This window comes from Pseudomonas sp. 22072, assembly GCF_052046095.1.
Classification (GTDB): Bacteria; Pseudomonadota; Gammaproteobacteria; order Pseudomonadales; family Pseudomonadaceae; genus Aquipseudomonas; species Aquipseudomonas paracarnis.
This window is the reverse complement of sequence record NZ_JBQEQE010000021.1, coordinates 55,521-99,819: the sequence shown is the minus strand read 5'-3', so window position 1 is coordinate 99,819 and position 44,299 is coordinate 55,521. Positions and strand designations below refer to the sequence as shown.

General features: G+C 58.3%; 42 protein-coding genes (1 of these 42 running past the window's edge). 20 read left to right on the top strand and 22 right to left on the bottom strand.

The annotated features are described in order from the left end of the window. Positions 1-133 precede the first annotated feature (133 nt). Positions 134-1,303, bottom strand: a complete 1,170-nt coding sequence (locus ACTJLA_RS20425) for an aspartate aminotransferase family protein (protein ID WP_054919797.1) — start codon at positions 1,301-1,303, stop codon at positions 134-136. 102 nt (positions 1,304-1,405) lie between these two features. On the opposite strand from ACTJLA_RS20425, the gene ACTJLA_RS20420 reads away from it, so the two are divergent. Continuing rightward, positions 1,406-2,311 (top strand): LysR family transcriptional regulator, encoded by a 906-nt coding sequence (locus ACTJLA_RS20420; RefSeq protein WP_054919799.1) that lies wholly within the window; start codon positions 1,406-1,408, stop codon positions 2,309-2,311. Here ACTJLA_RS20420 and ACTJLA_RS20415 read toward each other — a convergent pair. Both ACTJLA_RS20415 and fabV read right to left on the bottom strand, forming a co-directional pair. Continuing rightward, on the bottom strand, positions 2,308-2,931 hold the full coding sequence (locus tag ACTJLA_RS20415) for an HAD family hydrolase (protein ID WP_054919808.1): 624 nt from the start codon (positions 2,929-2,931) through the stop codon (positions 2,308-2,310). The two genes, ACTJLA_RS20420 and ACTJLA_RS20415, sit on opposite strands and share 4 nt — an antisense overlap. Before the next feature lie 305 nt (positions 2,932-3,236). Next, positions 3,237-4,430 (bottom strand): enoyl-ACP reductase FabV, encoded by a 1,194-nt coding sequence (gene fabV, locus ACTJLA_RS20410; RefSeq protein WP_054898637.1) that lies wholly within the window; start codon positions 4,428-4,430, stop codon positions 3,237-3,239. 276 nt (positions 4,431-4,706) lie between these two features. Here fabV and ACTJLA_RS20405 point away from each other — a divergent pair, with 276 nt between their 5' ends. The 4 genes from ACTJLA_RS20405 to ACTJLA_RS20390 all read left to right on the top strand — a co-directional run bounded on the left by ACTJLA_RS20405 (position 4,707) and on the right by ACTJLA_RS20390 (position 7,875). Then, on the top strand, positions 4,707-5,531 hold the full coding sequence (locus ACTJLA_RS20405) for an aspartyl/asparaginyl beta-hydroxylase domain-containing protein (protein WP_032900476.1): 825 nt from the start codon (positions 4,707-4,709) through the stop codon (positions 5,529-5,531). A gap of 148 nt (positions 5,532-5,679) precedes the next feature. Further along, a complete protein-coding gene (ppnN, locus tag ACTJLA_RS20400; protein ID WP_032892811.1) occupies positions 5,680-7,053 on the top strand; it encodes a nucleotide 5'-monophosphate nucleosidase PpnN in 1,374 nt (457 codons plus the stop codon). A 172-nt stretch (positions 7,054-7,225) separates the two neighbouring features. Further along, positions 7,226-7,483 (top strand): AbrB/MazE/SpoVT family DNA-binding domain-containing protein, encoded by a 258-nt coding sequence (locus ACTJLA_RS20395; RefSeq protein ID WP_032892812.1) that lies wholly within the window; start codon positions 7,226-7,228, stop codon positions 7,481-7,483. After that, a complete protein-coding gene (locus ACTJLA_RS20390) occupies positions 7,480-7,875 on the top strand; it encodes a PIN domain-containing protein (protein WP_054898630.1) in 396 nt (131 codons plus the stop codon). Before ACTJLA_RS20395 ends, ACTJLA_RS20390 begins: the two co-directional genes overlap by 4 nt. Before the next feature lie 136 nt (positions 7,876-8,011). Here ACTJLA_RS20390 and ACTJLA_RS20385 read toward each other — a convergent pair whose 3' ends face one another. Continuing rightward, the gene (locus tag ACTJLA_RS20385; protein ID WP_054920036.1) at positions 8,012-8,341 is read right to left on the bottom strand and encodes a YXWGXW repeat-containing protein; all 330 of its coding nucleotides are present in this window, start codon (positions 8,339-8,341) and stop codon (positions 8,012-8,014) included. A gap of 192 nt (positions 8,342-8,533) precedes the next feature. Next, positions 8,534-9,430, bottom strand: coding sequence for a LysR family transcriptional regulator (locus ACTJLA_RS20380; RefSeq protein WP_054919813.1), 897 nt, complete (start codon positions 9,428-9,430; stop codon positions 8,534-8,536). A gap of 66 nt (positions 9,431-9,496) precedes the next feature. Here ACTJLA_RS20380 and ACTJLA_RS20375 point away from each other — a divergent pair, with 66 nt between their 5' ends. Then, positions 9,497-10,201: an NADPH-dependent F420 reductase gene (locus ACTJLA_RS20375; protein WP_254914269.1), complete on the top strand. Its 705-nt coding sequence runs from the start codon at positions 9,497-9,499 to the stop codon at positions 10,199-10,201. 64 nt (positions 10,202-10,265) lie between these two features. Here the strand turns inward: ACTJLA_RS20375 and mqo are convergent, their stop codons facing one another. Continuing rightward, positions 10,266-11,912, bottom strand: coding sequence for a malate dehydrogenase (quinone) (gene mqo, locus ACTJLA_RS20370; RefSeq protein ID WP_034126666.1), 1,647 nt, complete (start codon positions 11,910-11,912; stop codon positions 10,266-10,268). A gap of 482 nt (positions 11,913-12,394) precedes the next feature. Between mqo and ACTJLA_RS20365 the strand changes: the two genes are divergently transcribed. Beyond that, positions 12,395-13,582 (top strand): MFS transporter, encoded by a 1,188-nt coding sequence (locus tag ACTJLA_RS20365; protein ID WP_072446757.1) that lies wholly within the window; start codon positions 12,395-12,397, stop codon positions 13,580-13,582. Between the two features lie 524 nt (positions 13,583-14,106). On the opposite strand, the gene ACTJLA_RS20360 is transcribed toward ACTJLA_RS20365, so the two are convergent. Both ACTJLA_RS20360 and ACTJLA_RS20355 read right to left on the bottom strand, forming a co-directional pair. After that, a complete protein-coding gene (locus ACTJLA_RS20360; RefSeq protein WP_078802733.1) occupies positions 14,107-14,325 on the bottom strand; it encodes a hypothetical protein in 219 nt (72 codons plus the stop codon). 146 nt (positions 14,326-14,471) lie between these two features. Beyond that, on the bottom strand, positions 14,472-14,837 hold the full coding sequence (locus tag ACTJLA_RS20355) for a DUF6124 family protein (protein ID WP_440842001.1): 366 nt from the start codon (positions 14,835-14,837) through the stop codon (positions 14,472-14,474). A gap of 476 nt (positions 14,838-15,313) precedes the next feature. On the opposite strand from ACTJLA_RS20355, the gene ACTJLA_RS20350 reads away from it, so the two are divergent. Both ACTJLA_RS20350 and ACTJLA_RS20345 read left to right on the top strand, forming a co-directional pair. Continuing rightward, a complete protein-coding gene (locus tag ACTJLA_RS20350; RefSeq protein ID WP_440841999.1) occupies positions 15,314-16,552 on the top strand; it encodes a hypothetical protein in 1,239 nt (412 codons plus the stop codon). 1,322 nt (positions 16,553-17,874) lie between these two features. Continuing rightward, complete coding sequence (locus ACTJLA_RS20345; RefSeq protein WP_440841997.1) at positions 17,875-18,774, top strand: DUF6236 family protein; 900 nt, start codon at positions 17,875-17,877, stop codon at positions 18,772-18,774. A gap of 220 nt (positions 18,775-18,994) precedes the next feature. On the opposite strand, the gene ACTJLA_RS20340 is transcribed toward ACTJLA_RS20345, so the two are convergent. The 3 genes from ACTJLA_RS20340 to ACTJLA_RS20330 all read right to left on the bottom strand — a co-directional run bounded on the left by ACTJLA_RS20340 (position 18,995) and on the right by ACTJLA_RS20330 (position 20,337). After that, on the bottom strand, positions 18,995-19,585 hold the full coding sequence (locus tag ACTJLA_RS20340; protein ID WP_198791501.1) for an HNH endonuclease: 591 nt from the start codon (positions 19,583-19,585) through the stop codon (positions 18,995-18,997). Between the two features lie 190 nt (positions 19,586-19,775). Then, positions 19,776-20,084 carry a BrnA antitoxin family protein gene (locus tag ACTJLA_RS20335; RefSeq protein ID WP_440841995.1) on the bottom strand — a complete coding sequence of 103 codons (309 nt, stop codon included), beginning with the start codon at positions 20,082-20,084 and terminating at the stop codon, positions 19,776-19,778. Beyond that, a complete protein-coding gene (locus tag ACTJLA_RS20330) occupies positions 20,062-20,337 on the bottom strand; it encodes a BrnT family toxin (RefSeq protein WP_440841993.1) in 276 nt (91 codons plus the stop codon). The genes ACTJLA_RS20335 and ACTJLA_RS20330 overlap by 23 nt, the downstream gene beginning before the upstream one ends. A gap of 173 nt (positions 20,338-20,510) precedes the next feature. On the opposite strand from ACTJLA_RS20330, the gene dusA reads away from it, so the two are divergent. Beyond that, positions 20,511-21,488, top strand: coding sequence for a tRNA dihydrouridine(20/20a) synthase DusA (gene dusA, locus ACTJLA_RS20325; protein WP_440841991.1), 978 nt, complete (start codon positions 20,511-20,513; stop codon positions 21,486-21,488). A gap of 134 nt (positions 21,489-21,622) precedes the next feature. On the opposite strand, the gene ACTJLA_RS20320 is transcribed toward dusA, so the two are convergent. Beyond that, the gene (locus ACTJLA_RS20320; RefSeq protein WP_054919936.1) at positions 21,623-22,369 is read right to left on the bottom strand and encodes a hypothetical protein; all 747 of its coding nucleotides are present in this window, start codon (positions 22,367-22,369) and stop codon (positions 21,623-21,625) included. Positions 22,370-22,781: 412 nt separating this feature from the next. On the opposite strand from ACTJLA_RS20320, the gene tal reads away from it, so the two are divergent. Further along, entirely contained in the window at positions 22,782-23,708 is a 927-nt protein-coding gene (tal, locus tag ACTJLA_RS20315) for a transaldolase (protein WP_019818234.1), read from the top strand. A 192-nt stretch (positions 23,709-23,900) separates the two neighbouring features. Here the strand turns inward: tal and rssC are convergent, their stop codons facing one another. Further along, positions 23,901-24,383, bottom strand: coding sequence for an anti-sigma factor antagonist RssC (rssC, locus tag ACTJLA_RS20310; RefSeq protein ID WP_003172602.1), 483 nt, complete (start codon positions 24,381-24,383; stop codon positions 23,901-23,903). Next, on the bottom strand, positions 24,383-25,564 hold the full coding sequence (rssB, locus tag ACTJLA_RS20305) for a two-component system response regulator RssB (RefSeq protein ID WP_014717527.1): 1,182 nt from the start codon (positions 25,562-25,564) through the stop codon (positions 24,383-24,385). The genes rssC and rssB overlap by 1 nt, the downstream gene beginning before the upstream one ends. A gap of 276 nt (positions 25,565-25,840) precedes the next feature. On the opposite strand from rssB, the gene ACTJLA_RS20300 reads away from it, so the two are divergent. Next, a complete protein-coding gene (locus ACTJLA_RS20300; RefSeq protein ID WP_060764547.1) occupies positions 25,841-26,137 on the top strand; it encodes a PilZ domain-containing protein in 297 nt (98 codons plus the stop codon). Positions 26,138-26,274: 137 nt separating this feature from the next. Here the strand turns inward: ACTJLA_RS20300 and ACTJLA_RS20295 are convergent, their stop codons facing one another. Continuing rightward, positions 26,275-26,964, bottom strand: coding sequence for an MlaA family lipoprotein (locus ACTJLA_RS20295; protein ID WP_003189688.1), 690 nt, complete (start codon positions 26,962-26,964; stop codon positions 26,275-26,277). Between the two features lie 195 nt (positions 26,965-27,159). Between ACTJLA_RS20295 and ACTJLA_RS20290 the strand changes: the two genes are divergently transcribed. Together ACTJLA_RS20290 and ACTJLA_RS20285 are read left to right on the top strand one after the other, a co-directional pair. Further along, positions 27,160-27,768, top strand: coding sequence for a hypothetical protein (locus ACTJLA_RS20290; protein WP_057975700.1), 609 nt, complete (start codon positions 27,160-27,162; stop codon positions 27,766-27,768). A 111-nt stretch (positions 27,769-27,879) separates the two neighbouring features. Beyond that, positions 27,880-28,146, top strand: a complete 267-nt coding sequence (locus ACTJLA_RS20285) for a DUF4404 family protein (protein WP_014717525.1) — start codon at positions 27,880-27,882, stop codon at positions 28,144-28,146. Positions 28,147-28,229: 83 nt separating this feature from the next. Here the strand turns inward: ACTJLA_RS20285 and queF are convergent, their stop codons facing one another. Together queF and copI are read right to left on the bottom strand one after the other, a co-directional pair. After that, on the bottom strand, positions 28,230-29,060 hold the full coding sequence (gene queF / locus ACTJLA_RS20280; protein WP_020302903.1) for an NADPH-dependent 7-cyano-7-deazaguanine reductase QueF: 831 nt from the start codon (positions 29,058-29,060) through the stop codon (positions 28,230-28,232). A 66-nt stretch (positions 29,061-29,126) separates the two neighbouring features. Beyond that, positions 29,127-29,648, bottom strand: coding sequence for a copper-resistant cuproprotein CopI (gene copI, locus ACTJLA_RS20275; RefSeq protein WP_057975697.1), 522 nt, complete (start codon positions 29,646-29,648; stop codon positions 29,127-29,129). Between the two features lie 260 nt (positions 29,649-29,908). On the opposite strand from copI, the gene ACTJLA_RS20270 reads away from it, so the two are divergent. Beyond that, the gene (locus ACTJLA_RS20270; protein WP_020302902.1) at positions 29,909-30,589 is read left to right on the top strand and encodes a heavy metal response regulator transcription factor; all 681 of its coding nucleotides are present in this window, start codon (positions 29,909-29,911) and stop codon (positions 30,587-30,589) included. After that, complete coding sequence (locus ACTJLA_RS20265) at positions 30,586-31,935, top strand: heavy metal sensor histidine kinase (RefSeq protein ID WP_440841985.1); 1,350 nt, start codon at positions 30,586-30,588, stop codon at positions 31,933-31,935. Before ACTJLA_RS20270 ends, ACTJLA_RS20265 begins: the two co-directional genes overlap by 4 nt. A 128-nt stretch (positions 31,936-32,063) precedes the next feature. Here the strand turns inward: ACTJLA_RS20265 and ACTJLA_RS20260 are convergent, their stop codons facing one another. From ACTJLA_RS20260 to ACTJLA_RS20250, 3 genes are read right to left on the bottom strand one after another with little or no spacing between them, the layout of a single operon-like run. Next, a complete protein-coding gene (locus tag ACTJLA_RS20260; RefSeq protein WP_014717521.1) occupies positions 32,064-33,308 on the bottom strand; it encodes a lipoprotein-releasing ABC transporter permease subunit in 1,245 nt (414 codons plus the stop codon). A 59-nt stretch (positions 33,309-33,367) separates the two neighbouring features. After that, a complete protein-coding gene (lolD, locus tag ACTJLA_RS20255) occupies positions 33,368-34,051 on the bottom strand; it encodes a lipoprotein-releasing ABC transporter ATP-binding protein LolD (protein WP_019818240.1) in 684 nt (227 codons plus the stop codon). Positions 34,052-34,058: 7 nt separating this feature from the next. Then, positions 34,059-35,309, bottom strand: a complete 1,251-nt coding sequence (locus ACTJLA_RS20250; RefSeq protein WP_034126653.1) for a lipoprotein-releasing ABC transporter permease subunit — start codon at positions 35,307-35,309, stop codon at positions 34,059-34,061. Positions 35,310-35,403: 94 nt separating this feature from the next. Between ACTJLA_RS20250 and ACTJLA_RS20245 the strand changes: the two genes are divergently transcribed. After that, positions 35,404-35,982, top strand: a complete 579-nt coding sequence (locus tag ACTJLA_RS20245) for a PilZ domain-containing protein (protein WP_054899069.1) — start codon at positions 35,404-35,406, stop codon at positions 35,980-35,982. A gap of 44 nt (positions 35,983-36,026) precedes the next feature. Beyond that, positions 36,027-36,749 (top strand): glycerophosphodiester phosphodiesterase, encoded by a 723-nt coding sequence (locus ACTJLA_RS20240; protein WP_003189671.1) that lies wholly within the window; start codon positions 36,027-36,029, stop codon positions 36,747-36,749. A 42-nt stretch (positions 36,750-36,791) separates the two neighbouring features. Here the strand turns inward: ACTJLA_RS20240 and sthA are convergent, their stop codons facing one another. Further along, complete coding sequence (gene sthA / locus ACTJLA_RS20235) at positions 36,792-38,186, bottom strand: Si-specific NAD(P)(+) transhydrogenase (RefSeq protein ID WP_003189670.1); 1,395 nt, start codon at positions 38,184-38,186, stop codon at positions 36,792-36,794. 214 nt (positions 38,187-38,400) lie between these two features. Between sthA and ACTJLA_RS20230 the strand changes: the two genes are divergently transcribed. Then, positions 38,401-38,934 (top strand): chalcone isomerase family protein, encoded by a 534-nt coding sequence (locus ACTJLA_RS20230; protein WP_200582824.1) that lies wholly within the window; start codon positions 38,401-38,403, stop codon positions 38,932-38,934. A gap of 195 nt (positions 38,935-39,129) precedes the next feature. On the opposite strand, the gene ACTJLA_RS20225 is transcribed toward ACTJLA_RS20230, so the two are convergent. Then, positions 39,130-40,593, bottom strand: a complete 1,464-nt coding sequence (locus ACTJLA_RS20225; RefSeq protein ID WP_032873405.1) for a glyceraldehyde-3-phosphate dehydrogenase — start codon at positions 40,591-40,593, stop codon at positions 39,130-39,132. 340 nt (positions 40,594-40,933) lie between these two features. Between ACTJLA_RS20225 and mfd the strand changes: the two genes are divergently transcribed. Continuing rightward, positions 40,934-44,299 carry the 5' portion of a transcription-repair coupling factor gene (gene mfd / locus ACTJLA_RS20220; protein WP_440841980.1) on the top strand. 84 nt of this gene lie beyond the right edge of the window, so the window shows 3,366 of its 3,450 coding nt (coding positions 1-3,366); its start codon is at positions 40,934-40,936; its stop codon lies off the right edge, out of view.

The window sequence follows — 44,299 nt, the reverse complement described above, 5'->3', positions numbered from 1 at the left end:
CTCCCACGCTGCTGATCGTTCCCACGCTCTGCGTGGGAATGCTGCCCTGGACGCTCCGCGTCCGCTCTTAACGCGTGACGCAGAGCGTCACAGGAGGCGTTCCCACGCAGAGCGTGGGAACGAGCATCGTCTTTCAGTCCAGTAGGCGGGTGATGGCTCGCACGATCATCTCCACTTCCTTGCGCTCCAGCGTCAGTGGCGGCAACAGGCGAATGACCTTGCCCCGCGTGACGTTGATCAACAGCCCATGCTCCTGCGCTGCCCGTTGGGCCAGGTCGCGGTAAGGGCTGGCCAGTTCAATGCCGATCATCAAGCCCTTGCCACGAATCGCCCGCACCTGCGGATGTTCCTCCAACTCCATCCGCAACCGCGCCAGTAAGTGTTCTCCCTGGCACGCAGCGTTCTCGAGCAAGCCTTGCTCCTGGATAATCTCCAGCACCGTACACCCGACGCGACACGCCAGCGGGTTGCCGCCAAAGGTGCTGCCATGGCTGCCTGGGGTGAACAGCTCAGCGACGGCAGCGCGGGCCAGGCAGGCGCCGATGGGCACGCCATTGCCCAGGCCTTTGGCCAGGGTCATCACGTCCGGCACGATGCCTTCGTGCTGGAAAGCAAACCAGGTGCCGGTGCGCCCGATGCCGGTCTGGATTTCGTCGAGCATCATCAGCCAGCCGTGGCGCGTGCAGTGATCGCGCATGGCTTTCAGGTAGCCTGGTGGCGCCACCAACACACCACTTTCACCTTGGATTGGTTCAAGCAGTACCGCCGCGATGCGTGTACCGAACTGCGCGGTGACCGCCTCCAGAGCCGCCATGTCGCCAAACCCAATCTTGATGAAATCGCCGGGCAATCGCTGGAACCCCAGGCGCACCGAAGGCCCGTCGCTGGCAGCCATGGTGCCTAGCGTGCGGCCGTGGAAGGCGTTCTCCATCACGACCACCAACGGCTGTTCGATGCCTTTTTTCCAGCCATGCAAACGCGCCAGCTTCAGCGCCGTCTCGTTGGCCTCGGCGCCGGAATTGTTGAAGAACGCGCGGTCCAGCCCGGACAGTTGGGCCAGGCGCCGGGCCAATTGTTGTTGCCAGTCGATGCTGTAGAGGTTGGAGGTGTGCAGCAGCAAGCCGGCCTGTTCGCTGATGGCCGCCACTAACCTGGGGTGGGAATGACCAACATTGGTCACCGCCACGCCGGCCACGGCGTCCAGGTATTCGCGGCCCTGTTGGTCCCACAGGCGCGTGCCCAGGCCGCGGGTGAAGCTCAGGGCCAGGGGTTGATAAGTGCTCATCAGGCAGGCGGCGGTCATGGTGGCGGCTCCAGTGCATCGTTGGGGTGGATCAAGTATGGTTAACCACCCTCGCTGGATAAACGCAGAATTGCTGCAATAACTTTAAACCAGGGCTTGATAATGGATCTGTTCCAGGCAATGTCGGTGTACGTGAAAGTCGTCGAGACCGGCAGCATGACCGCCGCCGCGCAGGAATGCGGGATTTCGACCACCATGGTGGGCAACCATCTGCGAGCGCTGGAACAACGGCTTGGCGTCAGCTTGCTCAAACGCACCACGCGCAAACAAAACCTCACCGAATTTGGCGGGCAGTATTATCAGCGCTGCCTGGAAGTGCTGGGGCTGGTGGCCGACTCCGAGCTGCTGGCCGAGCAGGTCCACAGCGAAACCCCCAAAGGCAGCCTGCGCATAACCGCGCCCCCGGTGTTCGGCACCGAACGCCTGGTGCCGGCCTTGAGTGAGTTTTCCCAGCGCTACCCACTTATCGACCTGTACGTGGTGATGAGCAATGAGCGCATGGACCTGGTCGACAGCGGTTTTGACGTGGCGATCCGTCTCGGCGAACTGGAAAGCTCCAGCCTGATCGCCCGGCCTCTGCAGGCCTATACCCTTACCCTTTGCGCCTCCCCTGCCTACCTGGCGCGACGCGGCACACCGCACACCCCGGATGACCTGCAGCAGCATGACTGCCTGGCATTCGCCTACCCCGCGAACGACAACTGGCGCGATACCGATAAACTCTGGCGCATGACCGGCGATGAAGGTGAAGTGGAGGTGCCGGTGTCTGGCTCATTGACCATCAACAGCTCCCAAGGCTTGCGCCAGGCCGCCATCAACGGCATGGGCATCAGCATGTTGGCCGATGCCCTGGTGCAACCGGACCTGGAGAGCGGCAAGCTGGTGGCCTTGCTGACCACCTATAAACTGCCCAGCCGCCCCATGCACCTGATGTATCGCCAAGACCGCTACCGCCTGCCCAAGCTGCGGGCGTTCGTCGACTTTGTAATGGAGAAATGGGCGCGCTAGAACGCCACGCCCAACTCACGCAAACGCGCAGCGGTGCGCTCGGCCGATACGTGATGAATGCCCTGCCAGCCCAACGCAATGGCAGCCTCGATGTTGCCGGCGACGTCGTCGATAAACACCACTTCACTGGCCTGGACATCCGGCAGGTGCGCACGCACTTGGGTGAGGCTGGCGTGGTAGATCGCCGGGTCAGGCTTGATCAACTTCACCTCGCCGGACACCAGAATGTCGCGAAAACGCGTGAGGAATGGATAGTTGGCCCGGGCGTAAGGGAAGGTTTCAGATGACCAGTTGGTGAGCCCGAACAGCGGCATCTCAACCTGATGCAACGCTTCGAGAATCGCCACGCCCTCGGGTAATTCAGCCCGCAGCATTTCGGGCCAGCGCTCGTAATAAGCCTGGATCAGGGTCGTGTGTTCGGGGTATTGGGCAACCAGGGTGCAGGTGGCTTCAGCCAGGGAGCGCCCGGCATCTTGCTCGGTGTTCCAGTCCTGGGTACAGATGGTGTCGAGGAACCACTGGCGCTCGACGTCGTCGGCAATCAGCTTGCGGTACAGGTGCTGCGGGCTCCAGTCGAACAGGACACCGCCGAAATCAAAAACTACTGCACGAATCGTCATCAGATCCTCCGTTAGCGTGGCTTGATAGCTGCTGGAGTCTGACAGATCTGAAAGAGGGAGGCGGCCGCCGAGATGTAAGAAGTGTCTGAAAAGACAGGTGGGAGGAGGCATGGCCTCATTGAGCGAACGCAATGCTCAAAACAACGAAGATCAAATGTGGGAGCTGGCTTGCCTGCGAAAGCGGTCGTACAGCCTCAGATGCTGCGACTGACACACCGCCTTCGCGGGCAAGCCCGCTCCCACAGGGGATTTGCGTTAACTGACTGGCATCAGGGCAAGCCCGCTCCCACATTTTTTACCGCGTTTTAAGCCTGGATCAGGCCGTTGATTTTGACGGTCGGGTTCACATCCGCGTCGTAATCCACGCCGTCGACCTCAAAGCCAAACAAGCGCAGGAACTCGGCCTTGTAACCGGCAAAATCGCTGATCTCGTTGACGTTGTCGTCGGTCACCTGGTTCCACAGCGCGGCCACGGCATCCTGGACCTTCGGCTCCAGCTCGGCCAGGTCGGCACGCAGGCGGCCATCGGCGTCGAGTTTCGGCTCGCTGCCGTACAGGCTGTCCTTGAACAGGCCGTAGACCTGCTCGATGCAGCCTTCATGGGTGCCCTGCTCTTTCATCACCTTGAACAGCAGCGACAGGTACAGCGGCATGATCGGGATCGCCGAGCTGGCCTGGGTGACCACGGCCTTGAGCACCGACACACGGGCGTCGCCCTTGAGCGCAGCGAGGTTCTCGCGCAGAGTCAAAACTTTCTTGTCCAGGTCTTTCTTGGCTTCGCCGATGGAGCCGTTCCAGTAGATGTCCTGGGTCAGCTTCTCACCGAGATAGGTGAACGCGGTGGTCTTGGCGCCTTCGGCCAATACATCGGCGTCACGCAGGGCGTCGATCCACAGCTGCCAGTCTTCGCCGCCCATGACCTTCACGGTACCGTCGATTTCTTCCTGGGTCGCAGGCTCAAGCGTGGTGTCGACCACCACGCCCTTGTCGGTGTTGATCCCGCGCAGGGTCACGGCCTTGCCGATTGGCTTGAGGGTGGAGGTGTGCACCACGCCTTGCGGGTCGGTACGGCGTGGCGCAGCCAGGCTGTAGACCACCAGGTCGATCTTGCCGAGGTCTTTCTTGATGGTCTCGATGGTCAGGCGCTTGATCTCGTCGGAGAACGCGTCGCCGTTGATGCTCTTGGCGTACAGACCTTTTTCCACGGCAAACTTCTCGAACGCCGCGCTGTTGTACCAGCCGGCGGAGCTCAGCTTGCCTTCTTCGCCTTCTTTCTCAAAAAACACGCCCAGGGTGTCGGCGCCGCAGCCAAACGCAGCACTGATGCGCGCGGCCAGGCCGTAGCCGGTGGAGGCACCGAGGACCAGTACCTTTTTAGGGCCGCCCTCGATGACGCCATTTTTGGTTACGTAGTCGATCTGCTCTTTGACGTTCGCTTCACAGCCAACAGGGTGAGCGGTCACACAGATAAAGCCACGAACCCGCGGTTTGATGATCATAAAAATTTCTGCCTCTTCCAAGGTGCCGAAGGCCAATAGTGGCCATTCAACTTCAATCGTACCGGTCTATGACGCCTGAAAAACCGAAGCGTCACGATAGTCGCAAATCTTCTGTTCTCAAAATTCAATCCACAAAACGTCGGAGCCTGCACGGCAACGGTTACAAATTGTGCAGCAGCTTCACAATTTCACCCTATTTAAAAACGCCTGCCGGCCCCATAAACCCCTATGATGACGAGATTGTTTCAATATGTTTCGGCTTTGGAGCCTCGTTTCATGAGCAAAAATGCTGTCGGCAAGAAGCTGGTGTCCCTGGCGTGGGTACTCGGCGTTCTGCTATTGATCTATTGTTTCCCGCGCAGTTGCCTGGTGTTTCTGCTGTTGGTGGTGTGCTGCGGCGTTTATGACTTCCTGCGTAACGGCCTGTACGACCGCGACACCATCAAGAAGTATTTTATCGGCAACGGTCGTAATACCTGGGTGCTGGCACCGTTCAACACCCTGCTCGACCTGCTCAGCAGCCGCAACCGGCATGTCTACACCATGAACGACCTGCCACCGGCCTGGCGCGAAGACCTGCAACAGGTGATCGACGACGCCATGGCCCGCAAGGATGAAATCATCAGCTACCTGGACGAGCGCATGGCCGAGAAGAAACGCGGCATGTTGTTCTTCCAGTGGTACGGTCGCCCGATCGAAACCACCCTGGATATCCCGCAGCTGCGCAAGAAACTGCCGTTCGTGAAAACCATCGGCGTCTCGGTGTTCAACGAGAACCGCTCGACCTCGTTCCACTTCGGCCCCCTGCGCATGATGTTCCGTGTGCTCTACAACATGGCGCCGGCACCGCACCATGAGGGCGTGTACATCCAGGTGGGCAAGCACAAGCACTACTGGCACGACGACCCGCTGTTTATCTTCGATGACACGCTGATGCACGCCTCCTTCAACAAAAACGACGCCAAACGCTACTGCCTGTTCATTGATATTGTGCGCCCGACCCTGCTGCCCTCGGTGCTCAACGCCGTGATCGCAGGGTTTGCCGGCCTGGTCTTTACCCTGCGTCGGGTTTTCTACAAAAACTGGAAGCTGATTCAGTAAGTTCTGCGGCATGATGGTGTTGGACGGCATTTGCGCTGGGCCTTGCGCCTGAGGTAAATAACCGTCTCGTGCGACCTTAATTGGCGCTCACCATTCTCAAGCCATCGCCCCCTAGCGGGCGCGGTGGCTATGCTTTCAAGGAATCAGAATGCCCCAACGTCAAGTCATCAACGCCTCCGTCAGCCCCAAGGGCAGCCTCGAAACCCTGTCCCAACGTGAAGTGCAGCAACTGAGCGAAGCCGGTACCGGCAGCATCTACACCCTGTTCCGCCAATGCGCCCTGGCGATTCTCAATACCGGCGCGCATATCGACAACGCCAAGACCATCCTCGACGCCTACAAAGACTTTGAAGTGCGTATTCACCAGCAGGACCGCGGCGTACGCCTGGAACTACTCAACGCCCCCGCCGATGCCTTCGTCGATGGCGAAATGATTGCCAGCACCCGCGAAATGCTGTTCAGCGCCCTGCGCGACATCGTCTACACCGAGAACGAGCTGGACAGCCAGCGTATCGACCTGAGCAACTCCCAAGGCATCACCGATTACGTGTTCCACCTGCTGCGTAACGCCCGTACGCTGCGCCCGGGTGTCGAGCCGAAGATCGTGGTGTGCTGGGGCGGCCATTCGATCAACACCGAAGAATACAAATACACCAAGAAAGTCGGGCACGAACTGGGCCTGCGCAGCCTCGACGTGTGCACCGGTTGCGGCCCCGGCGTGATGAAAGGCCCGATGAAGGGCGCAACCATTTCCCACGCCAAGCAGCGCATCACCAATGGCCGTTACCTGGGCTTGACCGAACCAGGCATCATCGCTGCCGAAGCGCCGAACCCCATCGTCAACGAGCTGGTGATTTTGCCGGACATCGAAAAGCGCCTGGAAGCCTTCGTGCGTGTGGGCCACGGCATCATCATCTTCCCCGGCGGCGCCGGCACGGCCGAGGAGTTCCTGTACCTGCTCGGCATCCTCATGCACCCGGACAACCGCGACCTGCCGTTCCCGGTGGTGCTCACCGGGCCGAAACATGCCGCGCCTTACCTGGAACAATTGCACGCGTTCGTCGGCGCCACCTTGGGCGAAGCGGCGCAGAAGCATTACCAGATCATCATCGACGACCCGGCTGAAGTGGCCCGCCAGATGACCACCGGCCTCAAGGCGGTGAAGCAATTCCGCCGCGAGCGTAACGACGCGTTCCACTTCAACTGGCTGCTGAAGATCGACGAAGGCTTCCAGCGCCCGTTCGACCCCACCCACGAAAACATGGCCAGCCTGCAACTCAACCACGCGCTGCCGGCCCATGAACTGGCGGCCAACCTGCGCCGGGCGTTCTCGGGGATCGTGGCGGGTAACGTCAAAGACAAGGGTATTCGCCTGATCGAGGAGAACGGCCCGTATGAGATCCACGGCGACCCGGCGATCATGAAACCGTTGGATGAATTATTGAAGGCGTTCGTGGCCCAGCACCGCATGAAACTTCCGGGCGGAGCGGCGTATGTGCCGTGCTATCGCGTGGTGCAATAAGCCAGCGGCGGTCGGTCATAGTTTGTATTCGTTTGGGACATAGCAACGCGTGTGAGGAACAAGAGTTCGGACTAGGGTTTTACTATTCCGACTCATTCACCTCAGCGAGCGACCTATGGACCAACGGATATTGTCCTCCGTCATTCCTTACCTTAAGGTAAGGAATATCACGATGGAGATCTTCACTATGGCCACCGCCACACTCACTTCAAAAGGGCAAATCACCATCCCAGTCCAGGTCAGGACAGCCCTGGGCCTGGAAACAGGCGACCGGGTGGAATTCGTCGAAATGGAAGACGGCAAGTTTTCCATGATTGCCGCGAGCAAAACCGTCAAGGACCTCAAGGGTTTGATCCGCAAGCCTGCCCATGCCGTGTCTATCGAAGACATGAACCGCGCCATCGCGGCCCAGGGAGCAACAGCTGGATGATCGGCCTGGATACCAACGTGCTGGTGCGTTACGTGACCCAGGACGACCCGGTTCAATCAGCCAAGGCGTCCCAGCTCATCGAATCGCTCACCGCCACCTCGCCAGGCTTTGTCAGTCTGGTGACGCTTACGGAGCTGGTGTGGGTGTTGCAGTCCTGCTACCAGTCGGCCAAAAGCGAGGTGGTGATGGTGTTGGAAACCTTGTTGCACACGCGGGAACTGACCGTCGAGCACGCCGATATCATCTGGCAGGCATTGCGCAAGTTCAGCGCAGGCAAAGCCGACTTTGCCGACTGCCTGGTTGAACGCTGTGGCCATGCGGCGGGGTGCGAGTACACCGCCACCTTTGATCTGAACGCGGCCAAGGCAGCGGGAATGAAACGGCTCGGCTAGCCCGCTTTGTTTGTGTAGGAGCGAGCTTGCTCGCGAAAAACTCACAGGCACCGCGCGCAACCTGAATGCCCGCGTAACCGTTGACGTTTTTCGCGAGCAAGCTCGCTCCTACAGAGGAAAGGGTGAGGAGGTTTGGTCAGCGAACCCAGCCACCGACCTGCCAATGGTAGCCATCATTACGCTGCACCCAATGCGGGTGTACATAACGATAGCCCTGGCGCACCGGCTCCCAATGGCCGTGCACCGCCACATAGCGCCCGCCTTCCCAACGCCAGTAACCGCGTGACCAGATATAACCCTCGCGTACCGCCGGTTCGACTTCTATCACCTGCACCGGAGGCGGCTGCGGCGCCACCACCTCAACATACTCACGTTGCACCGGCCTGCGTTCATGTACTACACGCTCTTGTACACACCCGGACGCCGCCACCACCATGGCGGCCAATGCTGCATAACGTAACAACATACAAAACCCTCGGGCGCGAACGCCCTGCACCTGCATCAGAAAGTAATCCGCCTTTATTCCAGCCGGGCTCCTGCATGGGCTTTGATTATTTTTAACAGGAAATGTCTGTCAGATTGCTGAACCCACCGGCCTCAAGTCGAACGGGCACTGCTGGCGCTGCATCTGCATGAACAGGTGAGAGAGCTCGCGCGTTTAAACCGAGCCAAAACGTTGTAATACGGCGTCGACAAACCGCCGCAACTTAGCCGTGCGCTGCCGATTCGCGGTGTAGACCAAATGCATTGATCGACTTGGCGCGTCAAAGTCCGGCAGCACCCGCACTAACTGGCCCTCGGCCAGTGCCCTGCGCAAGAAGTCTTCAGGGCCGAGCACGATACCGAAACCATCCAGCGCCGCCGACATCAGCGCCCTGCTTTCGTTGATCTGCAAACGGCTGCTTACCTGCACCCTGTGCGGGACCGCACCTTGGTAAAACACCCATTCACGATCTGCCGGGCGCGACCAGAAGGCATAGCCCAGGCATTCGTGATGCTCAAGGTCTGCCGGCGTCATCGGTGTGCCCCGCGCCTGCAAATAGGACGGTGCCGCACAGACAACCAGGCGATACGGCGCCAGCGGCCGGGCGGTCAGGCCAGTGGTCCCCAAGGGGCCGATACGAAAGGCCGCCTCATAGCCCTCCTCTACCAGGTCGACGAAACGATCCGTAAGGTGCAGATCGATTTGCACATCCGGGTTGTCACGCAAGAATCCGGTGATCAACGGCATCAGGCTGTAGGAGCCGAACGTCACCGGAGCGGTGATTTTCAGCTTGCCACGCGGGGTGTCGTTCATGATTTGCGCAAGGGAATCCGCCGCCTTAGTCTCCGTCAGGATGTGCTTGCAACGTTCGTAGTAAGCGCTCCCCAACTCCGTAAGGCTTTGCCTTCGCGTAGTACGGTTAAGCAAGCGCGCGCCCAAGCGTTGTTCCAAGGCGGTGACATGCTTGGCCACCATTTGCGGTGACATATTCAAGCGCTCAGCGGCACGCACGTAGGAACCGAGCTCAGCAGCCATCACAAAGGCATTCATGCTTGATAAACGATCCATCATTCCCTACCCCTAGTAACAACAGCCGCGCCACAACTGCGATTTATCACCAAATGGTTGCCAATCATCATAGCCACTTCGTACTTCCATCGGAGCAAGCACATGAAGATTGGCGTAATTGGAGCAGGTTTCATTGGGCGTGCTGTGGCACAACTGGCCTTGGCCGCCGGGCATGAGGTGATGCTGAGCAATTCCCGCGGCCCGCACACCATGAGCAGCGTGGTAAGCGGCATACTCGGTGTGCAAGTTGGCAGCGCAGACGATGCCGCACGGTTCGGCGATGTGGTGCTAGTGGCGATTCCCTTTCAACACTACCGCAGCGTGCCCGCGCAATGGCTGGAGGGTAAAACGGTGATGGATGCCAACAATTACTACCCCGACCGCGATGGGCATATCCCAGAGCTGGACCGCTTTGAAACGACTACCAGCCGCTTGCTGGCCGACCATTTGACACATTCACACGTGGTGAAAGTGTTTAACGCGATCTTCGCCCCCGACCTGACGCAAGACGCCCGCCCTCACGGTGCACCTGATCGGCGGGCGCTGCCCGTCGCGGCGGATGACGCCACCGCGAAGGCCGTCGTGACCCAGCTGCTCGATGAGTTGGGGTTCGATGCCGTCGACGCTGGTGAGCTGGATGAAAGCTGGCGATTCGAGCGGGCCAAACCGGCGTACTGCGTGCGCCTGGACCAGGCTGGCTTGAAGGCTGCGCTGGCGGCGGCCGAGCGTGCGGTTGAGCTGCCCCCGGTGGAGCGACACCCGCCGCTCTCCTGAACATTTCCCCACAAAAAAGCCCGCTGACCGTCACCGGTTCAGCGGGCTTTTTCGTGGGTGAGGCTTACAGCGCCAGGTCAGAAACCGGCTTGCTTGGCTCAGCCGCAGGCTTGGCAGCCTCGGTAGCCTGTGGAGCGGCCAATTGCGGGATCGCTGGCGGTGGTGTCAGTTGCAGCACACCGGCAGTGTAGGCCCATTCCTTGGCAACCGCTTCAGGGCTGTCGTTCAGCTTGGTGCCGTAGCTTGGCACGATCTGGTGCAGTTTTTCCTGCCAGGCCGGGCTTGCTACCTTGTCCTTGAACACTTTTTGCAGCACGGTCAGCATGATCGGAGCCGCGGTGGACGCGCCTGGCGATGCACCCAACAGGCCGGCGATGGTGTTGTCGGCAGAGCTGACCACTTCGGTACCGAGCTTCAGCACGCCGCCTTGCTCTTCGTCACGCTTGATGATCTGCACGCGCTGGCCGGCTTGCCACAGGCGCCAGTCGGACTGCTTGGCGTTCGGGAAGTACTCTTGCAGCGCCTTGAAACGGTCATCATCAGACAGCATCAGTTGGCCAGCGAGGTACTCGACCAGTGGGTATTCACGAATACCGACTTTGGTCATAGGCCAGATGTTGTGGGTGGTGGTGCTGGTCAGCAGGTCCAGGTACGAGCCTTCTTTCAGGAACTTGGTCGAGAAGGTGGCGAATGGGCCAAATAGAATCACACGCTTGCCATCCAGCACGCGGGTGTCCAGGTGCGGAACCGACATCGGTGGCGAACCTACCGAAGCCTTACCGTAGGCCTTGGCCAGGTGCTGCTCGGCGATGGTCGGGTTCTCGGTCACCAGGAACGAACCACCGACTGGGAAGCCTGCGTATTCCTTGCCTTCAGGAATGCCCGACTTCTGCAGCAAGTGCAGGGCACCGCCGCCGGCGCCGATGAACACGAACTTGGCGTCGGTTTCAGTCTTGGTGCCGTCTTTGAGGTTTTTGTAGCTCACGCGCCACGAACCGTCGGCGTTCTTAGTGATGTCCTGCACTTCGCTCGACAGCTTCAAGTCAAACTTCGGCGTGGTTTGCAGGTGGGCGACGAACTGGCGGGTGATCTCGCCGAAGTTTACGTCGGTGCCGATCGGGCTCCAGGTGGCCGCGATTTTCTGGCTCGGGTCACGCCCTTCCATCATCAACGGAACCCACTTGGCGATCTGCGCCGGGTCTTCGGAGTACTGCATGCCGGCGAACAGCGGGCTGGCCTTCAGGGCTTCGTAGCGTTTTTTCAGGAACTTGATGTTGTCATCGCCCCACACAAAGCTCATGTGCGGAGTGGAGTTGATGAACGAACGCGGGTTCTTCAACACGCCCTGCTGAACCTGCCAGGACCAGAACTGACGGGAGATCTGGAACGCTTCGTTGATCTCGACCGCTTTCGGGATCTCAACGTTGCCGTTCTTGTCTTCCGGGGTGTAGTTCAGCTCAGCCAGGGCCGAGTGACCGGTACCGGCGTTGTTCCAGCCGTTGGAGCTTTCTTCGGCCACGCCATCGAGGCGCTCGACCATCTCCATCGACCAATCCGGTTCCAGCTCATTGAGCCAGACACCCAGGGTTGCACTCATGATGCCGCCGCCGATCAGCAGCACATCGACTTTCTTTGCCTCTTCCGCGTGAACGGACGTGATCCCCATCGACAAAGCCAGCCCCAGCAGGGCAGTGTTTACTTTTTTAAACATCAGTAGCACCTATGATAAAACGCCATCCGCCCTACCGCCCCCGATCATGAGTAACCCTCGTTCACGCTACGTCAGGCAACGTACCGCGGGGTCTGCACAGTCACATAAAGGCTGCAGGGTGGGCACACAAGGCCGATAGATCGACCTCACTGTTATGTCCCTTCTGCGCTGACTTCTTATCATTATTGGCTTCAGCTACCTGGGCGACAGCCAACCGCTGGGACGTATACGGGTGTACGCACCAGGGAAAGACTAGCCCAAGACGGCGCGCAGAATATCACGCTAAACAGCGTTTATGCGCCGTTTGGCCAATTGACAGGCCTAAATCGCGGGTTTTAATGCGCCCCTGTCAAGCCTGGCAGCCGCGACCTGCGGTCACAGGCGTGGAACTCTGCCGAAAATGGCGGTTCTAGACACCTTCGTCGCGGCTTGCGTAGCATCGGCGACTGTCCTTCGTGCACACCTTTCACACAGAGTTACCCATGACTATCCAGCAAACACCCGGGCAGGTACTGCCCGCGCGCAGCGCCGCCAAAATGGAAGCGGCCATGGCCGTGGGCGCCTTCGCGATCGGCACCGGCGAATTCGCCATCATGGGCCTGATGCCCGACATCGCCCAGAACCTGGGCCTGAGCGAACCCCAGGTGGGCCACGCAATCAGCGCCTACGCCCTGGGCGTCATGGTCGGCGCCCCACTGCTGGCCATCCTCGGCGCCAAGCTGCTGCGCAAACACATGCTGCTGTTGCTGATGGGCCTGTACGCCCTGGGCAACTTCGCCACCGCCTTCACCCCCACCTTCGGCTCGCTGGTGGCCTTCCGCTTTATCAGCGGCCTGCCCCACGGCGCCTACTTCGGCATCGCCGCCGTGGTCGCCTCCAGCATGGTGCCCACCGACAAACGCGCCGGCGCCGTAGCCCGCGTGATGATGGGCCTGACCCTGGCCATGCTGCTCGGCAACCCCATCGCCACCTTCCTCGGCCAACACCTGGGCTGGCGCTCGGCATTCGCCCTGGTCAGCGTGATCGCCCTGCTCACCATCGCCCTGGTCTGGCAATTCGTGCCCCACCGCCACGACGAACAACGCAGCGATCCACGCAAAGAACTGCGCGCCTTCACCAAACCCCAGGTGTGGATGGCCCTGTCCATCGGCGCGATTGGCTTTGCCGGGATGTTCTGCGTATTCAGCTACCTGGCGCCGACCATGCTGGAAGTGACCAAAGTCTCGCCGCAGTGGATCCCCTTCGGCCTCGCGGCATTTGGCGTGGGCGGCATCATCGGCAACATTGCCGGTGGCAAGCTGTTTGATCGCATGCAGTTTCGGGCGGTGGGTTTGATATTGGTATGGTCGATGGCGGTGTTGTTGTTCTTCCCCTTCGCTGCGTCTTCGCTGTGGGGCGTGCTGCTGAGCATGGGGCTGGTGGGCACCATGGTCGCATTGGCGGCGCCGTTGCAGATTCGCTTGATGGACATCGCCCACGAAGCGCCGAGCTTGGCGGCAGCGTCCAACCATGCGGCGTTTAACCTGGCGAATGCGCTGGGACCGTGGTTTGGGGGGATGGCGATTACGGCGGGGTTGGGGTGGACCAGTACTGGCTACATCGGTGCTGCTACAGCGCTGGTGGGGCTGGGCCTCTACCTGATTGCCCGGCGTATGAAAGGCGGCCATTAACGGCTTGCCTAATACCGATCAGCTAAGCGAACACAATACCAATGTGTGGAGCTGGCTTGCCTGGGAAAGCAGTGGTTCAGTTATAGATTCAGTGACTGACACGCCGCCTTCGCGAGCAAGCCCGCTCCCACAGGGATCTAGGCCGGGCGCTGATTTTGTGGGCGCTACATGGCCACTGTGGGAGCTGGCTTGCCTGCGATAGCGATGTATCTGTGACAGATGAATTAACTGACCCACCGCCATCGCAGCATAAATATCTACACAACTTCGGCACGACGCTGCACCTGTGGCGAGGGAGCTTGCTCCCGTGACGCCCTGACATCCGACGCTTATATCCCTGACTCCCACGCTCCAACTGTGGGAGCGGGCTTGCTCGCGAAGACGGCCCGACAGCCGACGAAAATGCGGGATCAGACCGCGTACCTATCCGTTACTCAGGCAACGGCTACTTAGCGTTCCACCCCAACGGCTGCTCACTTTGCAAAGCAGCAAAGCAAGCGAAACACTCTCGCCCCACCACCCCATCAATCATCATGCAACAACCCCGAACCATACTCCCCATAACTACTCCCCAACCCACTGCCACCAAAATTCATCTTGGCGGCTTTGCTGGGGCTGTGGTCCCCAAACGCCTGGCATCCACCTGAAAAGCACGGGTCACTGTTCACGCTCGGTGAAGATGAACAAGCACTCACCAGCAAAGCGCCGGCGATCATCACAACTTTGACGAGGTTCGAAATCATGGTCTCAATTCCCTGTGGGCTGGAGGCGCTGGGGGCCTCTCTCAGTAGGGGATCGTAGACCTCAACGGCGCAGGGAATTATGAAACTTTGCTGGGTGACAGCATGAGTTCAGGTTGCCGCCTTGGGTAAGGCGGCAGGGTTGGTTGTCAGGCTTTGACTGGGGCGGTTACAGGCGCAACTTGCTCCTGAGCTCGGTCAACGAGCAGCGAACTCAACTCGATTAACTGCTGGATGCCCAAGGCGATGGCGCGCTGGGAGTCGTCGAGGTCAAAAGCCAAGGTGGCGGCCATTTCGTTGGCGGATGCCAGGTTTTCGGCGGCGTTGGCCAGGAGGGTTTCGGAGTCGATGGAGGGGTTGACGATGAATAGGTTTTCGCTTGGGCGCTCGGTGGGCGCAGCGTCGTCGGATGGGGGCAAGTGATGGTTGATTGCGCGCTGGGCTGCGGCTTGAAGCTTGGGGCCGACGGGCGACACGCTTTGATCAAGTGAAGAACTGCGTGTGTTGTTGTGCATGGGCGAAGCTCCAAAGATTTTCGGGAGTTAAAAACGCCTTAGCAATACGGACTTCCACCTCCGGCCGCTGGGTTTGTAACGGCTTGAGGAGGTTAACTACGGGTGATCTGAGGGGCAAGCCGAGAAAATCGTGGGAAATTTCCGTAGGGGATCGTGGGCCTGAGATGCGCAGCGTACGCCTTCCCCCCCCAACACCCGAGAGCCATCCCTGATAAACTGCGCGCCATTCGCCTCGCTGACTCAGATCCCCCATGTCCCTACAAACCGCCCCACTCTCCCGCCGCTTCTCCGTCGCCCCCATGATGGACTGGAACTACTAATCCTACAGCCCTTGTAGATCAAGACTTCTAGAGCTGCTCAGAAAACCTCGTACCATTTTCGTACCACTACTCTTCCAGAATCGAAGGCCCGGCCTTTAATAGCCGGCGGCAGCGGCACACTGCTATGCTTGACCGCTTTACCCAAGGATGACGTGCATGAGTCTCGAAAATATCGCTAATCGATTAATTAGCCTGGGCTGTTCGGCCGAAATCGATGAAAAATGCATAGTGTTAACGCTAGATGACACTGAGACGACAATAAAATTCGATGAGGAATGGGAAAACTCCATCACGTGCTTTTACAAAGCGAGACAGTTTAATTTTGACGTTGAACGGAGAATGCTAACATCCAATCGATCGGTAGAGCTTCTTGTCGCAAGGCTTGACCCTGGTTTCTACTACCAGGTTGAGCATAAATTTAATGACATCAAAGGAAATACAGTAGAGCTTAGTCTAGCTACTCAAAATTATTTTCTTGCCCACTTCGAGTCTAAGCGATACGAAGATGCATTTGACATAATAAAGCAAAGATTGACTAGTCGCGCATCAAGAAGAACAGGAACACGAAAACAGCTTTCTATTAGATTTGATGAATTACTATATAGACTTCACACTATAAAATATTCTGCAAAGCGAAAGCCAACCAATCAAAGCATTTATGAAGCTTCGATACAGCCTATCAAAGCCTGCTTATTTTCCTTAGTCTATAAAAAAGACGAAAGCTGGGAGTTAAGCCATGAAATAAAATCAAAAAGATTGAAGTATCCTCAGGCAGTCGAAAAGACTGATGACCCGTTAGAGATACCGCGAGCAAGCTATGATGATGCCGCGGTGACCTTCTATAAGGTAGCGAAAAGCAGTCAATTTCCAAGTCAGGCTTTCATTGCCTATTATCATATTCTCGAATTCCATTTCCTTAGAGTAGCTGACGAGTCATTATTTAACGCTGTTTGCACCCAACTAAACAACCCTAACTTTCGATCAACTTATGAAAATGTTACTCGTCTTTTAGCGGCAATCAAGCGAAACGACAACACGTCGAGTGAAAAGGAGATGCTTCTTGCAGTATTAAGAAAGTATGTTGCAGAGGAAGAGTTTGTCGAATTCGTGGCAAGGACTGAGAAATCGGCCGGTGAACCGATCTTCACAAAATTTAAAGCACCCATTTTTGGCGAAAAATTCTCATTCAACTTAGAGAAGGGGCATGCTTTAAATAGTGCTTCCGCAATAATAAAACACATTCGAAATGCGCTCGTACACTCGAGTGATAGATACTCGAGAGAAGATTGCTTCCTACCGCTTTCCGAATCTGAGGATTTAGTAGTTAGGTATATACCTATTGTTAAATTTTTTGCTGAACGAGTGATATTCGCTACAGCACAGCGTCAATTTTGAAATAGACAACACTACCCTTAACAAACAAAGCCAGAATCAGGAATTCGATAGTACGCGCCCGCTAGATCTCTTAGCAGAGACTCACGAATACCAGCGCTCCAGCGGTACCAGTCGCGCGAGGAATTCTCACGGCAATCCCCACAAGCATCTGCGTGCACCTCTATACGCGTGCGCATCACGCGTCGTATAGGGGCCTGATGTTTGGGGTCTGGAGGGGGGCAAAAAAAAGAGTAACATAAGTAATCTTGAGCCTTTTTTACGCTCAAGCCGTTGAAATCAAAGGATTTTAGGTTTAGAGCAAAAGGTAATTTTTAAGTAATATTGAAGTAATCTGATTACCCTTTATAAACGTAATTCTCTACTTTCATAAAACCCTTTAAAATCAATAGGTTGACGTAAAATTACCTTTTCCATTACTTCTCTGTTACTCCTTTTTGTAATCTCAACACCCACGGAATACGTCGCCTCCAGACCGTTTATGTGGGGAGATCACTGAAATTACTCTTTTTGAAACCTCCCCCCTCCCCCTCAACAGCAGAGCCTCTAGACGCCTTCAACGAAATGCCCCCTCGGTGCAGGGTTCCGCAGGCTCTTGACCGTCCTACAACCCCGAGCAGCCCCCCGGCCGGTGCCGCGTTGAGCTGTCCGCAGGGCCGCAGAAAAAACCACCCATTTAGTCCGCAGGCGAGGTGGGGGACGACGGCGCGCGCCAGTACTGGACGAACCAAACCAGATCGTTTGCGCACCAAGATGGCCCCCTTTCGTAACCAGTAGCTGTTCCGTGTAGCTAGCGGCCCTAACATGAACTATGCTGGTCGTAACGAATACAGGATAGAAAGATAGGGCTTAGTGGAAGCGATGACGTTGTGAATTAAGGAACGCTGCTACCATCTGGCTTTATCGTAATTGACAGGGAGTGTCTCTACTCGATCAACACCGGAACTGATGTCCGCTCCTATCTACAAAGACATCGTTGTCCTAGGCGACAAAAAATGAGCCGCTCGTGTCGATGAAATAATCTTCGTCAATATGGGCTTGACTATAAAAACCAACATGCGGAATTACGGAGGGGTTTACTTCAATTATGATTTACATCACAACAATCGCAAGCATTAGCAAATTAAGCAACTCAGCTTAGTGTCGCTATACTTGCAGACAAGTCGGCATACTGTATTAATAACTCAAAATTTGGTCTTACACAGTCACCGAGTGCCAGCAGTAGATACGTAGAACTCTTGAGAAACCCTGACTGAGTCAAGAGAGAGTTTGACAACAAGCATATGTGAAGCCAACACACAGGATGGCAACCTGAGGAGAGAAAAATGGGCGAATCAAAACGTAGAAAAGAAACCGACAAGAACTATGGAAGTATATCCAATAAAAAAATAGAAAGAGGAATTATAATTAGTTCCCCCATGATAATTAACGGAAGAGAAATGACGATAGGCGGGGCCCATATAGACCCTACCGAACTAAGGTTTTCACTTCTTTTTTGGGACAAACTAGCTTGGCCTCACAACCATTTTGTAAACATGAATGGAAACGCTGAAACTTCCTACCTTGTAGAATGTGGCATTCTCTCACGTCCAATCTACAAAGTAGGTGGAGACATGGCGGAATCCATAGCTAAAGGATATATCGATACTTATATTAATTTGGAAAAGAAACATCCTGGTGAGTGGACGATGGCACAAAGCGATAGAGGACTACTACTCCATCTAGATGCATTAGAAAATGATAAGGGGGCTAGCCTAGAGTTATTTAGAGCTATACCCATACCTCGCCACGATGTAGCATTGGCGGACATTTTAGAATTCAAGCTAAAAAGAAAGGATGAGCTTTTCTCTTTTAGGCACCACATCGATCAATTAACAGCCAAGATCAAAGATTCGGATACTCCAGAAGAAGATTTGAGAAAGGCGATAACTGAAATTGATACGGTCTGTTCCGATCTTTTAAAAGTTAGTAAAGAATACCAAATTCCATTCTATATATCTGATTTCAAAACATCCTTGAATATAAACCCCCTGAAGGTTTTATCTGCTGCGAAAAAGGCATGGGACCTCGCTGAGCCTTACGGATTGCCAGCAGCAACCGCCGCTGCAATCACGGGGGGGGTTTTAAGCACTTTGAGCTTCAAATCTGACTATGGTTTCCGCCCAATAAAGCTCCCAAAAAGCCCTTATAGATATGCTTATTCTATAGGCAAAGAGCTAATTTAAGTAGATTGGAGCTACTGCATTATATTTGGGCAAAAGGGGACAGATTTATTAATATTTGGAGGAACCCACTGGGATCATCGCGTACTACCGCGAAAAAGGGACCGGTAAAGAGAAGGTAGTGAGAGCAGAGAATCAGAGTATGCCGCGACGATTACGCTGTTATATGCTACGAAGAAAACGGTAAACCGTGCAGTAGATCGAGGATGGAACAGACCTGAGGTCAAAAATAACCCGGAAGGTTTGGCCTTAAAATGGCTAAAGCCATCTGTTCTGGACTACGAACCCAAATTTTATAGGCCATCACCAACCCAGTAATTTTATTTGCAGCGACTGCCTTATAGAGGTATTCGTAGCCCTGTACTCGGACGAAAAACCTAAGTATTCCATCGCTCAACGTAAAAAACTCATCGTGGTCTAAATCCAAAGCTTCTGAGGACTCAAGCAGCTTTCGATAGTAGAAGGCAATTTCGTCTTGGTCGTCCCCCCCTTGAGCACCTATCGGTAGCGTCATATCCGGCCGACCGTTAAATCCTTCGTGTGCAACCTTGTGGCATTCGTAACACAGCGTAATTCCGTTGCCGAGTTCATATCGCGCCTGCGAAAGCAATGTTCTTCTAAAAATATGATGCGCTTGGACCCGATCGTCAGAATTACAGACGACACACTGGTGTGTATCCCTAGCTCTGATAAACCGACTCCAAAGCGCAAGACACCATCTATCTGAGCGGTTGTTATCAATTGCTCTATAGAGCCTATCTCTAAGCCTGATCAACTTTTCCTTATCGATAACAGAGATTTTCGAACAACTCACAACTCGCTCCTTGATCATCGTAGATTGATTGCGCCCGCCAGCCTCGTACTGCGCAGCTCCAACTAGAGATATATTTATGTTGAAACAACACCGAAAGGTAGCAAAAAACGGACAGCTTTATTTATACGCTCGCTGACAAAAAGCTAATCACAAGACAGCAAAAAGCCGCATCATCCGCGGCTTATTTGCCTTAGGCCTTCAGTTCATCCGGTGTATGCGTCTTAAGCCAATCAGCCAAGGCGGCATTCATTCGCGTTTGCCAGCCTGGTCCGGAAGCCCTGAAACGCTCCAGCACGTCAGCATCAAAACGAACATTAACGTGCTCTTTAGTGGCTAACGACTTCGGCCGCCCGCGCTTGGGCTTGAGCATTTCCTTCGCCTGAGCTTTGCCAAACAATCCCACAAGCACCTCGCTGGCTGGCTTGGCCTTAGCAAAGTCTTCAGCCGACCACTCAGGGTTCGCTGTATCGACCTTCTCAGGATTGGGTTTCTTGGTCATAATTTTTGACCTCCCGTTTGTTGGCTTTACGAAAGCTGATGACGTGAACCGCATCACCCCGTGGGGTGAACACTACGACATGCAGCCGATCCCCTATGTATCCCATCGCTCGATAACGACACTCACCGTAGTCGAATCGATCATCTTCCACGACCAAGGCCGTAGACCATTCGAAGTCCCGTACTAACGCAAACGGGAGTCCACGTTCTTCAACGTTACGAGCGTCTTTGGCTGGGTCGTAGGTAATCTGCATTTGATTATCGTAGCCACAATAAATCATCAACACAAGGTGCGCGTCGAAAGCCTACCGAGCGTGCACTCGGGTTACCACCGATGATTGGCTGGCTAGGCTTGAGAACCCGTCGAGTACCTGACAAGCATCCCTGATAAACTGCGCCCCATTCGTCTCGCCAACTCAGATCCCCCATGCCCCTACAAACCGCCCCGCTCTCCCGCCGTTTCTCCGTCGCCCCCATGATGGACTGGACCGACCGCCATTGCCGGTTCTTCCTACGCCTGCTCTCCAAACACGCCCTGCTCTACACCGAGATGGTCACCACCGGCGCTATCCTCCATGGCGATCACGACCGCTTCCTGCGCCACAACGAAGCCGAGCACCCGCTGGCGCTGCAGTTGGGCGGCAGTGTTCCGGCTGATCTGGCCGCCTGCGCTCGAATGGCCGAGGCCGCCGGTTACGACGAAGTGAACCTGAACGTCGGTTGCCCCAGCGACCGGGTGCAGAACAACATGATCGGCGCGATCCTCATGGCGCACCCTGCCCTGGTGGCGGACTGTGTGAAGGCCATGCGCGATGCGGTGTCGATTCCGGTGACGGTGAAGCACCGTATCGGCATCAATGGGCGGGACAGTTATGCCCAGTTGTGTGATTTCGTCGGGACGGTGAAGGATGCTGGTTGCACCAGTTTTACCGTGCATGCGCGGATTGCGATTCTGGAGGGATTGTCGCCCAAGGAGAACCGGGACATTCCGCCGTTGCGTTATGACGTGGCGGCGCAGTTGAAGCGGGACTTTCCGGAGTTGGAGATTAATCTCAATGGTGGGATCAAGACGCTGGAGCAGTGCCAGGAGCATTTGCAGACGTTTGATGGGGTGATGCTGGGGCGGGAGGCTTATCACAATCCGTATCTGTTGGCGGAGGTGGACCAGCGGTTGTTTGGCAGTGAGGCGCCGGTGATTAGCCGGGCGGAGGCGTTGGCGCAGTTGCGGCCTTATATTGCTGAGCATTTGGCCAGTGGTGGGACGATGCATCACATTACTCGGCATGTGTTGGGGTTGGGCACGGGGTTTCCAGGAGCACGCAAGTTCAGGCAGTTGTTGTCGGTGGATATTCATAAGGCGGCGGATCCGTTGGCGTTGCTGGATCAGGCGGGGACGTTGTTGTAGGGGCGGTGATTGGTAGAGTGTCAGGTAGATGCTCATTGGGTTTACCGACGCTATCGCAGGCAAGCCAGCTCCCACATATTTAGCGGTGATTGCAAGGGCGCGGCAGGTGCTGCCGGCCCTTGCTGCACTGTTGCTTAGTTTTCCGGCACTGTTCCTTTGGGCACAGTTACCCATTGGTCGGTGTCGCGGTTATACCTTTTCCAATCTTTATCGGTCCTGACTTTTCGGTAAAGCGTGTTGAATGTGGTGCCGCCGAGTATTTGAAATTGAACTTCACCGCCTGGCGTTTTGCAGTTAACCAACCCCAGAATGGGTGAGTTCGGGTTTACTTGCAGTGCATACACGGCGTCTCCAAAGGTTCCGGTGGTGGCGTAGTCCAGTGCAAAACTCACGAACTGACTTTTCGGGGTGTCGCTGGACTGTAAGGCGAGCAGTCGCATTGTCGTGTAGGTGGCACCGATAAAACCCAGCGCGTGTAGGTCAGGCCCATCGATGGCCCAGTATTTTTCGGGTGTGCCACCGTCCCTGAGGTATTTGTCCAGGTCGTTCTGCGCTTTGGAGTAGATCACCCCGGCCTTGAGTTTCTGGACGTGCCAATTGTTGGTGTCCGCGCTCTCATACGCGCGGTATACCCAGGTGGCAGGCGCAGTCACTCTGGTATCGGTGATCTTGCCGCCGTAGGATGAGGTCAGTTCGTTTTCCTTTTCCAGGGTGCGGCTCCCCATGGGTTTACCTGCCTTGGCAGTGTCAATGATGCCACGCATTTCCTGGGTATCGTAACAACCGGCGCTGAGGGCCTGCTGTACCGTCACATCGGCAAATACCGTTGTTGAACAAATAAAACCCAGGGCGGCGAATAGTGTTGATATATTCCGTTTCATTACATCTCTCCCTTGCTTTCAAACTAACGAACCAGCAGATTTTAATGCACAGACGCACACACTTCGCCGCGGACAGTTATGTCATCAGAGTTTTTATCGGCCCAAGTTAGCGCTTGCCAGTCAGGTATAGCACAAGTAAAAACAGCAACAACTAAAGAGCTGGAAAATAAACTTTTCACAACTTCAAAACATTGATATTTCCTCTATCAACTGGCTTGAAACCAGTGGCGCAGGACGGGTGGAATCCAGTTGAACCTAGCTGCGATTTTGCCCTCCAATTGAGCACCACGGCCGGTGATTCAAACGGCCGTTTCCAGGTTATTGCCCTCGCAAACGACCTAACGCATTTGCGCCCTTGAGCGCCTGCCAGCGCTCGGGTAATGTCACTAGACCCACAGGACAGAGCACGCCCATGACTTCCAAGCTGGAACAACTCAAGCAATTCACCACCGTCGTAGCCGATACCGGCGATTTTTCCACCCTCGCCAAGCTCAAGCCGCAAGACGCGACCACCAACCCTTCCCTGCTGCTCAAGGCTGCGTCGATTCCTGGCTATGCCAAGCTGCTGGATGAGTGCGTGCAGGACTGCAACGGCGATGTGGGCCTGGCCAGTGACCGCTTTGCGGTGGCGGTGGGTCAAGAGATTCTCAAAGTCGTGCCGGGCCGTATTTCCACTGAGGTGGATGCGCGTCTGTCGTTCGACGAGGCCGCGATTCTCAAGCGTGCGCACCGTCTGATCGACCTGTACGACAAGGCTGGGGTTGGCCGTGACCGCGTGCTGATCAAGATCGCCTCCACCTGGGAAGGCATCCGCGCCGCGGAGAAGCTGGAAAAAGAAGGCATCCAGACCAACCTGACGCTGCTGTTCTCGTTTGCCCAGGCCGTGGCTTGTGCTGAAGCGGGTGTGTTTTTGATTTCGCCGTTCGTGGGCCGTATCTACGATTGGTACAAGAAGGCCAACGGCAACGACTACACCGGCTCCGATGACCCGGGCGTGCAGTCGGTGACGCGCATCTATAACTACTACAAGGCTAACGGCTACAAAACAGTAGTGATGGGTGCGAGCTTCCGTAACCTCAGCCAGATCGAGGAACTGGCCGGTTGTGATCGCCTGACCATCAGCCCGGACCTGTTGGAGAAGCTGGCAGCCGATGAAGGCAAGCTGGAGCGCAAATTGGCGCCAGGCCATGCCGGTGAGGCCCGTGTGCATATGACTGAAGCGCAGTTCCGTTGGGAGTCCAACGAGGACGCGATGGCGACTGAGAAGCTGGCGGAGGGGATTCGTCAGTTTGCTCGGGACCAAGAGAAGCTGGAGGCGTTGTTGTCGGCCAAGCTGTAAAGGCAGATAGCGGCAAAAAGGGCGGCACCTGTGAGGGTGTCGCCCTTTTTTGTGCGTCGGTGTCACCGCCGTCCGATGTGGGAGCTGGCTTGCCTGCGATAGCGGTGGGCCAGCCAACACGTCATCGACTGACACTGCGTAATCGCAGGCAAGCCAGCTCCCACAGGGGAATGTGTTTCAACAGGGAACCTGTCAGTGCCGCTCGAGGGCGTTGACGAGGTCGTGGAAGGCTTCGCGGTTGGACTCATTCAAGCCCATCAGGATTTTGTGCGCTTCCAGCACCTTGACCCGCACCACTTCCTCGGACTGGTCCTGGGACGGCAGGTCGGTCAGGCACTCAGGGCACGGGATGGGGCGGTCAACGATGTTGAACACCTGGTCAAAGCCCATGGATTGCAACAGACGGGTGATGTCTTCGTGGGTGGTGACCACGGTCGGCAATAGGCCGACCTTCTGCCGAGACAGAATGGACAATTTGGCCAACAGGCCCAGGGTGGTGCTATCGATGCTGCGCGTTTCGGTCAGGTCGATCACGATCGCCGAAAAGTTCAGCGCAGTGAAGATCCGCTCGATCGTCGCATCCAGGGCCGAACACAAGGTCAGGCGCACTTCACCGACAAACTTCAGGACGAAGGTCCCGTCTTGCTCGGCGAATTGGATTCTTCCGGTACTCATCAAAGATTCCTGCTCAACACCAATAGGGCGATATCATCCGGCATCTCCCCTAGCGTGGCCAATCCAAAAACCTGCCGCAGGCCATCCAGGCTGCCGCCCGCCGACTTGACCTTTTGGGGCAAGGCGGCTTCTTTCTCTTTGAGTGTAGGCTCTGGAAGAAGGTCCAGAATACCGTCGGACATCAGCGTCAGGCTGAAGGTCGGCGGCAGTTCCAGGATGTGGTCTTCGTAGGTGGCTTCGTTAAACAAGCCTACGGGCAGGCCACGCCCTTCCAGGTAGCGCACACTGTCAGGAGTGTACAAAACAGGCATCGGCAGGTGGCCGCCAATGCTGTAGGTCAAAAGACCGGTTTCTTCGTCGATCACGCCGCCGACCATCGTCACGTGCTTGCCCAGCTTGCAGCTGATCAGGCCCCGGTTGATGTGGCCCAGCACCTCGGAGGGGGTGAACTCCGGCAAGGTGCCGTTGCGCTTGGACTCGAACAACAGCCGTGTGGTCATGAACTTCAACAACACGGTAACAAAGGCAGAAGACGCGCCGTGGCCGGAAACGTCGGCCAGGTAGAACGCCACGCGGCGCTCATCGACACGGAAATAGTCGACAAAATCACCCGACAGGTACAACGACGGGATGATCTGGTGGGCAAACTTGAACTCGTCAATCGTCCAGGGGCTGACCGGCAGCATGTTCATCTGCACCTGGCGACCGGCGTTCTGGTCTTCCTGCAGCAGGTTCAGGCTGGCTTCGAGTTCGCGGTTGGCGGTCTCGAGCTTTTCGCGGTAGCGCTGGTTTTCCAGGAGCAGGCGTGCACGGTCCAGGGCGCGGCGCACCGAGTGCTCCAGCACGGCCAGGTCTTCCAGGGGCTTGATCAGGTAATCGGCGGCGCCCAGGCGCAAGGCTTCAACGGCATCGTTCATGACACCGGCACCGGACACGACAATCACCGGCGTTTGCGGGGCAAGGTCGGTCACCTGGCGAATCAGCTCCAGGCCGCCCATCTGGGGCATGCGCAGGTCGCAGATCACAAGGTCGGGCTTGTCGCGCTCGAATACCTGGAGACCCTGTTGGCCATTACTGGCCTGCAGGACGCTGAAGCCACTGTCTTCCAAGTAGGCCGCGAGGCTCGCGCGCACTACTTCGTCGTCATCGATTATCAGCAGCGTGGCACTGGTTTTTTGCATGTGGGCAAACGGCGCCAGAATTAGGTTGGCGTAGGCGGCTCGGCAATGGCCGGGCTCACGTACTGGATTCGCTTTCTAGCCTCTCTGTCCTACAAAGCAATGGGATTTGGCCCATGCACAACGGTAAAGCAGAGGTGCCCTTCTAAGGCGCAGACGGTACTCCCATCCGTGAGGGGTTTCAAGCTCATGCCGATGGTCGCCGGGCGTCTTTACACCGCAAATCACCGGGAGTTATAAGAACCCTCACAACCACAACGCAAAGTAAGGATGGATGCTGTGAGCGAACACGAGCGCGACTACGCCGAAAAACGCGATTTCATCCGCATGCGAATAGATGCCGATGTGTCTTTGATCCATGCCGGGCAGGAGATTGCCGGCACCTGCGTGGACCTCTCCAGTTCCGGCATGCAGGTGCAGGCACCTCGCCAGTTCACTGTGGGCGACCTGCTGACCGTGCGCATTGATTCAGAGCACGCCGCGCTCAGGGGTCTTGAGGCGGATACCGAGGTGGTGTGGGCCAAGGCGGTAGGCGATGACCAGCATCTGGGCCTCAAGATTCTGAAAATGCGCTAACGCAACATCCAGCCCCTGCGCAAAGGTGACGCGGAGCGTCACGGGATGCATTCCCACGCGGAGCGTGGGGAACGATCAGCGCGCACAAAAAAGGCGACCTTACAAAGGTCGCCTTTTTCATTTCAAAACGTCACAGCTTAAAAGTCGTCAACGACCTTGCCGTCCTTGACCTTGAACTCGCGGTTCTGCAGGTAAGCGTTACGAATGAAGGTGTACTTGTCGCCGCTGATCAGCTTTTCGCTGTCGAGCAGGCTGGCGCGCACGTCAACGACGTTGAGGCCGAAGGTGCTGTTACGCCAGCCGATATCGTTCATGTAGCGGTACGGTTGGGTGTAGCTGTCGACGTATTTGGACGGCGCATCACGCAAGGTGCTTGGGCCCAGCAACGGGATCATCACGTACGGCCCACTGCCCACGCCCCAGTAGCCCAGGGTCTGGCCGAAGTCTTCGTCGCTGCGCTGCAGCCCCATTTTGGTGCCGACGTCGATAAAGCCCAGTACGCCAAATGTGGTGTTGACCAACAGGCGGGCGGTGTCGACGCCTGCATTGTGCGGCTTGAGTTGCAGCACGTTGTTGGCCAGGTTGCCGACATCACCGATGTTGCGGAAGAAGTTGTGAACGCCGTCCTGCACAAATTGTGGGGTGACGAACTGATAGCCTTGGGCGATTGGCTTGAGGGCATAAGTGTCAACGGTATCGTTGAAGGTGAAGATGGGGCGGTTGACGCTTTCCCATGGGTCATCTTCCGAGGCCGCCTGGGCAGCGAACGGTGCCAACAGGATGGTGGCACACACCGATAGCTGAGCGAAGTACTGGCTCCAGCGCATAGCTTTTGCTCCTTGAATGGTCTGTCATGGGCGCTATGCCCTGAATAAGGCTGTCAGTATATGACGGAAGTGTCGATTTAGGCAGCTACCTAGAATCGTCTTAGGGAAAATGCACAAAATTCCTACAAATACCGACAGTGTCATCCCCTTGTCATGCCGCCCCGATAGCGTGGCAGCTATTTCAGGGACGTTCAGATGCCACACGCCGAGATTGCCGTCGCCGCCGCCCCCTCATTGACCGCCGTGTTATTTGGCCTGAGTGGCTGCCTGGTGGATTTTGGTTCCCTGGCGCGCAGCGACTCACCTTGCGCCGACGCCGAGGCCACCCCAGGCGCATTGAAAATCCTGCGCAGTCTCAAAGAACAAGGCGTGCCCTGCGCCTGGCTAGACGAACTGCCTCCCGCCGTGACCGCGCCACTCTGCGCCGGCCTGCCTGGCTGGCTCAAGGCCGCCTCGCCCTCCTCCATTCGCTGGCCTGCGCCCCACGCCTGCTGGCAAGCGCTGATGGAGTTGAACATCGAACGTCTGGAAGGCTGCGTACTGGTCAGCGGCGAGCCGCGTCTGCTGCAATCGGGCCTGAATGCCGGTTTGTGGACCATCGGCCTGGCCTCCTGCGGTTCGCTCTGCGGCCTGTCGCCCCGGCAATGGCAGGCACTGACCGAGCAGCAACGCGAACACAAGCGCGGCAAGGCCACGGTGGCGCTCTATGGCCTGGGCGTGCACTCGGTGATCGACCATCTCGGCGAACTCGGCACCTGCCTGGCCGACATCCGCCTGCGCCAGCTCAAGGGCGAGAAGCCCTGATCGAGATCATGCACAGTTGGCCCCAGTGGATTAATCTACAGGTCAGCCCGTAGACCTTTCGCCGTGCGCCGCGGTCTATGCCAGTGCCTATCGATAAAAGGAAAGAACGTCATGCCTGATCGCGAGAAGTTACAACAGCAGGCCGATATTGTGCGTGAGCAACTGGAGAACCATCCCGAGTTGCCGGCCGAGAAACGTCAAGCATTGGAAGAGTTGATCGCCAAGTTCGAAGTCCAGTTGGAAATGGAACCGGCCACCCAGACGCCCAGCATCGCTGACGATGTGAACCGGGCAGTGGAAGGTTTTGAACTGGACCATCCAGGCATTGCCGGGACGTTGCGCAATATCGTGCTGACCCTTGGCAATATCGGCATCTAACACGAGCCCAAGCCAAACACAAAACCAAATGTGGGAGCTGGCTTGNCAGGCAAGCCAGCTCCCACAGTTTTTTGTATGAAGGCTTACTGACGCGCCAGCCGCACGTTCAGGAACTGGGTGTTCTCAGTGCTGCGATACGGGTTGATATCCAACCCACCCCGGCGCACATAGCGTGCATACACCGTCAACTTCTCCGGCTTGAGCAAGCGCTGCAAGTCCAGAAAGATCCGCTCCACACACTGCTCATGAAAGTCCGAGTGCTGGCGAAAGCTGACGATATATTCCAGCAGGCTGGCGTGATCCAGCGCCGCACCACGGTATTCCACCACCACACTGCCCCAGTCAGGCTGGCTGGTCACCGGGCAGTTGGATTTGAGCAGGTGGCTGTGCACGCTCTCCTCCACCACGCGCGAATCATCGCAACGCAGCAGTTCCGGGCGCGGGTGTTCGTAGCTGCTGACGTTGATATCCAGGCCGTCAATGCACACGCCCGGCAACGCCATCACGCCTTCGGCCTCGATGTCGGCCAGGCTGCGAATGCGCACGTTCACGGGCTTGCCGGCCGCAGCGCTGAGGTCGGTGCGCAGGGTGGCTTCAAGGCTGGACGTATCGGCAAACGCGGTCTGGTTCAGCGAGTTGAGGTACAGCTTGAACGACTTGGACTCGATGATGTTCGGCGAGTCGGCCGGAATGCTGAACTCACCGATGGCCACCACCGGCTTGCCCGAGGGCAACAACCAGGACAGTTCGAAGCAGTTCCAGAAATCCACGCCCTTGTACGGCAGGGTCTCGGCGCTCAGGCCCAGCTCGGCCCACTTGGCGGCGCGTGGAATCGGAAACAGCAACGAAGGCGTGTAGGTGCTGATGTATTCACTGGACTTGCCCAGCGGCGAATGTTCGGCTGCGGGATGCATGGCGGAAACCTGGCTAAATAAACCGCGCCAGTCTACCAGCCTTTGCTCGCCCCCTTAACAAACGCCTCACTCAACGGTCAGTTTGCCGACCATGCCCGCCTGGTAATGCCCGGGCAGGTTGCAGGCGAACTCAAGGCCTGTGGCCTGCTTGAACGTCCAGGTCAGCTCGGCCGTCTTGCCCGGCTCCACCAACACACTGTTGGGATCATCGTGCTTCATGCCGCCCATGTCGCCGTGGCCCATGGCGCTGTGATCCATCTTGCCCATGCCGGTGGCGGTGAGCATGCCACTGGCTTGCATCTGCAACATCTCTTTCTGGTGGGCGGCATGCATGGCCGCGTCACCCAGGTTGAACTCATGCAGCAACTGGCCTTTGTTGACCAGCACAAAGCGCACGGTTTCACCGGCTTTTACGTCCAGGGACTTGGGCTCAAAGGCAATGTCCCGCAGCGTGACTTCAACGGTGCGCGTGGCTTTATCCGCCGGGGCCGGCTGGCCGAACGCGTAGGTGTGAGTCGCATCTGCCAGGGCATTGAAACTCAACGCCAGCAGGCAGCCTGCCAATAACAGAGGTGTACGCAACGCCATCTTTCACTCTCCAAAATAGGTATCCAGCTTGGGCAACACTTTAAGATGGCCTCGCTGCCAGCCAGCTGACTGCTAGATTACAACTTTGTCAGCTTGCGCCCATCCCCTGACGAGCACGGTATAAAGCCCAATGTTTTTTGTAGGAGCGAGCTTGCTCGCGAAGGGCTTAAGCACAACGCGTCAAGCCTGACAGCCCGCGTTACCGTTGGCGTTTTTCGCGAGCAAGCTCGCTCCTACATAGCCCCTATCAAGAGCCCGATATGAAACTGCTGATCGTCGAAGACCAACCCAAAACCGGTCATTACCTGCGCCAGGGCCTGGCCGAAGCGGGCTTTACCACCGAACTGGTGGCCGACGGCACCAGTGGCCAGCACTTGGCGCTGACGGGCGACTATGACTTATTGATCCTCGATGTGATGCTGCCCGGCCGCGATGGCTGGCAAATCCTGCAGGCGGTGCGCAGTGCCGGCCTGGACATCCCGGTGCTGTTCCTCACCGCTCGCGATGCCGTAGAAGACCGAGTACATGGTCTGGAGCTGGGCGCCGACGATTACCTGGTCAAGCCCTTCGCCTTTTCCGAACTGCTGGCGCGGGTGCGCACCTTGTTGCGCCGTGGCAGCAGCACGCCGCAGGAGACCACGCTGCAACTGGCCGACCTGAGCCTGGACTTGATCCGCCGCCGCGTCGAGCGCAGTGGCCAGCGCATCGACCTCACCGCCAAGGAGTTCGCCCTGCTGGAGCTGCTGCTACGCCGCCAGGGCGAAGTGCTGCCCAAGACGCTGATCGCCTCCCAGGTGTGGGACATGAATTTCGACAGCGACACCAACATCATCGAAGTCGCCATTCGCCGCCTGCGCCTGAAAGTCGACGACAATTTCCCCAATAAGCTGATCCACACCGTACGCGGCATGGGTTACGTGCTGGAGGAACGGTTCACGTGATCAAGCGCCTGTCCCTGACCAGCCGCCTGGCGCTGCTGTTTGCCGCCTGCACGGCGGTGGTCTCGTTGATCGCCGGAGTGTTGTTCAACCGGGCCAGCGAGGCGCACTTCATGGAGCTGGACCAGCAACAGCTCGAAAGCAAACTGGTAGCCCTGCGCAGCACCTTGCAAGGTGTCGCCTCACCGGAAGACCTCGCCCGGCGAACCCCTCAACTGCGCGCCGAACTCGATCACCAGCCCGACCTCACCTTGCGCATCACCGGGGCGGGTCAACGTTGGCTGGACGGCGCGCCGCACCTTCCCTTGCCCCAAGCGCCCGGCCTGCACAGCCTGCAATACGCAGGCACCGACTACCGCGTATTCATCGCGCCCTTGACGCCCAGCCAACTGGATTCGCCACAACTGACCCTGATCCTCGACATCACCCACCACCAGCACTTTCTGCAACGCATGCAACGCTTGATCTGGCTGACCGTCGGCCTCTCGGCCCTGGCCACTGCCCTGCTCGGCGCCTGGGCTGCGCGCAGTGGCTTGCGACCGCTGCGGCGCATGGGCGAAGTGGCCGCCAGTGTCTCCGCCCACTCCCTCACGCAACGCTTACCCCAAGAACAAATGCCGGTGGAGCTCGCGGAACTGGCCCAGGCCGTCAACGCCATGCTGGCCCGCCTCGATGATGCGTTCCAGCGCCTGTCCGCCTTCAGCGCAGATATTGCCCACGAACTGCGCACACCGCTGTCCAACTTGCTGACCCAGACCCAAGTCATCCTCACCCAGCCACGCCCGCTGGAGGATTACCGCGAGGCGCTGCACAGCAACCTGGAAGAGCTGCAATGGATGGCGCAACTGGTCAACGACATGCTGTACCTGGCCAAAGCTGACCACGGCTTGCTGATGCCCAGCCGAGAAGCTCTGGATTTGGGCGATGAGGTCGACGCACTGTTGGAGTTCTTTACCCTGCTGGCGGAGGACGCACAGGTGACGCTGGTGCGCGAAGGCACCGCCCAGACGATGGGCGATCGCGGTATGTTGCGTCGGGCCTTGTCGAATCTGCTGGATAACGCGCTGCGGTTTACCCCACCGGGCGGTGAAGTGCGGGTGCGGATCGAGAGTGGCGTGACACTGACGGTTGAGAACAGCGGGGAAGGCATTCCTGCGTCGTTACTGCCGAGGCTGTTTGACCGGTTCTACCGAGCCGACCCGTCGAGGCGCGCAGGCAGCAGTGAACATGCGGGGCTGGGGTTGGCGATTACCCAGTCGATTGTAGGGGCGCATGGCGGGAGGATTTATTGTGAGTCGCAGGCGGGCTGGACCAGGTTTGTGATTGAGTTGCCCAAGGGCGACTGCTGATCGTTCCCACGCTTTGCTGATCGTTCCCACGCTCCGCGTGGGAACGCATTCCGGGACGCTCTGCGTCCCAACAGCGAACGCGGAGCGTCCGGTGAGGCATTCCCACGCGGAGCGTGGGAACGAGCAGGTTACGAATACCTGAGGGCGTGCGCCGGCTCAATCTTCGCCGCCCGATACGCTGGGTAAATCGTCGCCAAGAAGCTCAACACAAACCCCGCCGAGCAAATCAGCAACACATCCCCACCTTGCAGCTCCGAAGGCAGGTTGCTGACAAAGTACACATCCGAGCTGAAGATATGCTGCCCGCTCACCCGCTCCAGCCAGCCCACCAGCTCACTCACGTTCAGCGCCGCAATCACCCCCAGCACGCCGCCGATCAAGGTGCCGACCACGCCAATCACGGTGCCCTGCACCATGAAGATCGCCATGATCTGCCGAGGTGTAGCGCCGATGGTACGCAGGATGGCGATGTCCGCGCCCTTGTCGTTCACCACCATGATCAAGGTGGCGATGATGTTGAACGCGGCCACGGCGACGATCATCAGCAACAGCAGGCCGATCATGGTCTTTTCCATTTTCATCGCGCTGAACAGGCTGCCCTGGGTGTGGGTCCAGTCATCCGGCTTGTAAGCCGCGCCCAGGCTGGCGGCGATATCTGCCGAGACTTTGGGCGCTGCATACAGGTCCTTCACCGCCAGGCGCACGCTTTGCACCTGGTTGGGCTGCCAATGCTGGATTTCAGCGGCGTCGGCCATGTGGATCAAGGCCATGGAGCCATCCAGTTCGGCGCCGACCTTGAAGATGCCCACCACATTCAGGCGCTGCATGCGCGGGGTGATACCGCCCGGGGCGCTGCTGAGTTCCGGCACGATCAGGGTCAGTTTGTCGCCCACGTTCAGGCGAAAACGCCGTGCAGTGATATCACCGACCACCACCCCGAACTCGCCGGGTTTGAGGTCGTCGAGTTTGCCGCGCACGATGTGCTGGGCCACGATCGACACCTTGCCTTCCTGAGCCGGGTCAACGCCGCTGATCTCGATGGGCTGCATCGCGCCCTTATAGGAAAACATGCCATCCATCTGGGTGAAGGGCACAGCGGCGGTGACTTGCGGATTCTTCATCGCGGCGGCGGCCACCGGCTGCCAATCATCAATCGGCTTTACGCCGACGATGGTGGCGTGGGGCACCATGCCGAGGATGCGCGAGCTCATTTCACGCTGAAAGCCGTTCATCACCGAAAGCACTACGATCATCGCCAATACGCCCAGGGCGAGGCCGATCATCGAGGTCATCGAGATAAACGAGACAAAACGGTTGCGGCGCTTGGCGCGGGTATAGCGCGTGCCGATAAAAATCGATAACGGTCTGAACATTCGCGGGCACCGTTGGAAAAATGAAAAAGCCCGGCCTCAAAAACCGGGCTTGCAACAGGTCAGATAGCGACCAGATGACCTTCCTGCAAATGCAGTACGCGGTCCATCTGCCGGGCCATGCTCATGTCATGGGTCACCACCAGGAACGCGGTGCGCATCTGGGTGCTCAACTCCAGCATCAAGTCCTTGATGCCTTGGGCGGTGTGGGAGTCGAGGTTGCCGGTCGGCTCGTCGAGCATCACCAGGCCAGGGTTGTTCACCAGGGCACGGGCAATCGCCACGCGCTGGCGTTCACCACCGGACAACTCCGCTGGCTTGTGCTCCAGGCGATGGCCGAGGCCCACACGCTCCAGCAAGGCAGTGGCCCGTTGGCGCGCTTCGGGAATCGCGGTCTTGCCAATCAACAGCGGCATGCACACGTTTTCCAGGGCGGTGAATTCCGGCAGCAAGTGGTGGAACTGGTACACAAAGCCCAACGAGCGGTTGCGCAGTTGGCCGCGGGCCTTTTCATTCAAGGCCGAGAGTTCTTCACCGGCCAGCCATACGCTGCCCTGGGACGGCGTGTCGAGGCCGCCCAGCAGGTTGAGCAAGGTACTCTTGCCGGAACCGGAACTGCCGACGATCGCCACGCGCTCGCCAGGGTGCAGTTCAAGCTGCAGGTTGGACAGCACCACCACCGACTCCGGGCCTTCCTCGTAGGATTTGCCCAGGTTGCGGCAGCTCAGGATTGCTTTTTCACTCATGCCCGATTCACTCATAACGTAATGCCTGTGCTGGCTGGGTACGTGCCGCGCGCCAGGCTGGATACAGGGTGGCAAGGAAGCTCAGGACCAACGCAGCGCCGCCCACCATCAGCACGTCCTGGGTTTGCACCTGGGACGGCAAGTAATCGATGAAGTAGACGTCGGCGTTGAGAAACTTGTGGCCGATCACCTTTTCAAGCAGGGCGATGGCGGCGCTGACGTTCAGCGCGGCCAGAATGCCCACCGCCGTGCCGATCAAGGTGCCGACCACGCCGATTACGGTGCCCTGCACCATGAAGATCGCCATGATCTGCCCCGGCGTGGCGCCCAACGTACGCAGGATGGCGATGTCGCCCTTCTTGTCGTTCACCACCATCACCAGCGTGGAGATGATGTTGAAGGCCGCCACGGCGACGATCAGCAACAACAACAGGCCGATCATGGCTTTTTCCATGCGGATGGCCTGATACAGGTTGCCGTGGGTGCGGGTCCAGTCGCGAGCGTAGTACTCGGTCTCACCCAGGTGCTGGGCAATTTCCCAGGCGCCGCGCGGCGCATCGAACAGGTCGTTGAATTTCAGGCGCAGGCCCTGCACCTGGTCGGGCTGCCAGCGATGCAGGCGGGCCAGGTCCGTGAGATTGGTCAGGCCGATGTAACCGTCGATCTCGCCAGCTCCGACGTGGAAGGTGCCCACCACGGTAAAGCGCTTCATGCGCGGGAACATGCCGGCCGGGGTCACGGTGACTTCCGGGGCGACGAAGGTCAGCTTGTCGCCAACCCCCACGCCCAGCTTGGCTGCGGCCTTGTCACCGATGACGATGCCAAAGCTGCCCGGCGACAGCTCGTCGAGCTTACCTTGCAGCATGAACTTGTCGATGATCGAGACGTTGCGCTCCTGGGCCGGGTCGATGCCGTTGAGCAGGATCTTCTGCACTTTGCCGTCGTTGGTGAGCAACCCCTGCATCTGGGTAAACGGCGCTACCGCCACAACCTTGGGGTTCTGCTGGACCTTGGCGGCCAGGCTTTGCCAGTCGTTGATGGGCGCATCGCCCTCGATGGTCGCGTGGGGCACCATGCCCAGCACGCGGGTGCGCATCTCATGATCGAAGCCATTCATCACCGACAGCACCACGATCATCACGACCACGCCCAGGGCGAGACCGATCATCGAGGTCAAGGAAATGAACGACACAAAATGATTGCGACGCTTTGCACGGGTATAACGCGTGCCGATAAATACGAAGAGAGGTCTGAACATGTCGGGGCTTGTTCGGAGGAAAAGAAGACGTCCCGGTGGCGGGGTCTGGTCAGCAGCTTTACACTCAGACCATTACCGTTACCTGGGGTTCGCCATGTCGACATTAGATGAAGAAGAGCGCCGCGAATACTACCGTATCGACGACATGATCGCACTTCAAATCAAACCCCTGTCGGGCCCCGACGCGGCGAGCAAGGAAGTGTTGCTGGATGATTCACCGCTGTTCAATCTGCTCAGCGAGCTGCACTTGAGCGAATTCGAAGCCCAGCACCTACTGCGCCAGATCAGCGAGAAAGACCGCAGCCTGGCGGCCTTCCTCAAAGTGCAGAACAAACGCCTGGATCTGCTCAGCCAGGTCATGGCTCGCGGTTTGCTGAACGAGGTGGGTGCGCCGCAACCGGTGATCCTCTCCGAGGGCGGCATCGACTTCCAGCACCCGACACCGCTGGCCGCCGACACTCACCTGGCGGTCAAGCTGGTGCTGATGCCCCAGGCGCTCGGCCTGTTGCTGCGCGCGCGGGTGACCCATTGCGACCCCAAGGGCGACGGCTTTGATGTGGGCACGGAGTTCGAGTCCATGACCGACGCCCAACGCCAACTGCTGGCGCGCTATATCCTGCAGAAACAGGCCCAGGAACGCCGCCTGGCGCGAGAACAAAGCGAAGACCTCTGAATGCGTATTCACGACGCCAACCATCCTGGCGCAAAGGAGCAACTGTGACCCTGATTTACGGCCACCGCGGTGCCAAAGGCGAAGCACCGGAAAATACCCTGACCAGTTTTCAGGAATGTCTCAAACACGGCGTACGTCGTTGCGAACTGGACTTGCACCTGTCCATGGACGGCGAGTTGATGGTCATCCACGACCCGACCCTCAAGCGCACCACCGACCGGCGCGGCAAGGTCGTCGAGTACTCGGCGGCTGATTTGGTCAAGATGGACGCGCGCAAAGGCGGCCCAGGCTGGGTAAGCCCCTGCCCGATTCCACGCCTGGAGGCGTTGTTCGAACAGTGCGACTTCGATCACTGGCAACTGGAAGTCAAAAGCGCCTCGCGTACCCGTGCCGCCACCACTGTGCTGGCGATTCGCGAAATGGCTGTGCGCTTTGGCTTGATGGACAAGGTCACGGTCACGTCAAGCTCGCGGGAAGTGCTCAAGGCCGCCGTGGAACTCACCCCGGACCTGTCACGCGGGCTGGTCGCCGAATATGCCTGGCTCGACCCGCTGAAGGTCGCGCAGAACTACGGCTGTGAGTATTTGGCATTGAACTGGACGCTGTGCACCCCCGAGCGGCTGGAAAAAGCCCAGCGCCAGGGCTTGCATGTGTCCGTGTGGACAGTCAACGAACCTGCGCTGATGCGCAGGCTCGCCGACTTCGGCGTAGATAGCCTGATTACAGACTTTCCCGGTTTGGCCACTGCCACCCTCGAGAATTACTGAAATCGGTCTCCCCGGCCGGCTCAGGCCACCGGCCGGAGCCGCTCAAAAAAGCCGGTTGAGGCCGTCGTAGGCCGCGACCCGATAGGCTTCGGCCATGGTCGGGTAGTTGAAGGTGGTGTTGACGAAATACTTGAGGGTATTTTGCTCACCTGGCTGGTTCATGATCGCCTGGCCGATGTGCACGATCTCCGAGGCCTGGTAGCCGAAGCAATGCACGCCGAGTACTTCCAGGGTTTCGCGGTGGAACAGGATTTTCAGCATGCCTTGCGGCTCACCGGCAATCTGCGCACGCGCCATGCTCTTGAAGAACGCCTTGCCCACTTCGTAAGGCACCTTGGCCTTGGTCAGTTCGTGCTCGTTCTTGCCGATCGAGCTGATCTCGGGAATCGTGTAGATCCCGGTCGGCACGTCGTTCACGTAGCGCCAGCTGCCATTGTCGACAATGCTGCCAGCGGCCGAGCGGCCCTGGTCATGGGCGGCACTGGCCAGGCTTGGCCAGCCGATCACGTCACCGGCGCCGTAGATGTTCGGCACGCAGGTGCGGTAGTTCTCATCCACTTCGATCTGGCCACGGCTGTTGACCTTGACCCCGATGTTTTCCATGCCCAGCTTGTCGGTGTTGCCGGTACGGCCGTTGCACCACAGCAAGGCGTCGGCCTTGATCTTCTTGCCGGACTTGAGGTGCAGGATCACCCCGTTGTCCAGGCCTTCGACCCGCTCGTACTCTTCGTTGTGGCGCACGGTGATGTTGTTGTTGCTGAAATGGTAGCTCAACGCCTGGGAGATTTCCGAGTCGAGGAAGCTGAGCAACTGGTCACGGTTGTCCACCAGTTCGACCAGTACACCCAGGCCACTGAAGATCGAGGCGTATTCACAGCCGATCACGCCGGCGCCGTAGATGATAAGTTTGCGCGGGGTATGGCCCAGGCTCAGGATGGTATCGCTATCGTAGATACGCGGGTGGTGGAAATCGATGTCCGCCGGGCGATACGGGCGCGAACCGGTGGCGATGATGATGTGCTTGGCCACCAGTTTCTCGACCACGCCATTGGCGCAGACCACTTCGACGGTTTGCTCATCGGCAAAACTGCCGGTGCCGAAGAACAGGTCGACGCGGTTACGGGCGTAGTAGCCGGTACGCGAGGCGACTTGCTTGGAGATGACTTTTTCAGCGCTTTTCAGTACGTCCGGGAACGAGAACCAGCGCGGCTCACCAATGGCCCGGAACATCGGGTTGGTATTGAACTGCATGATCTGCCGTACCGAGTGACGCAACGCCTTGGACGGGATGGTACCCAGGTGGGTGCAGTTACCGCCGACCTGGCGACGGCTATCGACCATCGCCACCTTGCGCCCTGCTTTGGCAGCGTTCATCGCCGCACCTTCTCCAGCTGGGCCGGAACCCAGTACCACCACGTCGTAGTTGTAGACAGCCATGCGTACTCCTCAGAACAGGCCAGGCGTACGATTGGACGCCGGGCTAAATCATGCCGCGGCCAGCGAGCATGAAGGACAATTTGGCTCAAGTGTGTGAACCGGGGCACAGTCTATAGAAGGCCGAGCGCCGCGAACATTAACCCTTGGTCGCGTCGTAGGCCAGTGTTGCCATACTACAGGACGCACATCAGCGCCGAATTCAGGATGAGCCATTATGCGACAACTATTTTTCTGTTTGATGCTGATGGTGTCGCTCACGGCGCACGCCAACGACGCACAGCGGCTCAAGCAGGCAAGCTTCCCCGCACAGGTCGAGGGGCTGGCCCTGAAAAACCAGGCGGTGTTCAACTATCTCTGGGCGGATGTGTATGCCGCCGCGCTGTATGCACCCGCTGACCTACCGGCAAAGCAGGCCTGGGACCAGCAGAAGGCTGTGCGCCTGGCGCTGTATTACTTTCGCGACATTGACCGCGATGATGTGATCAAGGCGGCCACCGTCACCTTGGAGCGCCAGCAAGCCAATGCCGGGTTGAACCCAGAGATAGCCAAGCTGCACGCGCGCTTTCGGGATATTCGCAGCGGTGATCGCTACGCCCTGGATTTTCGTCCGGGGCGCGGGTTGAATCTGGAGATTAATGGGCAGGTGGTGTTCAGCAGCGGTGATGAGGAACTGGCACGGGCCTACCTGGGCATCTGGCTGGGACCCAAAGGGCTGTCCGACCGTTTGCGCAACACGCTACTCAAGTGATGAAGGTGTCGATCGTTCGCCATTGTAGGAGCGAGCTTGCTCGCGAAAAACTCACAGACGCCGCGTCTCTTCAGGCAGCCGGCGTTATCGTTGACGCTTTTCGCGAGCAAGCTCGCTCCTACAGAAAGCGAACACAACACTTCAGCCATAAAAAAGCCCCGAACCAGTCGGGGCTTTTTCATTCAGCGCAAAGGCTTAGCGCGGAAACGCAGGCGGGTTGACCCCAGCCATGTCTTCCATCACGCGAACCACCTGGCAGCTGTAACCGAACTCGTTGTCGTACCACACGTACAGCACAACACGGTTGTCCTGGGTGATGGTCGCTTCGGCGTCCACCACACCAGCATGGCGCGAGCCAACGAAGTCGGTGGAGACCACTTCCTGGGAATTGACGAAGTCGATCTGCTTATGCAGGTCGGAGTGCAGCGCCATGTAGCGCAGGTACTCGTTCATCTCTTCACGGGTGGCGGCTTTCTCAAGGTTGAGGTTGAGAATGGCCATCGACACGTTCGGCGTCGGTACGCGGATCGCGTTACCGGTCAGCTTGCCAGCCAGCTCAGGCAGGGCCTTGGCAGCAGCGGTAGCAGCACCGGTCTCGGTGATCACCATGTTCAACGCGGCGCTACGGCCACGGCGATCGCCTTTGTGGAAGTTGTCGATCAGGTTCTGGTCGTTGGTGTACGAGTGAACCGTCTCAACGTGGCCATTGACGATGCCGAACTTGTCATTCACAGCCTTGAGCACCGGCACGATGGCGTTGGTGGTGCAGGAAGCGGCGGACACGATCTTGTCGTCAGCGGTGATTTCAGCGTGGTTGATGCCGTGCACGATGTTCTTGAGCTTGCCCTTGCCAGGCGCGGTCAGCACAACGCGGTCGACACCCGGGCAAGCCAGGTGCTGGCCCAGGCCCTCGGCATCACGCCATACGCCAGTGTTGTCCACCAGCAAGGCGTTCTGGATGCCGTACTGGGTGTAATCCACCTCAGTCGGGTTCTTCGCGTAGATCACCTGGATCAGGTTACCGTTGGCGGTGATGGTGTTGTTTTCTTCGTCAATGGTGATGGTGCCATTGAACGAGCCGTGTACCGAATCGCGACGCAGCAGGCTGGCGCGCTTGGTCAGGTCGTTCTCGGCGCCTTTGCGCACCACGATGGCACGCAGGCGCAGGCCGTCGCCACCACCGGTTTTCTCGATCAGGATGCGCGCCAGCAGGCGGCCGATACGGCCAAAGCCGTACAACACCACGTCGGTGCCTTTGCGGGCGGCAGCGTTTTGCTGGCCAACCACATCGGCCATTTCTTCACGTACGAACTGCTCGGCAGTGCGGCCGGCGCCTTCTTTACGGAATTTGTAGGCCAACTTGCCCAGGTCTACCGAAGCCGCGCCGAGCTTGAGCTCGCTCATGGCTTTGAGCAGTGGGAATGTTTCGTGGACGGAGAGTTCGCTGTCGTCGGCGGAGCGATGGCGCGCAAAGCGGTGCGCTTTGAGAATCGCGATGACAGACTGGTTGATCAGGCTGCGGCCATAGATCGAGCTCACCACATTGTTATTGCGGTACAGCTGACCGATAAGCGGAATCATCGCTTCAGCGAGTGCTTCACGGTCGATCCATTCACCAAGACACTGGTCGGGCTTCTGAGTCACGGGAACCTTCCACATGTAGGGGCAGAAAAAAGGGGCTACATTATGTCGCCCGACTGAGCGTTGAGCAATGCGCGAAGGGCAACAAAAAGCCCTTGCAAAAAAATACCACCGCGCTACAGCCCAGGAAACACGCGGGTTCCAGAAGGCCACTAGTTTGGCGAGTAGGCCGACTTGTCCGTAACTCTCCTAAACATTCGCGCTTTTTGGCACTACATATTGAGTCAAAACCCGCCATTGTTTGTCTTAGCCACTACATTTCCTGCAAACCGTAATAGGCACAGTCAGCAACTGACAGGCGGCACCTGGGGCCGTTACAATTACTGACTTTGTCGCAACGCTTGGAGCTCAACCTTCCGTGCCCGTTCTGCGTCTACCGCTACTCCCTGCCGCGGCAGGTAAACAGCACTGGGGCAACCTGCCCGGTGCCGCCCTGAGCCTGGCCATTGCCGAGGCTGCCAGCGCAGCCAAGCGCTTTACCCTGCTGCTCACCGCCGACAGCCAAAGTGCCGAACGGTTGGAGCAGGAGCTGAGCTTCTTCGCCCCGGATTTGCCGGTGCTGCATTTTCCCGACTGGGAAACCCTGCCCTACGACCTGTTCTCGCCGCACCAGGACATCATCTCCCAGCGCATCGCCAGCCTGTACCGCTTGCCCGAACTGGCCCACGGCGTGCTGGTGGTGCCGATCACCACCGCCCTGCACCGCCTGGCACCGACCAAGTTCCTGCTCGGCAGCAGCCTGGTGCTGGACGTGGGCCAGAAGCTCGACGTCGAGCAGATGCGCACGCGCCTGGAAGCCAGCGGCTACCGCTGCGTCGACACGGTGTACGAGCACGGTGAGTTCGCGGTGCGCGGCGCTTTGATCGACCTGTTCCCGATGGGCAGCAAGTTGCCGTACCGCATCGACCTGTTCGATGACGAGATCGAGACGCTGCGCACCTTCGACCCGGAGAACCAGCGTTCCATCGACAAGGTCGACTCGATCAAGCTGCTGCCGGCGCGGGAATTCCCGTTGCAAAAAGACGCGGTAACACGCTTCAAGGCGCGCTTTCGTGAGCGCTTCGATGTGGACTTCCGTCGCTGCCCGATCTTCCAGGACTTGAGCAGCGGGATTACACCTGCCGGTATCGAGTACTACCTGCCGTTGTTCTTCGACGAAACCTCCACCCTCTTCGACTACCTGCCGCAGGACACCCAGGTGTTCTCGCTGCCGGGTATCGAACAGGCGGCGGAAAACTTCTGGAACGATGTGCGCAACCGCTACGAAGAACGCCGCGTCGATCCATCACGGCCTTTACTGCCGCCCGCTGAACTGTTCCTGCCAGTTGAAGACTGCTTCGCGCGCCTGAAAAACTGGCCGCGTGTGGTCGCCAGCCAGCAGGACGTGGACGCCGGCAGCGGCCGCGAGCGTTTCCCGGCGAGCGCGTTACCCGATCTGGCGATCCAGGCCAAAGCCACGCAACCGCTGGAGGCGCTGTCTAACTTCCTCAGTGACTTCCCGGGCCGCGTGCTGTTTACCGCCGAATCCGCCGGGCGTCGCGAAGTGCTGCTGGAGCTGTTGGAACGCCTGAAGCTGCGGCCGAAAACCGTCGACAGCTGGCCGGATTTTGTCGCCAGCAAAGAGCGCCTGGCAATCACCATCGCGCCGCTGGACGAAGGGCTGCAGCTGGATGACCCGGCGCTGGCCTTGATCGCCGAAAGCCCGCTGTTCGGCCAGCGCGTGATGCAGCGCAGGCGCCGGGAAAAACGCGCCGATGCCAACAACGAAGCGGTGATCAAGAACCTCACCGAGCTGCGCGAAGGCGCGCCGGTGGTGCATATCGACCACGGTGTAGGCCGCTACCTGGGCTTGCAGACTCTGGAGATCGACAACCAGGCCGCCGAATTCCTCACCATGGAATACGCCGAGGGCGCCAAGCTCTACGTGCCGGTGGCCAACCTGCACCTGATCGCCCGCTACACCGGCAGCGACGACGCCTTGGCGCCGTTGCACCGCCTGGGCTCCGAGACCTGGCAGAAAGCCAAGCGCAAGGCCGCCGAACAGGTGCGCGACGTGGCCGCCGAACTGCTCGACATCTATGCCCGCCGTGCTGCCCGCGAAGGTTATGCCTTCGCCGACCCGAAAGCCGACTACGCCACTTTCAGCGCCGGCTTCGCCTTCGAAGAAACCCCGGACCAGCAAACCACCATCGAAGCGGTGCGCGCCGACATGCTCGCGCCCAAGCCGATGGATCGCCTGGTGTGCGGCGACGTGGGCTTCGGCAAGACCGAAGTGGCCATGCGTGCAGCCTTTATTGCGGTACACGGCGGTCGCCAGGTGGCGATCCTGGTGCCAACCACCCTGCTTGCCCAGCAGCACTACAACAGCTTCCGCGACCGCTTTGCCGACTGGCCGGTGACCGTGGAGGTGATGAGCCGCTTCAAGTCCGCCAAGGAAGTGAATGCCGCCGTCGCCGATCTGGCCGAGGGCAAAATCGACATCGTCATCGGTACTCACAAGCTGCTGTCGGACGATGTGAAGATCAAGAACCTGGGCCTGGTGATCATCGACGAAGAACACCGCTTTGGTGTGCGCCAGAAAGAACAGCTCAAGGCCCTGCGCAGTGAAGTCGATATCCTCACCCTCACCGCCACGCCAATTCCGCGCACGCTGAACATGGCGGTGTCGGGCATGCGCGACCTGTCGATCATCGCCACGCCACCGGCGCGTCGCCTGTCGGTGCGCACCTTCGTGATGGAGCAGAACAAGAGCACGGTCAAGGAAGCCCTGCTGCGCGAACTGCTGCGCGGCGGCCAGGTGTATTACCTGCACAACGATGTGAAAACCATCGAGAAATGCGCCGCCGACCTCGCCGAACTGGTACCTGAGGCCCGTATCGCCATCGGCCACGGGCAGATGCGCGAGCGCGAACTCGAACAGGTGATGAGCGACTTCTACCACAAGCGCTTCAACGTGCTGATCGCCTCGACCATCATTGAGACCGGCATCGACGTGCCGAGCGCCAACACGATCATCATCGAGCGTGCCGACAAGTTCGGCCTGGCGCAGCTGCACCAATTGCGCGGTCGCGTCGGGCGCAGTCACCACCAGGCCTATGCCTACCTGCTCACACCGCCGCGCCAGCAGATCACTTCCGATGCGGAAAAACGCCTGGAAGCGATCGCCAATACCCAGGACCTCGGGGCTGGCTTTGTATTGGCTACCAATGACCTGGAAATCCGGGGTGCCGGTGAATTGCTCGGCGACGGCCAGAGCGGGCAGATCCAGGCGGTGGGTTTCACGCTGTATATGGAGATGCTCGAACGCGCGGTAAAAGCCATTCGCAAAGGCGAACAACCGAACCTCGACCAACCCTTGGGCGGCGGCCCGGAAATCAACCTGCGCTTGCCGGCGCTGATTCCCGAAGACTACCTGCCGGATGTGCATGCACGGTTGATCCTGTACAAGCGCATTGCCTCGGCGGCCGACGAAGAAGGCCTCAAGGACTTGCAGGTAGAGATGATCGACCGTTTTGGCCTGCTGCCGGAACCGACCAAGAACCTGGTGCGCCTGACCCTGCTCAAGTTGCAGGCCGAGCAGTTGGGTATCAAGAAAGTCGACGCAGGGCCGCAAGGCGGACGTATCGAATTCGAAGCGCAGACGCCGGTCGACCCGTTGGTGCTGATCAAGCTGATCCAGGGCCAGCCCAACCGCTACAAGTTCGAAGGGGCTACGCTGTTCAAG

Excerpts from the sequence above, each read along its gene's own strand:
- ACTJLA_RS20350 (WP_440841999.1), top strand. The coding sequence starts at position 15,314 with ATGAGTCTCGAAAATATCGCTAATCGATTAATTAGCCTGGGCTGTTCG.
- ACTJLA_RS20360 (WP_078802733.1), bottom strand. The coding sequence starts at position 14,325 with ATGATTTCGAACCTCGTCAAAGTTGTGATGATCGCCGGCGCTTTGCTG.
- ACTJLA_RS20270 (WP_020302902.1), top strand. The coding sequence starts at position 29,909 with ATGAAACTGCTGATCGTCGAAGACCAACCCAAAACCGGTCATTACCTG.
- queF (WP_020302903.1), bottom strand. The coding sequence starts at position 29,060 with ATGCATCCCGCAGCCGAACATTCGCCGCTGGGCAAGTCCAGTGAATAC.
- ACTJLA_RS20425 (WP_054919797.1), bottom strand. The coding sequence starts at position 1,303 with ATGACCGCCGCCTGCCTGATGAGCACTTATCAACCCCTGGCCCTGAGC.
- ACTJLA_RS20415 (WP_054919808.1), bottom strand. The coding sequence starts at position 2,931 with ATGACGATTCGTGCAGTAGTTTTTGATTTCGGCGGTGTCCTGTTCGAC.
- ACTJLA_RS20250 (WP_034126653.1), bottom strand. The coding sequence starts at position 35,309 with ATGTTCAGACCTCTCTTCGTATTTATCGGCACGCGTTATACCCGTGCA.
- ACTJLA_RS20225 (WP_032873405.1), bottom strand. The coding sequence starts at position 40,593 with ATGTGGAAGGTTCCCGTGACTCAGAAGCCCGACCAGTGTCTTGGTGAA.
- ACTJLA_RS20320 (WP_054919936.1), bottom strand. The coding sequence starts at position 22,369 with ATGAAACGGAATATATCAACACTATTCGCCGCCCTGGGTTTTATTTGT.
- ACTJLA_RS20285 (WP_014717525.1), top strand. The coding sequence starts at position 27,880 with ATGCCTGATCGCGAGAAGTTACAACAGCAGGCCGATATTGTGCGTGAG.
- copI (WP_057975697.1), bottom strand. The coding sequence starts at position 29,648 with ATGGCGTTGCGTACACCTCTGTTATTGGCAGGCTGCCTGCTGGCGTTG.
- fabV (WP_054898637.1), bottom strand. The coding sequence starts at position 4,430 with ATGATCATCAAACCGCGGGTTCGTGGCTTTATCTGTGTGACCGCTCAC.
- sthA (WP_003189670.1), bottom strand. The coding sequence starts at position 38,186 with ATGGCTGTCTACAACTACGACGTGGTGGTACTGGGTTCCGGCCCAGCT.
- ACTJLA_RS20290 (WP_057975700.1), top strand. The coding sequence starts at position 27,160 with ATGCCACACGCCGAGATTGCCGTCGCCGCCGCCCCCTCATTGACCGCC.
- ppnN (WP_032892811.1), top strand. The coding sequence starts at position 5,680 with ATGCCCCAACGTCAAGTCATCAACGCCTCCGTCAGCCCCAAGGGCAGC.
- ACTJLA_RS20355 (WP_440842001.1), bottom strand. The coding sequence starts at position 14,837 with ATGCACAACAACACACGCAGTTCTTCACTTGATCAAAGCGTGTCGCCC.
- ACTJLA_RS20390 (WP_054898630.1), top strand. The coding sequence starts at position 7,480 with ATGATCGGCCTGGATACCAACGTGCTGGTGCGTTACGTGACCCAGGAC.
- rssB (WP_014717527.1), bottom strand. The coding sequence starts at position 25,564 with ATGCAAAAAACCAGTGCCACGCTGCTGATAATCGATGACGACGAAGTA.
- ACTJLA_RS20345 (WP_440841997.1), top strand. The coding sequence starts at position 17,875 with ATGGGCGAATCAAAACGTAGAAAAGAAACCGACAAGAACTATGGAAGT.
- ACTJLA_RS20335 (WP_440841995.1), bottom strand. The coding sequence starts at position 20,084 with ATGACCAAGAAACCCAATCCTGAGAAGGTCGATACAGCGAACCCTGAG.
- lolD (WP_019818240.1), bottom strand. The coding sequence starts at position 34,051 with ATGAGTGAAAAAGCAATCCTGAGCTGCCGCAACCTGGGCAAATCCTAC.
- ACTJLA_RS20380 (WP_054919813.1), bottom strand. The coding sequence starts at position 9,430 with ATGATGGATCGTTTATCAAGCATGAATGCCTTTGTGATGGCTGCTGAG.
- ACTJLA_RS20245 (WP_054899069.1), top strand. The coding sequence starts at position 35,404 with ATGTCGACATTAGATGAAGAAGAGCGCCGCGAATACTACCGTATCGAC.
- ACTJLA_RS20365 (WP_072446757.1), top strand. The coding sequence starts at position 12,395 with ATGACTATCCAGCAAACACCCGGGCAGGTACTGCCCGCGCGCAGCGCC.
- ACTJLA_RS20420 (WP_054919799.1), top strand. The coding sequence starts at position 1,406 with ATGGATCTGTTCCAGGCAATGTCGGTGTACGTGAAAGTCGTCGAGACC.
- ACTJLA_RS20260 (WP_014717521.1), bottom strand. The coding sequence starts at position 33,308 with ATGTTCAGACCGTTATCGATTTTTATCGGCACGCGCTATACCCGCGCC.
- tal (WP_019818234.1), top strand. The coding sequence starts at position 22,782 with ATGACTTCCAAGCTGGAACAACTCAAGCAATTCACCACCGTCGTAGCC.
- ACTJLA_RS20330 (WP_440841993.1), bottom strand. The coding sequence starts at position 20,337 with ATGCAGATTACCTACGACCCAGCCAAAGACGCTCGTAACGTTGAAGAA.
- mqo (WP_034126666.1), bottom strand. The coding sequence starts at position 11,912 with ATGTTTAAAAAAGTAAACACTGCCCTGCTGGGGCTGGCTTTGTCGATG.
- dusA (WP_440841991.1), top strand. The coding sequence starts at position 20,511 with ATGCCCCTACAAACCGCCCCGCTCTCCCGCCGTTTCTCCGTCGCCCCC.
- ACTJLA_RS20295 (WP_003189688.1), bottom strand. The coding sequence starts at position 26,964 with ATGCGCTGGAGCCAGTACTTCGCTCAGCTATCGGTGTGTGCCACCATC.
- ACTJLA_RS20230 (WP_200582824.1), top strand. The coding sequence starts at position 38,401 with ATGCGACAACTATTTTTCTGTTTGATGCTGATGGTGTCGCTCACGGCG.
- ACTJLA_RS20385 (WP_054920036.1), bottom strand. The coding sequence starts at position 8,341 with ATGTTGTTACGTTATGCAGCATTGGCCGCCATGGTGGTGGCGGCGTCC.
- ACTJLA_RS20405 (WP_032900476.1), top strand. The coding sequence starts at position 4,707 with ATGAGCAAAAATGCTGTCGGCAAGAAGCTGGTGTCCCTGGCGTGGGTA.
- ACTJLA_RS20395 (WP_032892812.1), top strand. The coding sequence starts at position 7,226 with ATGGAGATCTTCACTATGGCCACCGCCACACTCACTTCAAAAGGGCAA.
- rssC (WP_003172602.1), bottom strand. The coding sequence starts at position 24,383 with ATGAGTACCGGAAGAATCCAATTCGCCGAGCAAGACGGGACCTTCGTC.